This is a genomic window from Flavobacterium sp., from assembly GCF_965262375.1.
Taxonomy (GTDB): domain Bacteria; phylum Bacteroidota; class Bacteroidia; order Flavobacteriales; family Flavobacteriaceae; genus Flavobacterium.
This window is the reverse complement of record NZ_OZ253527.1, coordinates 634,062-691,732: the sequence shown is the minus strand read 5'-3', so window position 1 is coordinate 691,732 and position 57,671 is coordinate 634,062. Positions and strand designations below refer to the sequence as shown.

Below are 57,671 nucleotides of genomic sequence, written 5' to 3'. Positions count from 1 at the left end.
CAGATAACGCTACAGAATTAAGAAACCAATTGAAGTTAACATATAATAAAGCGCGTCAAGCTGCTATTACTGGCGAGATTTTAGAAATCGTAGGTGGAGCAGAGGCGTTGAATGGATAAGATTCGAAAAACAGAGTTTTTCAAATCCATTCAAAGCGAAAAGAATAAACTTAGTTTATTTATTAAGGTTAACTAGATATTCGTTAATAGTTTTAAAAGAGTCACAATTTATTGTGGCTCTTTTTTTATTTTTATAGTATGGAATTAAAAGAACTCACCACCCTCGAAGAAATGCTGGCGCATATAGACGCCATCCGTCATTTATATCCAGAAATGGAAGAAGAAAAATATGTGAATTATTTATCGCTAATGATACCACATAATTATAAACAATTGGCCGTGTATGATGGAGACATTGTAGCTGGGATTACAGGTTTTTGGAAAGGTGTAAAATTATGGAGCGGTCCTTACATGGAAATCGACAATTTTGTAGTGCACCCTGATTATCGTAGAAAAGGTGTGGGAACTTTAATGACGGATTATATCAATCAGAAGGCGGAAAGTCTTGAGATGAATATGATAGTTTTAGACGCTTATGTAGAGAATTTCAAAGCTCATCGTTTTTATTATAATCAAGGGTATGCCCCTAGAGGCTATCATTTTATTAAAATCCTTCAGCCAGATAGATTGAGTAAGTAAAAACGTTGAGATTTATACTATTTTGGAACATTATTTGTTTTAGATTGATATATCTTTCATTAAAAACAGTTGTATATGGAAACCTTATTTTTATTCATTTTTTCTTGCTTGACCCTTCAAACGTGTAGCAGTCAATTGTCCACTCCTATCAAAGAAGCCTATACCCAAAGTTGGACTGGCGGGGTACGTGGAGGTGGTTCAGGTACAGGTTTTTATATCACTTTTCAAAAAGCTTTACCGGAAATCGTTGTAGTTGAACAATTGTATTATCGTAACCAAGTGGCAAAAGTTCACACGATATCCGAAACAGAATTTCTTTTTAGTTTTGTGGGGGCATCGAATTGGAACAGGGGTGGCGATGAACCTACAAGTGATGCTCCGCATATAAAAACGGTTAAGGCACCCGTAACTATTACAGATAAAGAGGCTCTTTTGCAGTACACCTATAAGGGTAAAAAGCGGTATTATAAAATCACTCATATAAAAGTAAAAGAAATGTTAGCATATCCTTCGGCACGACCTGATGGAAATGAGAAAAATTAATACTTTTGTACGTTTCAAATACTAAACTATTTTGAGTCTTTATAAAAGTTTATTCAAGCAAACACTTATCTACGGTTTGGCAACTGTTTTGCCTCGTATGATAAGTTTTTTATTAAATCCGTTATATGTGCATGCATTGCCAAAAGCTGAATTTGCCGATGTATCTATCATCTTTGCTTATTTGGTTTTTTTCAATGTGATTTTGTCCTATGGCATGGAAACGGCTTTCTTCCGTTATTATAATTTAGAGGAGAATAAGCAAAATGTAACCAAAACATCTTTGGTGTCCATTTTTTGGACCTCTTTTATTTTTCTTGCCATAAGTTTACTTTTTAGAGAAAGTATTGCGCATTTTATTAATGTAAAAAAAGAATACATCACCTATACGATTTGGATATTGGTATTAGACGCTTTGGTTATTATTCCTTTTTCAAAACTTAGAGCTGAGAAAAAATCAATGCGTTATGCTTTGATTAAAATTGGTAATGTGACTTTGAATTTGGGTTTAAATTTGTTTTTCCTTCTAGTTTTACCCCACATTTCTAAGGACAATCCTATCAGTACGTTGTATTATGAAAATTTCCAAGTAGGTTATATTTTTATTTCCAATGTTGTTGCCAGTTTATTGACTTTAGTTGTGCTTTCTGGACATTACATCAAACGCGAGGGACAATTTGATAAAGCACTTTGGAAGAAGATGATAAACTATGGATTGCCGATTCTTTTCGCAGGAATTGGTTTTGCCATCAACGAACATTTTGATAAAATCTTATTAGAAAAATTACACGTTTCTAAAGCAGACATTGGTGCCTATTCGGCATGTTATAAATTGGGGATGTTCATGGTGTTGTTCCGTACGGCTTATACCTTAGGTATCGAACCTTTCTTTTTTAGTCACGCACAAAACGAAAATGCCCCGCAAACCTATGCTACCATTACAAAGTATTTTGTAATATCGGGCTCGTTTATTTTACTTTTCGTCATTGTATTTATTGATTTACTAAAAGGATTGTTAGTGCCCAGTCAAGCGTATTGGGATGCTATAAAAGTCGTGCCTTTAATAGTTTTAGCTAATTTCTGCTTGGGGATTTACACCAATCTTTCAGTCTGGTACAAGTTGATTGATAAAACACACATAGGCGCAATTATTTCCTTAATAGGAGCTGGATTAACGTTGCTTTTAAATTATTGGTTGGTGCCTACCATGAGTTACTACGGTTCTGCGGTGGCTACCATAGTCGCATACGGAAGCATGATGCTTATTTCGTATTATTGGGGACAAAAGAAATATCCTATCCCTTACGACATAAACCGTATAGCGAGTTATATGGGCATGTCTGTGGTTTTAGCAGGTGTCTCTTTTTACGTTCCAAAATTTAGAGAAAGTTATCTGTTTGGAATATTTGCCTTAATCGCATTTGGTTATTATATTTATCGAAACGAAAAAGAAACCATATTGAAGATGGTGAAAAGAAAATAAAATTTGTAAAATTTTACTCCTTTCAAACACTATTAAAGGATAAGAAAATCAAATTATGGAAATCAGAATTATCAATAAATCAAAACATCCATTACCACATTACGAAACCGATATGTCGGCAGGTATGGACTTACGTGCCAATTTAGATGAAACCATCACCATCCCGCCTTTAGGCAGAGTGTTGGTAAAAACAGGATTGTTTATCGAATTGCCTCAAGGATATGAAGCCCAAGTGCGTCCTCGAAGCGGATTAGCCTTCAAAAAAGGAATTACAGTACTGAATTCACCAGGAACTATAGATGCCGATTACCGTGGGGAAGTAGGCGTAATTTTAGTTAACCTTTCTACTGAATTTTTCGATATTGAAGACGGTGAGCGTATAGCACAATTGGTCATTGCGAAACACGAACGTGTGTTTTGGCATCCTGTCGAAGTGCTATCTGAAACCGATAGAGGTGAAGGTGGTTTTGGAAGTACTGGGGTGAAATAGAAGCCCCCTAACCCCCAAAGGGGAATGACAAAACGAAGAAAAATTATATAAATAAAAAAACTACGCCCTCGGTAGTATACCCCTCCTTTGGAGGGGACAGGGGAGGCTTTTATATGAAAATAATCGTACCTATGGCTGGACGTGGTTCGCGTCTTCGCCCACATACATTAACTGTTCCAAAACCATTAATTCCAGTGGCTGGAAAGCCTATCGTACATCGATTGGTAGAAGATATTGCAAAAGTTTTAAACCAACCTATTGACGAAGTTGCTTTTGTGATTCATGAAAGTTTTGGAGAAAAAGTTGAGCAAGATTTGATTGCTATTGCCAATAAAATTGGTGCTAAAGGAACTATTTATTACCAAAATGAAGCACTAGGAACTGGTCATGCTATTATGTGTGCTAAAGAGTCGCTTTCAGGACCAGCGGTGATTGCTTATGCTGATACGTTAATCCGTGCGACTTTTAACTTAAATCAAGATGCGGATAGCGTGATTTGGGTAAAACAAGTGGAGGAACCAGAAGCTTTTGGTGTTATCAATTTGAACGAAAATAACGAGATTGTTGAATTAGTAGAAAAACCAAAAGAGTTTGTTTCTGATTTGGCAGTTATTGGAATATACTATTTCAAAGATGTAGCCGTTTTAAAGAATGAGTTACAATCGGTGCTTGATAACAATATTATTCATGGAGGCGAATACCAAATTAATGATGGGATTAAGCAAATGATGGCTAAAGGAATGAAGTTTGTTCCTGGAGAAGTAGACGAATGGATGGATTGTGGAAACAAAAATGTGACCGTTGATACCAACTCTCGTATGTTGAATTTCTTGCATCAAGATGGAGAAAATTTAATTTCTGATTCGGCTAAAATTGAAAATTCAACCATAATCCCTCCTTGTTTTATAGGGGAAGATGTAGTTCTAATCAATTCAACGGTGGGACCTAATGTATCTTTAGGGAAAGCTACGCATTTGACCAATGTGACTATCAAAAACAGTTTAGTACAAACGCATGCACATATCAAAAATGCTATCTTAGATAATTCAATGATTGGTAACCATGCGAGTTATAACGGGGAGTTTACCAGTATCAGTATTGGGGATTATAGTGAATTAAATTAAATTATATGGAAATAATTCTAAATGTAATTTTAAGTGTTTTAACTGGATTAATTTCCTCTTACCTTTTTCTTAAATATTATTTGAAGAGGAAAAGACCCGTGATATCAATATCTAAATATATTAGTAAAGTTAATATCAATGGAGAGAGCAATTATTTTTTTAAGTTTGTAAATAATACAGATGTTGAAATATTTGATGTTCATATAGAATTGACTTTTTATAAACCTTTTGGAGATTTTGCTGGGAGGAATTTACAAGGTAAGGATATACAGCTAAAAGATAACTTTATTTCTTATATCCCTTTTGCTAAGGATAACGATTTACATAATTTACATGCAATGAGGATTAGAACAACAGAAGATTTGGAACAGAATTGGGAGGATGAATCCTCGTTCATCAGACTGACTATCATTGCTAAACATTCTTTATCTGGGTTTAATAAGGTTTTTGTTCATGATTATCTTACGAAGGATTGTATAACAGAAAAGAAATTTCTGTCTGGTGATGAATTGAATGTTAATTAATTTCTGTTTAATTGAAAAAGGTATTATATTTGATAATATATTTTATTAATTAAAAATAGTAGAGTATGAAAAAAGATGTTATAGTTGGTTAATCCTAAAAAATATCAAAGTCAGTTAAAAGCTGACTTTTTTTAATTTAAAGTAGTCTCAAAAAAATGAAGATAAAGTTTTTTTTTGTTTCTCTATGTTTATCACATTCTTTATGGAGTCAAACAAATCCTGAAGATATCGCCCTTGAAGCCGATAGTTTTCAAGAAGCCTATTACGAAGCGTTAAAGCAAAAGGCCATTGAAAATTACGATAAAGCGATTATCAGCTTAGAAAAATGTTTGGATAAGCAACCAGAAAACGATGTCATCAATCACGAGTTGGGGAAAAATTATTTTTTCATGAAGCAGTATTTGACTGCCGAAAAGTATTTTACCAAAGCCACTCAATTGGTTCCAAAAAACAAATGGTATTGGATAGATTTGTACGAGGTGTATTACCAAACAAAGAATTACAATCAAGGGATTGCTACCTTACATCGCATCATCCCATTAGATGCGAAATACAAAGAAGACTTACTGGCATTGTATATGTATTCCCGCCAGTACGATAAAGCACTTTTGCTTATCAATGAGTTAGATGAAACCGATGGGAAGACCGAACGTAGAAATCTATACCGTGCCGAAATAAACCGTCAAACAGGTTCGAACGCAGGGAACAAAAATGATTTGGAAAAAGCTATTACTGAAAATCCATTGAATGAAGAAAACTATCTGTCCTTGATTACTAAATATTCTGAAAGTAATCAAGAAGAGAAAGCACGTGAATGGATTGAGAAAATGCAAAAAAACATTCCGAATTCTGAATGGGCACAGGTGTTTATTTTCAAATATCACATCAATGATGGTAAGGGTACCGAAGCCTATCAAGCTCTTGAAACGGTATTAAAAAGTCGCAAACTGGATAAGAAAATCAAAATCAAAATGTTTAATGAGTTTCTGATTTATGTGACTAAAAATCCAAGTTTTGAAAATCAGCTGACCACAGCGACGCAGTATTTTGAAGGTGACCCTGAGTTTGATGTGTACAAAGAAGTGGGCAAATTTTATTATAAGAAAAAGCAATGGGATTTGGCGATTAAGCATTTAGAAAAATCGGTGGTGGCTAAAAAGAACGATACTGAATCGGCTATATTTTTATTAGCTTCTTATGAAGAGAAAGGGAATTTTACAGCAATTCAAAAATTAGCGGTAGATAGTATCGATTTATTTCCAAACCAACCCGAATTTTACTATTTTGCAGGCAAAGCGAATTACCAACTTAAAAATTTTAAAAAAGCCAACGAATATTTAGAGATTGGCTTAGATTATGTAGTGGATAATCCCGATTTGGAAATGGATTTTTTAATCCTAATGAAAGAAGTTGCTTCAGCTTTAGGAAATGCTAAAAAAGCAGAGGAATACCAAATCAAAGCTACGAATCTGAAAAATAAGAAAAAATGATGAAAAATATAGCAAGCATGCTTGTAGTAGCTACATTATTACTGTCTTGTAAAGCAAAACAGAAAGCAGTAGAAACTATACCTGTAGTTACTCCAGTGGCTAATGAAACCACAAATAATATTATTGCTAATCATAGAGCGTTGACTGCAAATTTTAAAACGGCTTTGATTAAAACGTATGTTGATTATAAAGATGCTCGTCAGTCATTAAGTGTCTCAGCGGATATTAGAATAAAAAAAGATGAAGTAATCTTGGTTACGATTAAAATGTTTGGGTTTACTGGAGCTAAAGCGTTAATTACACCTAAAGAAGTTAAATATTACGAAAAGGTTAGTGGTAAATATTTTGAAGGTGATTATCAAATGTTAAGTGATTGGTTAGGAACTGAGTTGAATTTTCAGAAAGTACAAAATATGCTTTTAGGTCGTGCGGTTGATGATTTAGCATTAAAGAAATATGATTTTTCAATGGAAGATAATGCACCTAAATTAGACGAGGTTACCGATGGAAATATTGCAACGTCATTTGTATTTGATCCTAATTTATTCGTCTTAAAGAAACAAGAAATTAAACAAATACAACCTGATCGAAAAATGGTGGTGCAATACAATAATATTCAATCGTATCCAGAATGTATTTTGCCTATGGAGCTTGCCATTTTTGCTATGCAAGGTCAAAAAACAACTTCCATAGCAATACAAAACAAGCATATTTCGTTTAATGAAAAGATGAATTTCCCTTATAATGTACCCAATGGTTATGAACAAATTAAAATTAAATAAACTTCAAAAATTACCTGTCAAACAGATATTAACTTTTGTTTTGCTTTTTGCAAATTTTATTTGCTGGTCACAAGAGGAAGATAGGCAAAGAAGACTTGAGGAACAAAAAGCCAGATTACAAGAAGAAATCCGTCAGAAAGAACTTCAATTGGGGATGCAGCGCAAAAAAGAAAAGGATGTTTCTAAAATTGTGGCTAACCAAAAGGAGAAAATCGGATTGCAACTCAAATTAATTCGCACTACCGAAAAGCAAAAAAAGGTATTGGGAAACAGTATGTATATCAATCAAGTTAAGGTAAATCAACTTAAAAATGATTTGCAAATCTTAAAAGAAGATTATGCTGAAATGATTGAAAAATCATATAAAAGCCGCTCAGAACAAAGCCGTGCCATGTTTATCTTATCGGCTGACAATTTCTTACAAGCTTACAAACGTGCCCAATATATGAAGCAATATTCAACGTTTCGTAAAATGCAAGGTGAGGAGATTAAGGATAAAACAAGTCAACTGGAAACGTATGGTGCTAAATTAGGTGTGCAGAAAAAAGAAAAAGAAAAACTGATTGCAGAAAGCGAAAAAGAAAAGCAAGATTTAGAAAAAGAACGTCAAGAACAAGAGCGTTTGCTCAACAGTATTAAGAAAGACAAGAAAAAAATTATTGCCGAAATTCGTAAAAAACAAAAAGAATCACGTGCAATTGAAAAACAAATTGAACGTTTGATTCGTGAAGCCATTGCGGCTGCAAATAAAAAATCAGGGAATGCTTCTAATACTACAACTTTCGTTTTAACTCCAGAGGCAAAAGAAATGGCTAATGATTTTCGATCAAACCGTGGTCGTTTGCCTTGGCCAGTTGAAAAAGGAGCCTTGACCAAGCGTTTCGGGCGTCAGCCGCACCCGCTAGAACCCTCTATTATGATTGAAAGTAGTGGTGTTGAAATTTCATCCGAAAGAGGAGCACAAGCACGTGCGGTTTTTAATGGAGAGGTAAGTGATGTACAGATGGCGCCTAACGGAACGGCAACTGTAGTAATCCGTCATGGGGATTATTTGACCACGTATTCCAACTTGAGTAATGTGAGTGTGGGTAAGGGACAAAAAGTTTCAACCAAACAAGCTATAGGTTCAATTCATTACAATAGCTTTACAGGCAAAGCAGTTTTGAAGTTCTTAATCTATCAAAACACGAATAAATTGAATCCACAATCTTGGATAAAGAATATGTAAAAAAGAAAAGTCCCGCGAGGGACTTTTTTATTGCTATTAATTCAAAATTTAATCGTGAATAAACAAAGCTTTTAATTCAGTAGCTTCGTCGGGATGCATTTTACCTGCCAAGACTAAACTTAATTGTTTGCGTCGTAGTGCAGCATCATAACGTTTTTGTTCTTCCTCAGTTTGAGGTACAATTTGAGGTACTTCAACAGGTCTACCCGTATCATCCACAGCGACAAAGGTATAAATAGCCTCGTTAGCTTTAGTTTTGTTGCCATTTTCACGGTCTTCAATCCATACATCCAAAAAGATTTCCATAGAACTAGTGAAGGCTCTCGACACTTTTGCTTCAACCGTAACCACACTTCCTAGTGGAATGGCGCGGTTAAAAGCTACGTGATTCACAGAAGCAGTCACCGTATGACGACGTGAATGACGACGCGCTGCAATACTCGCTGCACGGTCCATACGTGCTAACAATTCACCACCAAATAAATTATTTAGAGGATTGGTTTCTCCAGGTAAAACTAAATCCGTTAAAACAGTCAAAGACTCAGATGGAAATTTTGGATTCATATTTTTAAATTTTTTACAAAGGTATAATGTTTATATTGAATATTAATTAAAAATGCCTTCCGAAATGAAAGGCATTTTGCGAATTATAAATTTTTAATCAACAACCAAGCTTCTGGATTATCCTTCTCTTGTATTGTGGTCAATTGGTATTGTGCTTCGGTATAAGTTGGGTAACTGCCATAGAAAACGGGATATAGTCCTTGTTCGTTTTGTGGCATTACTTTAGCGTCTTCAAAACCTTTTGCTTTTAATTCTGACACTGCTCTATCTGCATTAGCTTGACTTCTGAAAGAAGCTGCTACTAAATGAAAGGCTAAGGTTTTTTTCTCAGGAGAAGTGGAAATAGGATTGTCAATAAAGAAAGTTGCTTCTTGTAATTTCGTTTCTACCTCTTTTTGAACTTCTTGTTGTACTAACAAGGTTTGTTCTTGATTTTGTTGGTTCATGTAACCTAAATAGCCAGCAGTTCCACCACCAACACCTAAAGTAATTAAGGCTGCATAACGCATAAAACTGCGGAACGGATTTTTCTGTACAGGTGTAGCGATTGCGATGGTTTCGTTGATTTCTTCGGCCACTAAGGTTTCAACCACTTCTTCAGTAACAATAGTTTTTAAAACTTCTCTTTTAATGGTAGGTGATACAATACTACTTAAGCCAAAAGACGCTGTCAAATAATTGGTATGTTCAAAGGCTTCAAAAACAATATTGTTTTCGGTATTGTATTTTAAAATCCCCACGTTTTTTAAAACGATAAAATCACGATTCTGTAGTTTAGTCATCCATTCTTTTACCATGTTTTCTAAACGATGTACCGCTTGGTCGTAACTAATATGTTCCGTGGTAGCTATATGATTGGCTAATAAACCATCATTGTTTTTAATGTAAGTATTAAATGAAACTACTTTTTTAGGAGGGCAAAAGGTATTCGTGTTTTCTTGAAAAGTAGCCGTAACTGTTTCCGTCAAAAAGGCTCCAAAATTTGGAACAATTACACATTGGTAACGATATAATAATTGCGATATATGCTGTTCGATATTCATGTGTTCAAAATATATTTATGGTATCGCTAATGTTTATAATGTTGTTTTTAATAACAAATTACAATGGCGATTTCTAGGAACAAAATTATAGAATACAAGGCGAAATAAAAATTTTATTAACAAATGTTATTAACAATTTTAAAAAATCCTTATCTTTAGGTATTTAAGATATACGCCATGTTACAACACGATTTATTATATGCCTTAGCCTTGCTAAAAGCAGAAGGCATTGGTGATGTTATTGCCAAACGATTGATTCATCATTTAGGTTCTGCCGAAGAAGTTTTTCGTGCCAAAAGTATTCAACTTGCTCGTATCGAAGGAATTGGTGCTACCCTCATTCAAAAACTTCAAAATCCAAATTTACTTATCGAAGCGGAGAAAGAACTCGAATTTATCCACAAAGAAAAACTAGAGGTATGGTACTACCAAGATGCGTTATATCCAGAACGGCTCAAGCAATGTTATGATGCTCCAGTACTTTTATTTACTTCGGGAAATATACATTTAGAAAACAGAAAACTCATTAGCATTGTTGGAACGCGACAAGTTACCGCTCATGGTACTGAGTTTTGCAAGCAACTTATAGCCGATTTAGCTCCTCATAATCCAGTTATCATTAGCGGTTTTGCCTATGGTGTGGATATCGTGGCACATCAAACCTCCTTAGAGCATAATTTGCAAACCATTGGGGTATTAGCACACGGTTTGAATCAGATATATCCTAAGAATCACAAAAAGTATATGCGAAAGATGGAGGAAAACGGTGGGTTTATCACAGAATTTTGGAGTACTTCCAATCCTGATAGAGAAAATTTTGTCAAGCGCAATCGCATCGTGGCGGGTATGACTGAAGCTACTATTGTCATAGAAAGTGCTGAACAAGGCGGTTCCTTATTAACCGCCCAAATGGCTGATGAATATAATAGAGACGTTTTTGCAGTACCAGGTCGTACAACGGATACCTACAGCAAAGGCTGTAACGAATTGATAAAAACAAACAAAGCTCAAATGCTTACTCATGCCACTGATGTGGTATGCCAACTCAATTGGGATATCCCAAAAAGCCCTAAAGGGATTCAGAAACAACTGTTTATTACGCTAGAAACTGAGGAACAAATGGTCTATGATTTTTTGAAAACCAAGGGCAAAGAACATTTAGATTATATTGCCCTTCAATGTGAGTTGCCTGTGTATAAGCTCTCTTCGCTATTTTTAAATATGGAATTGAAAGGTGTGGTGAGACCTTTACCAGGGAAATATTTTGAGATTATCTAAAAATCAATAAATTTGCACCCGAATTCTTCCATTTAGAATTCAAAAACATTTTGTAACATTTCTCACTTAACGTTTATAGCATGCAACTGTATAACACTTTAAGCGCAGAAGAAAGAGCGGAGTTGATTGACCAAGCGGGGAAACAACGTCTTACCATTTCTTTCTATCAATATGCGCACATCACTGACCCGCAACAATTCCGTAACGATTTATTTTTAGCTTGGGACAAACTAGAGGCTTTGGGACGCGTATATGTGGCGACCGAAGGAATTAATGCACAAATGAGTGTGCCAGCTGAAAATTTTGAAGCTTTCCGCGATACCTTAGAAGCTTATGATTTCATGAAAGGCATCCGTATCAACGTAGCCGTGGAGCATGATGACCATTCTTTTTTAAAATTAACCGTTAAAGTACGTCACAAAATCGTTGCCGATGGATTAAATGACGCTACTTTTGATGTAACAAATAAAGGGGTGCATTTGGAAGCTGCTGCTTTCAATGCGATTTTAGACGACCCTAACACGATAGTGGTAGATTTTAGAAACCACTACGAAAGTGAAGTAGGGCATTTTAAAGGGGCTATCACGCCTGATGTAGAAACTTTCCGAGAATCGTTGCCTATCATTAATGAGCAATTACAAGAATTTAAAGAAGATAAAAACCTAGTAATGTATTGTACTGGGGGAATCCGTTGCGAAAAAGCATCAGCTTATTTCAAGCACCAAGGATTCAAAAATGTGTACCAATTAGAAGGTGGAATTATCAACTACGCACGCCAAATCAAAGAGCAAGGGTTGGAAAGCAAATTCATTGGTAAAAACTTCGTATTTGACCACCGTTTAGGAGAAAGAATTACTGACGATATTATTGCGCAATGCCACCAATGTGGAAAACCGTGTGACAATCATACAAATTGTGCTAACGACGGTTGTCATTTATTATTCATACAATGTGATGCCTGTGCTGAAAAAATGGAGCATTGTTGTTCCACCGAATGTTTAAAAACCACACATTTATCGTTAGAAGAACAAGTAAAACGTAGAAAGGGGATTAATGTAGGTAATAAAATTTTCAGAAAAGGAAAATCGGATAGTTTGACCTTCAAAAAATCTGGAGTTTTAGAAGGTATTAGTTTAGCTAAAGCCACAGAAGAACTGCCGAAGCCTAAAACTTTACGCCAACGTATAGCGGTGAAAAAAGTGATGGTGGCAAAAGGAGAACATTACTATTCTAAATCACAAGTAGGACAATTTACGATGACCAATCACGAGTTGAAGGCTGGGGATAAAGTGATAATCCAAGGACCTACTACGGGAGAACACCATTTAGTAGTTGAACAACTTTTTGTCAATGGGCAACAAGGAGCCACTGCTAAAATGGGAGATAAAGTTACTTTTACCGTACCCTTTAAAGTGCGTCCATCGGACAAATTATTTAAAGTATTGAGCTAGTCATTAGGTACTTTTAACTATAAAATTGAGTTCGATTTATAATTTTGTGATATTTAGTGTTTCCCGTCTGTTCGAGTATTTTTTGTGTAATAAAATGGAACAGAAAATGTATCGAGAACTTATTTGATGACACTTCTCGATATAATTTTCCTTCGTTTCACTACGGAAAATCACTCGAAGAGACGGATAATCAGACTAAATTTACATCGAACTCACGTTATAAAATAAACCCGTTATGTTTTTATGTAACGGGTTTTTGCTTTTTTGAAAATTGTAATTTGAGTTTTGTAATTTCAAAATATGTATCTTTACACACTAAACTAATTTGGCAGTAGTAGTCCGCTATAGCGCGACGACCAATATATATTCAAATTTTATGGCATGTACAAGTTGTTCAACCTCGACGGGCGGTGCGCCTAAGGGGTGTAAAAATAATGGCACCTGTGGAACGGACAGTTGCAACAAACTCACTGTTTTTGACTGGTTAGCAAATATGTCGCTTCCGGGAGGTCAAGACCCTTTTGACTGTGTAGAAGTGCGTTTTAAAAACGGGCGTAAGGAATTTTTCAGAAATGCTGAAAAACTAACGCTTTCTATTGGCGATGTGGTAGCTACCGAAGCTTCACCAGGTCATGATGTAGGTATTGTAACTTTAACTGGCGAATTGGTTAAAGTGCAAATGAAGAAAAAAGGCGCTGACTATACTGGAGAAGTTCCTAAAATTTACCGTAAAGCCTCTCAAAAAGATATCGATATTTGGCAAGATGCCCGAGATAAAGAAGCGAGTATTCAAGTTAGAGCTCGTGAGCTTGCCATTGCGTTGAATTTAGAAATGAAAATTTCTGATATTGAATTTCAAGGCGATGGTTCTAAAGCGACTTTTTATTACACGGCTAATGACCGTGTCGATTTTAGACAATTGATTAAGGATTATGCTTCGGCATTCAAAATCCGTATCGAAATGAAACAAGTAGGTTTCCGTCAAGAAGCAGCTCGTTTAGGCGGGGTAGGTTCTTGCGGTCGCGAATTGTGTTGTTCGACTTGGTTGACTGATTTTAGAAGTGTAAATACGTCTGCGGCTCGTTACCAACAACTTTCCTTGAATCCGCAAAAATTAGCAGGTCAATGTGGGAAGTTAAAGTGTTGTTTGAATTATGAGTTGGATACCTATATGGATGCCTTGAAGGATTTTCCAGATATGGAAACCAAATTGCTTACAGAAAAAGGAGATGCTGTTTGTCAAAAAATTGATATTTTCAAAGAGCTAATGTGGTTCTCTCATCCAGATAGCATGGCGGTTTGGCATGTTTTGCAAGTGAGTGAGGTAAAAGAAATCATGGCTTTGAATAAACAAGGAAAACGTATTGCAACCTTAGAAGATTTTGTTTTTGAAGAAGAAAAAGAAGAGGTTGAAAAAACGTTCCAAAATGCGATGGGGCAAGATAGCTTAACGCGTTTTGACCAACCTAAAAAACGTAATAAAAATAATAAAAAGAAAAAGCCTGTAGTAGTTTCTAATGAGGCGCAAACGGTTTCGAAACCTGAGAATGGGAAACCTAGAAACGAAAATCAGCGTCCAAAATCTGAAGGCGGACAACGTCCACGTCCTGAGGGGCAAAAACCAAAACAAGAAGGCAATCGTCCTAGACCAGAAGGTGGAAAGCCGAAACAAGAAGGGAACAGACCACGTCCGGAAGGTACTAAACCAAGACCAGAAGGGCAAGCGCGTCCACGTCCTGAACGTCAGGAACCCAAAGGAGAACAGGTAAATCCTGATGCGACAACTCCTGAAAACAACAAACTAAGAAACGAAAATAGAAAACCTAGACCAAAAAATAATAGGCCAAAAAATAGAAATGATAAGAAAGATTCTAACAACTAGTTTTTTTGCATTGCTTTTAGGCATAACGACGGTTTCTTGCGATGAAACCCAAGTTTTTGACGAATATAAAACCTTCGAAGACGGTTGGCCTAAAAAAGAAGCAGTGCGTTTTGAGTTTGAGCAAGAGGCTTCAAAAAAACCACTGAACCTGTTTGTTAATATTCGTAATAATAATGATTACGAGTTTAGTAACCTGTTTTTAATTGTAAAATTAGAACAACCCGAAGGGAAAATTCTAGTGGACACTTTAGAATATCAAATGGCTAACCCAGACGGTACCTTAATGGGCGAAGGTTTTTCGGATGTTAAAGAAAGTAAACTTTGGTATAAGGAGAACTACCAGTTTCCCGTTAAAGGAAAATATGCCGTAACCATTCAACAAGCCGTGCGTCAAAACGGAAAGTTAAAAGGCGTAGAAGTGTTGAAAGGAGTTACCGAATTAGGTTTTAGAATTGAATCAACAGCAACAATTAAATAATTTATGTCTCAAAAATTAAATACCCGCAAACCTGATTTTTCACCTTATGTGAAAAAGTTTTGGAAATACTTTATGTATGCTTTTGGTGGCGTATTCTTGTTTTTCCTTTTTGCCTCTTGGGGGCTTTTTGGTCCTATGCCTTCGTTTGAAGAATTAGAAAATCCTGAATCTAATTTAGCTACCGAAATTATCTCTTCAGATGGTGTGGTGATTGGTAAATTTTTTAATGAAAACCGTACGCCTGTTAACTATGAAGATTTGCCTAAACATTTGGTAAATGCTTTAGTTGCTACTGAAGATGAGCGCTTTTATGAGCACTCAGGAATTGATGGTAAGCGTACATTGAGTGCAACTTTAACCTTAGGTAGTCGTGGGGGAGCATCTACATTGACACAACAGTTGGCTAAATTACTATTCCACGGTGAAGGTTCTTCTTTCAAATTGTTCCGTTTGGTACAAAAAGTAAAAGAATGGATTATAGCTATTCGTTTAGAACGTCAATATACTAAAAACGAAATCATTGCCATGTATCTAAATAAGGTTGATTTCGTCAATACCGCAGTAGGAATTCGTTCGGCAGCAAAAGTATATTTTGCCAAAGAACCCAAACAACTTACTGTAGATGAATCGGCTATGTTGGTGGGGATGCTTAAAAACCCTTCGTTGTTCAATCCATTAAAACGCGAAGAAAAAGTTCGCGACCGTCGTAATGTGGTATTGAAACAGATGGAGAAAAACGGTTTCTTAACTACTACTCAAAAAGAAAATTACCAAGCAAAGGCGATTAAATTAACTTTTTCACCTGAAAAATATAACGAAGGAACGGCAACCTATTTCCGTGAGTATTTGCGTGACTTTATGAAAAAATGGGTGGAAGAGAATAAAAAAGAAGATGGTTCCGATTATAATATTTATTCTGACGGCTTAAAAATTTATACCACCATCGATTCGCGTATGCAATTGTATGCAGAAGAAGCCATGAAAGAGCACTTAGCGAACTTACAAGAGGAATTCTTTGCAGAACAAAAAAACAATGAAACAGCTCCTTTCGTAAAAATCAATCAAACTGAGATTGATAAAGTAATGGACCGTTCCATGCGTACAACTGAGCGTTGGAGAATTTTATCTGAAAATGGAAAAGACGAAGAAGACATCAAAAAGTCCTTCTTTATCAAAACAAAAATGACGGTTTTCACTTGGAAAGGCGACCGCGATACGGTTATGACGCCTTACGATTCTATTCGTTATTACAAGCATTTCTTACAGCCAGGTATCATGTCTATGGAACCACAAACGGGTCATGTAAAAGCTTGGGTAGGAGGTATCGATTACCGTTATTTCCAATACGACCACGTAGGTTTAGGCGCTCGTCAAGTAGGTTCTACTTTTAAACCGTTTGTGTATGCAACAGCTATCCAACAATTAGGAATGTCACCTTGTGATACTATTTTAGATGGTCCTTTCATGATTCGTAAAGGAAAACACAATGTAACGGAAGACTGGGAACCTCGTAACTCTGATAGAAAGTACCGTGGAATGATGACTTTGAAAAAGGCATTGGCGAACTCGGTAAATACAGTTTCTGCAAAATTAATTGACAAAACAGGGCCTGATGCGGTGATTGCCTTGCTAAGAAAATTAGGGGTAGAAACAGAAATTCCATCGCAACCTTCTATTGCCTTAGGTGCTGTAGATATTACGGTTCGTGATATGGTGGCCGCTTTTAGTTCGTTTGCAAATCAAGGGATTTATATCAAACCGCAAGTAATTTCAAGAATTGAAGATAAAAATGGCAATGTGATTTTTGAGCCTAAGTTAGAATCAAAAGATGTGTTGAGCAAAGATGTATCGTACGCTGTTATTAAATTATTAGAAGGAGTAACAGAGTCAGGTTCTGGAGACCGTTTGCGTACCCAAGGTGGCGGATGGAAATACAACCGTGTAACAGGCTATCCGTATATGTTTACTAACCCAATTGCGGGTAAAACAGGAACTTCGCAAAATCAATCGGATGGTTGGTTTATTGGTATGGTGCCTAATTTAGCCACAGGAGTTTGGGTAGGTAACGAAGACCGTTCGGCTCACTTTAAAACACTTGCTTCTGGACAAGGAGCTACGATGGCTTTGCCTATTTGGGCATTATTTATGAAAAAATGTTATGCTGACCCAACTTTAAATATTTCAAAAGAAGCCTTTGAAAAACCAGCAGATTTGAATATTAAAGTAGATTGCTACTCGGCGCCTTCTTACAGCAGAAGAGAAACCGATAGTACAGCTACCGATTCGACAGGCGTGAAACCTGAAGAACAAAATACAGATGAATTTGGATTATAAACACAACTATGATATCAAGAAAAGTTAACAACGTACAAGAAGCTTTAGAAGGAATTCAAGACGGAATGACCATAATGTTAGGTGGTTTTGGACTTTGCGGAATTCCAGAAAATAGTATTACAGAATTAGTAAACAAAGGCGTAAAAGAGTTGACTTGTATTTCTAACAATGCAGGAGTAGACGATTTTGGTCTGGGTTTGTTATTACAAAAACGTCAAATTAAAAAAATGATTTCTTCTTATGTGGGAGAAAATGCTGAATTTGAACGTCAAATGCTTTCGGGAGAATTAGAAGTTGAATTGACTCCCCAAGGAACTTTAGCTGAAAAATGCCGTGCCGCACAAGCAGGTATTCCCGCTTTCTTTACACCAGCAGGTTATGGAACAGAAGTAGCTGAAGGGAAAGAAGTGCGTGAATTTAATGGGAAAATGCACATTTTAGAACATGCGTTCAAAGCTGATTTTTCCATTGTAAAAGCGTGGAAAGGTGACGAAGCAGGAAATTTAATTTTCAAAGGAACCGCAAGAAACTTCAATGCGCCTATGGCAGGTGCAGCAAAAATCACTATTGCAGAAGTGGAAGAATTAGTTCCAGCAGGTACGTTAGACCCTAATGAAATCCACATCCCTGGTATTATGATTAACCGCATTTTCCAAGGAGAAAAATTTGAAAAACGAATTGAACAACGAACGGTAAGACAAAAGTAATTTATTGATTCTTTAATTTGAAAATTTGAAGATGAGAAACGATAAAGATAATTTAATTGTAAAATTAACTTTTGAATTTGCATTAGAAATAATTAGTTTCTCTGAGGAAATTAGAAAAACAAATCGTTTCGAAATGGCATCTCAGATTTTTAGAAGTGGTACATCAATAGGAGCAAATATTAGGGAAGCTCAAAATGCTGAAAGTAAGGCTGACTTTATTCATAAGTTTAAGATTTCAGCAAAAGAGGCAGATGAGTTACAATTTTGGTTAGAGTTGTGTAAAAATTCAGAATTCTATCCAAATCCTAATGAAGAATTATTCAGAAAATTACAATCCATAAATTTGATTATTTCAAAAATTATCGCTTCATCTAAGAAAAAATAATTTCAGAATTATCAAATTTTCAAATCATCAAATGATATATGGCATTAGATAAAAATCAAATAGCACAACGCATAGCTAAAGAAGTAAAAGACGGCTACTATGTAAATCTTGGAATCGGGATTCCTACGTTAGTGGCGAATTATGTACGTGAGGATATTTCTGTTGAATTTCAGTCTGAAAACGGAGTTTTAGGCATGGGGCCTTTTCCTTTTGAAGGCGAAGAAGATGCAGACATCATCAATGCAGGAAAACAAACCATAACGACTCTACCCGGAGCGAGTTTCTTCGATTCGGCATTTAGTTTTGGAATGATACGTGCACAAAAAGTAGACTTAACCATTTTAGGGGCTATGGAAGTAGCTGAAAATGGAGATATCGCGAACTGGAAAATTCCAGGGAAAATGGTCAAAGGTATGGGGGGTGCTATGGATTTAGTCGCTTCTGCCGAAAACATCATTGTGGCCATGATGCACGTGAACAAAGCGGGTGAATCTAAAATTCTAAAAAAATGTACTTTACCTTTAACGGGGGTAGGTTGCGTGAAAAAAGTAGTAACCGAATTAGCAGTATTAGAAATCACGGCTAACGGTTTCAAATTATTAGAACGCGCGCCAGGGGTATCCGTTGAGGATATCATCAAAGCCACTGAAGCAGAACTTATAATTGAAGGCGAAGTGCCAGAAATGTTTTTTTAATTATTTTTAGGTAAATATTTGAAAGGCGGTAGGAAACTATCGCCTTTTTGTTTTTCATCGATTTTTTAGGTGATTTATCGATTTTTAGTTGAGGATGTTAAAATTTGTTAATTTAATATCAAATAATTATTAAATTCGGTAAAAATTTTTATTTAAAACATTTTTTAATCCAACCTAACTATTATTATGAAAAAACCACTACACAACGTTGCTGCTATCATGGCATTGTCGTTGTTTACGTTTTCTTCTTTCGCACAAGAGAGTAGCAGATTTGTAAACAAATTAGAAAAAAATGAAAATGGAACTCCAGGTTTCGTAACTTTCAAAGACGCTTCTTCTTATAGAAGTTCTGATGTTAGAACACTTTTTAAAGAGCAACTTGGTTTAAAATCGAATCAATATTTTTCTAAAACAAAATCAGAAACAGATGCTTTAGGCTATACGCATGACAAGTATCAATTGTATCATGAAGGGATCAAGGTAGAGTTTGCTACTTATGCTTTGCATTCTAAAAATGGTAAAGTAAATGCGATGCATGGTGAGTACTATGACTTAGCTAATGTGAAAACAACTCCTTCATTAAGTGCTGAGGCTGCTTTTTTAAGAGCGACTGCTCATGTTGGAGCATCGGAGTATTTATGGGAAGATTTTGCGGAAGCTTCTATTTCTAAATGCAGTAAACCGAAAGGAGAAATGGTATTGTTGCCTATAGGGAAAACAGCGCGTTTAGCTTATAAATTTGATATTTATGCAAAAGCACCATTAAGTAGAGGTAATGTTTATGTAGATGCTCAAAACGGAGAAGTTTTGTTGTATAATGCTACTATTAAACACGTAGGTGAGCATGCTTATGGAAGCAAAGGTAAAGGATCGCATTTAGATTTGTTTAAAACAAATAGTTTGGCTTATGTAGCAGCTAATGCGGCTACGCGTTATAGCGGTACTCAAACTATCGAAACTACTTTAAGTGGTACATCCTACATACTTTCTGAAACAGGAAGAGGAAATGGTATTCAAACTTATAATATGAAAAAGGGTACTAATTATGGTTCTGCGGTTAATTTTACTGATGCAGATAATAATTGGACAGCTGCCGAATTTAACAATACCAATAAAGATAATGCCGCTTTAGATGCGCATTGGGGTGCTGAAAAGACATATGATTATTGGAAAAATATTCATAACAGAAATAGTTATGATAATGCAGGTGCAAAAATTAATAGTTATGTGCATTACAGCACAAATTATGATAATGCTTATTGGGATGGAACTCGTATGACTTATGGTGATGGTAGCGGCACTTATTTCGATGCTTTAACATCATTAGATGTTTGTGGTCATGAGATTGGTCATGCAATCACGGAGAAGACAGCTGGATTAGTTTATCAAAAAGAATCAGGTGCTATGAACGAAGGTTTCTCAGACATTTGGGCTGCTTGTATTGAAAGTTATGCTGCACCTAATAAACAAATTTGGTTAGTAGGAGAAGATATTGAAAGACGTTCTGGACATGTTGCTTTACGTTCTATGAGTAATCCAAATGCAGAAGGACAGCCTGATACTTATGGTGGTACTTATTGGAAAAACCCAAGTTGTACACCCACAAGTACCAACGATTATTGTGGTGTGCATACTAATTCAGGTGTGTTAAATTATTGGTTCTACTTGTTGTCAGTTGGAGGTACAGGAACTAACGATATCGGGAATGCTTTCAATGTAACTGGAATTTCTATCACTAAGGCTGAAAAAATTGCTTATCGTACTGAAACTGTTTATTTATCGGCTAATTCAACTTTTGCAAATGCTAGAACTGGAGCTATTCAAGCTGCAACCGATCTATACGGTGCTGGGTCTCCAGAAGTAATTGCAACTACAAATGCTTGGTATGCAGTAGGTGTTGGTGCTGCTTATTCAGGAGGAACAACAACAGATACAACTGCTCCTACGACACCTACAAGCTTAGCAGCATCAGGAACTACTTCTACTTCAACTACTTTATCTTGGACAGCTGCTACTGACAATGTAGGAGTAACTGGATATAATGTTTATAATGGTACTACTTTGGTAACTACTGTTACAGGTACATCTGCTACTGTGTCTGGTTTAACAGCTTCAACAACGTATTCATTTACTGTTAAAGCAAAAGATGCTGCTGGAAATGTATCTGCAGCTAGTAATGCAGTTTCAGTAACTACCGCTGCAAGTGGAGGTACAACGCCTACGTATTGTGCTTCGAAAGGTAATAGCCAAACGGATGAATGGATTGATTATGTAGCTTTAAATGGTATGACGAATACTACTGCTGCAAATGCAGGTTATGGAAACTTTACTGCTAAAATAGCTCCACTTCCTTACGGATCTAATACAATAACTTTTAGTACAGGTTTCAGAGCAACAGCTTACACAGAATACTGGGCTATTTGGATTGACTATAACAAAAATGGTACTTTCGAATCAACTGAAAAAGTGGTTTCTGGGTCATCTTCGAGCTCTGGTAATTTAACTGGTACATTCACAGTGCCTACGACTGCTTTAGCAGGTCAAACAAGAATGCGTGTTCAAATGAAATATGGTTCGGCTCCTACTGCATGTGAAACTTTCTCTTATGGTGAAGTTGAAGATTATACAGTTAACATTGGTGCTACGGCAATTGTTGCGTCTAATACTGGCTTAGCTGGTGAGCGCATTGCTGATGAAGCTAACAATTATGAAATGCAAATTTTCCCTAATCCAACAGAAGGGGTTTTAAATGTTCAGATGTTAGATAACAGAAGTGTTACTTACAAAGTGTATAACTTGATGGGTCAAACATTAAAAGCTGGTAAATTAGATCAAGAAATTAATGTTGCTGATTTGGCTTCAGGAATGTATGTTTTAGAAGTTAATGACGGTCAAAAAACATTGACTAAGAAATTTGCTAAAAAATAATTTCTAAATAAAAACCATTGATTCTAAATGGAATTGATTGTAAAATAATTGGATTAGGAAGAGACCGAATGTATTCGGTCTCTTTTTTTATATTTACATTTGCAAAAAAATAAAATATATGAGTTTCCCTAAAGTTATTTTAAAGAAAGGAAAAGAAAAATCTATCCTACGTCGTCATCCTTGGGTGTTTAGTGGTGCTGTTTATGGGGTTACCCAAGAAATTGAAGATGGAGCCATGGTGGATGTGGTTGATGCGGATAACCAACACTTAGGAACAGGATATTTCAGTGATAAAGGAAGTATCGTGGTGCGTTTGTTAACTTTTGCTAAAGAAACTTTTTCAACTACTTTTTGGAAAGACAAATTGCAATTAGCTTGGGAACTTCGTTTGCAGTTGTTAGATCTAGAACAAACCAATGCTTTTCGTGTTATACATGGAGAAGGCGATGGGGTGCCTGGTTTGATTATTGACTATTATAACAAATGCTGGGTGATACAAGCACATGCTACGGGTATTTACCAGCAAATGGATGCTATTGCTACGGCTATCAAGGAAAATTTCCCTGCCTATTGTGAGGTAATTTATTGTAAAAGTAGTGGAACTTTGCCTAACACAGGCACTGATTATTTCTTGTATGGTGACCAAGCTGAAACGGTAGCTAAAGAAAATGGAATTTTATTTGCGGTGAATTGGGTCGAAGGCCAAAAAACAGGTTTCTTTTTAGACCAACGCGATAACCGTCAATTGTTAGCTACGTTCTCAAAAGGAAAAAAAGTACTGAATACGTTTTGTTATACAGGTGGTTTCTCCATCTATGCCATGAGTGCTGGTGCAGAATTAGTAACTTCGGTGGATATATCACAAAAAGCCGTTGATTTAGCCGCTAAAAATATGGAATTAAACTTTCCAGCTTCGAATCATAAAGCTGTGGCAGATGATGTTTTCAATTTTATGAAAGAAAATCATCAAATTTATGATGTCATTGTATTAGACCCACCCGCTTTTGCTAAAAGTATTAAAAGTAAACATACCGCTACCCAAGCTTATAAACGTTTGAATATTGCAGGTTTAAAAGCCTTAGCGCCTAAAGGAATTTTATTTACTTTTTCTTGCTCGCAAGTGATTGATGATGTACTGTTTTATAACACCGTTGCAGCAGCAGCTATTGAAACAGGACGTAACATTCGTGTGTTGCATAAATTAGAACAAGGTCCTGACCATCCCACGAATATTTATCATCCAGAAGGACATTATTTAAAAGGATTAGTATTGTATGTAGAATAAAATATAATGAAGCCTGTCGTTAGATGGGCTTTTTTTATCTGACATGATATTGAAAAGAGAATGGAATTTAAGGTTTAATCTGTAGATTTTAGTGAGTTATAGAAAACAAAAAAGCTCCCTTTTGAGGAGCTTAAGTGCGGGTGATAGGACTCGAACCTACACGTCTTGCGACACCAGATCCTAAGTCTGGCACGTCTACCAATTTCGCCACACCCGCGAAATTTTCAATCTTTAACCGTTATTGGTTGCTGATTGCGAGTGCAAATATAGGCATATTTTTTAATTCGCAAAGCATTTGAAAAAAATATTTTTAAAAAAATAGAACTCCAACTGATTTCATCAAAACTTAAATTAGAAATTTTAGGTAGAATTCCTCATTTTACTATCTTTGGTTTTCTTTTTTACAACACAAACATGGAAAATATCAAACAATACGTTCAAGAAAACAAAGAACGTTTTATAAATGAATTAGTCGATTTATTAAAAATTCCTTCGGTGAGTGCTGATAGCGCTTATGCTCAAGATGTCATCGATACGGCTAATGCAGTGAAAGCAAGCTTAGAAAAAGCAGGTTGCGATGTAGTAGAACTTTGCGAAACACCAGGATACCCTATTGTATATGGTGAAAAAATTATAGATAAAAATCTGCCTACAGTATTAGTATATGGTCATTACGACGTACAACCTGCGGATCCTATTGAATTATGGGATTCTCCCCCTTTTGAGCCGGTAATCAAAACGACAGAATTGCATCCTGAAGGCGCAATTTTTGCCCGTGGTGCTTGCGACGATAAAGGTCAAATGTTCATGCATGTAAAAGCTTTTGAATACATGATTCAAAACAACTGCTTGCCTTGTAACGTGAAATTTATGATTGAAGGCGAAGAGGAAGTAGGTTCTAAAAGTTTAGGTTGGTTCGTAGAAAGAAATCAAGATAAATTAGCAAATGATGTCATCCTTATTTCTGATACAGGAATGATTTCTAATCAGCAACCATCTATCACCACTGGTTTGAGAGGTTTGAGCTATGTAGAAGTTGAAGTTACAGGTCCTAATCGTGATTTACATTCAGGTTTATATGGTGGTGCTGTAGCTAATCCTATTAATGTATTGACCAAAATGATTGCATCGTTGCACGATGAAAACAATCATATCACTGTTCCTGGTTTCTATGATAAAGTACAAGAACTTTCTTCTGAAGAAAGAGCACAAATGGCTAAACGTCCTTTTAGCCAAGAAGCTTATAATAAAGCTTTAGACATAGCGGAAGAATATGGTGAAGCGGGTTATACTACTAACGAACGTAATTCTATCCGACCAACATTAGATGTAAATGGTATTTGGGGTGGTTACACAGGAGAAGGTGCCAAAACGGTTATTGCTAGTAAAGCCTACGCTAAAATATCGATGCGTTTAGTACCTAATCAAGATTGGGAAGAAATCACTCAATTATTTCAAACCCATTTTGAAAGCATTGCTCCTAAAGCGGTAAAAGTAAAAGTAACACCACACCATGGCGGTCAAGGTTATGTAACTCCTATTGACAGCATAGGCTATCAAGCAGCTTCAAAAGCCTATGCAGATACTTTTGGAGTAACCCCTATTCCGGTTCGTTCAGGAGGTAGTATTCCGATTGTAGCCTTGTTTGAACAAGAATTAAAATCAAAAACCATCATGATGGGCTTTGGTTTAGATAGTGATGCGATACACTCGCCAAACGAGCATTATGGTGTTTTCAATTACTTAAAAGGTATTGAAACCATTCCTTTATTTTACAAGTATTTTGCTGAAATGTCTAAATAAAGAAATGTGAGCCGTAAAAAATTTATATCCGAAGTCTTCAAATCTACAGGAACTATAGGTGCTTTGTCACCTAGTTCCTCATTTTTAGCAAAAAAAATGTTAGCACCTATTGATTTTGATAATGCCAAATGCATTGTTGAATTTGGCCCAGGTACTGGCGTGTTTACTAAAGCTCTTTTGAAGAAAATGAGTCCTGATGCGAAATTGTTAACTTTTGAAATCAACACCGCTTTTATAGACGAATTAAAAACCATAGAAGACCATCGTTTGGAAATTATCAATGATAGTGCGGAAAAAATAAAGCAATATATCGAGGCAGCAGGTTTTACTTCTGTCGATTATATTGTTTCTTCCTTGCCTTTTGCTGTGATTCCAGATGAAATTGTACATCGTATTTTAACCAATTCTGACGACAATTTATCGGAAAACGGTCGGTTTATTCAATTTCAGTATTCTTTAAATGCAAAAAAGAAATTGGAAAGTTATTTTAGTGAAGTAAAGATCAACTTTACCCCTTTCAATCTTCCTCCAGCATTTGTTTATAATTGTAAGAAATGAACCGTAAAATCCCTTTTTATCTAATTTGTTTGTTGTTTTTAAATTGTAAAACCAACCAAACGATTAACGGCAAAAGAGAGGGGGGGTGGATTACCCAATTTGCGTTAGATAGTATAAATAATAAAGGTATCTATAAAACCAAAGAATATTATAGAAGAGGAGTGCCTATCAGGACTTGGAAAGTTTATTTAGATGGCAAATTGACCAAAAAGGAAAAATATCGCAATGATTCTACCTCAATTGTTACCGAATATTATCCTAATGGTAAAATTATGAAAAGTGGTGGTGCAAAAATTCAATATTCCAAGAAGGAGATACATTGGTTTTATTCTGGTCCATGGAAATATTTTGATGAAAAAGGTAAGTTATTTTGTATTAAACATTATGAAAATGGATTGGAATCGAAAATAGATTCTATCCGATAAAATAAAGTAAAAGAGCCCGAAATTTCGGGCTCTTTGTTGTTTATAAATGGGGTGTATTACCAAATCTTGATACGATCTTCAGGTTTTACGAATAATTTATCCCCTTCTTTAATATCAAATGCTTGATAAAAGGCATCCACATTTTGTAAAGGCACATAGGCACGATACATACCTGGAGAGTGCGGATCCGTTTTAACTTGGTTTTTGATTGCTTCATCTCTCATCTTAGATCTCCAAATAGTTCCCCAAGAAATAAAGAAACGTTGTTCTGGTGTATATCCATCAATATTTGCTGGACGTCCATTTTTTTGTAAAAATAATTGTAACCCATCATAAGCAGCATTCACACCGCCTAAGTCACCAATGTTTTCACCTAGTGTAAATTTACCATCAACGAAAATACCTGGAAGTGGCTGCAAAGCACTATATTGTCCAGCTAACGAACCTCCTAAAGTGGTAAATTGCTTTAAGTCTTCATCTGTCCACCAATTTTTTAAGTTACCATCAGCATCAAAACGAGAACCAGAATCGTCAAATCCGTGTGAAATTTCGTGACCAATTACAGCACCTATTCCACCATAATTTACCGCTTCGTCAGCTTTATAATCATAGAAAGGAGGTTGTAAGATTGCTGCAGGGAAAACAATTTCATTATACATTGGGTTGAAATAAGCATTTACTGTTTGTGGTGCCATTCCCCAACGTGATTTGTCTACTGGTTTGCTTAAATCTTCAATTTCTTTAGCGTAAGCCCATTTTGTTACATTTTTGATATTCTCAAAATAGTTACCTCCGTTTTCTTGTGCAACTATATCTAATTTTGAATAATCTTCCCATTTGTCAGGATAACCAATTTTGATCGTTGATTTGCGTAATTTGTCAATGGCTCCTTTACGAGTGGCAGGAGTCATCCAAGGTAATTTATTGATACGATTTTCAAAAGCTAAGAAAATATTGTCAATCATTGCCTTAGCTTTAGCTTTAGCTTCAGCAGGGAATTTTTGCTCTACATATAATTTACCTAAAGCTTCACCTAAAGTACCATTCACAACTTGTAAAGCACGTTCTTCACGAGGTCTTTGTTTTAAAGCGCCTTGCAAAGTTTTGCTGTAAAAATCCCAGTTCGCTTTTTCGATATCTGTCGTTAACTCGTTTGCATTTTCATCGATTAACATCCAACGTAAATACGCTTTCCAATCTTCAATTTTATTAGCTTTGAAAGTAGCTTCCATAGCCTCCATATATTTAGGTTGCGAAACGACTAAAGTGTCTACTTTTCCAAAACCAGTACCTTGTAAATAAGCTTCCCAGTTAACTGAAGGGGTTAATTTTTGCAAATCTGCAACCGTCATCGGGTTGTAACTTTTTCTAGCATCACGACGTTCTACACGAGTAAAACGAGGTTTAGCCATTTCGGTTTCTAACGCTAAAACTCGCTCAGCACTTTTTTTAGCTTCTTCCGGCTTTTCACCTAAAAACTGTAACATACGTGCTACGTGAGCTACATATTTTTGACGTTTTTCTTGTGAATCTTTATCTTCTGAAACATAATAATCTCTATCAGGCAAACCTAAGCCTCCAGGTCCAATATACACTACGTTACGATTAGAGTTTTTAGCATCAGGACCTACACCAGCACCATAGAAACCTAATCCCCCTTCTGGAGTTGTTTCTGTAATTAATTTGTTTAAATCCTGTACGGTTTTAATAGCATTTATTTTAGCCAAATAAGGTTTCAAAGGAGTAATTCCTCTTTTGTTTCTAGCTATAGTATCCATGTATGTCTTATACACGTTTACAGCCTTGCCTTGGTCCGATTTAGGATCTAATTTTCTAGATACAGCTTCCTTAAGAATTGCTAAAACATCCTTATCTGTATTTTGACGTAATTCATCAAAACTTCCCCAACGGGTTTTATCCGCTGGAATTTCAGTTTTGTCAAACCAAGTTCCGTTTACATAACGGAAAAAATCATCCCCTGGCTTCACCTTTTTGTCCATGTAATTCAGGTTGATCCCTGGTTTTTCTTGCGCTACTGCCATTCCTGAGCTTAAACTCAATAATGCCATTGCACTCCAAACAGTTTTTTTCATATGTGTTTTTATTGATGGTTGTTTTAATTATTTGAGATAAGTATCATTTTTAATAAAAACGTTACAACTCAAATTCAAAATTAACCTTTCTTGTTAGTCAAATTTTAAATTTAACATAGGATTAGCAATTAATACAATAATAGGATATGTAACTTTGCACAAAGTATTAATATATGTTTGATCGTTTAATAAAATATCGTCTTTTCTTAGGAACTCTAGGGATTATCTCCGTTTTATGTATTTTTTTGTTTTACATGGTTCTCAAACCCAAAAAAGCACTTCCTGTTTTCACCCCTTCAATGGTTAATCCTGAATTGGTAGATACCACTGTGCAACACATCGCTAATAAGCACACTATAGCTGATTTTGCTTTCACCAATCAAAATGGAAAACTAATAACACAAAAGGATTATGAAGGAAAAATTTATGTAGCCGATTTTTTCTTCACCACTTGCCAAACCATTTGTCCGTTGATGACAAATAACATGTCGTGGTTGCAGGAGCAAATTAAAAACAATCCAAAAGTTATGCTATTGTCACATTCTGTCACGCCGGATATTGATAGTGTGCCTGTGTTGAAAAAATATGCTTTGGAAAAAGGGGCTCTAGAACACAAATGGAATTTGGTAACGGGGAATAAAAAAGACATTTACTACATCGCTAGAAAATCCTATTTAGCTGTTAAGACAGGCAAACCCGAAGAAATGTATGATATGGTGCATACCGAAAACTTTGTATTGGTGGATCAAAAAAGAAGAGTTCGAGGTTTTTATGATGGCACAAAAAGGGAAGAAGTAGAAAAATTATTGGAGGATATAAACTTTTTATGTTCAGAGTCTAAATAGTGGATTTTTGATAAAAAAGTTTATTTTTACAAAACCCTAAATTTACATTTCAATGAAAAAATTTGTCCAATTTTTACAAGTTTCTTTTTTTGCAATTTGCCTCAATGCCTATTCTCAAAGCAATCTTCGTGAAGAAAATGATTTGTTTTGTGATAATCCAGCAACGGTTAAGATCTTAAATCTGTCGAATAAACAAATGACTAAATTGCCTCCCGAGATTGGAAATTTCATCAACGTTGAAAAGATTTTCTTGCAAAACAACCAATTGGTTTCTATTCCTATTGAAATTACAAATCTTACCAAATTAAAAGAACTTTATCTGACCAATAATCAGATACAAAGGTTTCCTATTGAGATTTGTAAATTAGTTAGTTTGGAGCGTCTGGAGTTAAACAAGAACAAAATGGATTATGTTTCTCCGTCTGTTGCTAAATTGAATAAACTTAAAAAATTAGATTTAAGTTTTAATAAAATATCAGACCTCCCAGTGGAAATGGCTGGGATGATTAATTTGACTGAATTAAATTTTTCAAACAACACGATAAAGGCTTTTTTTCCTGGAATTGAAAACCTAAGAAATTTAAAAGTGCTCAATGCTGAGAATAATAAAATCGATATTTTTCCTATTGAAATTGGTGCTTTGTCAAACTTGGTAACTTTAAAAGTCAATCAAAACCGAATTGCAAATTTACCTGACGAAATAGGTAATTTAGTAAAACTTACTTACTTGAATGTAGAGAAGAATTTGATCAAGAAACTACCTGCAACAGTGGGGAAGTTAGTAAACTTAACTTATTTGGATTTAGATGTGAACCAAATGCGAACTTTACCTGAAGAGCTGAATAATTTGGTTGTATTAAAAGAACTCTATTTAGCGACTAATCCTTGGGTGTCTTTTCCTGAATCCTTGAAACCTTTGATTGAAAAAATGCTTTATGGACAGTCTGATGAAGTAAAAAAGATTATTTCTAAATAAGATAAATTATAGTTAAGAGCCGATTCATAATCGGCTTTTTTTATTGAAATTAGTATCTTTACCCTTTAAAAATTTACAAGAATGGACTTTATATACCAAGATCCGTATCCGATTTTAAAAGACGATACGCAATACAAAAAATTAACTTCTGATTATGTAAAAGTTGAACAGTTAGGCGATCGCGAAATTTTAACCGTTGACCCAAAAGGGTTAGAATTATTAGCTGAAGAGGCAATGAAAGATGTTTCGTTCATGTTACGTGCCACACATCTTGAAAAATTAAGAAAAATTATTGACGACCCCGAAGCTACCGATAACGACCGATTTGTAGCATATAACTTATTACAAAATGCTGTTGTAGCAGTTGAGGGTGAATTACCTTCATGTCAAGATACGGGAACAGCGATTGTGATGGGGAAAAAAGGAGAGAATATTTACACTGGGGCTGACGATGCCGAGTGGTTATCGAAAGGAATTTTCAATACCTACCAAAATCGCAATTTGCGTTATTCGCAAATCGTTCCTATTTCAATGTTTGAAGAAAAGAATTCAGGTTCTAACTTACCTGCTCAAATAGATATTTATGCCAAAAAAGGAAATTCGTACGAATTTTTGTTTTTAGCAAAAGGAGGTGGATCCGCAAACAAAACCTTTTTGTACCAAAAAACAAAATCGTTGTTGAATGAAAAGTCGATGGACGAATTTATTCGTGAAAAAATTATGGATTTAGGGACTGCAGCTTGTCCCCCTTACCATTTAGCGATCGTTATTGGCGGTACTTCTGCCGAAGCAAATTTGGCAGCTGTTAAAAAAGCCTCTGCTGGTTATTATGACAACTTGCCTACCACAGGAAATATGGCAGGTCAAGCTTTCCGTGATTTAGAATGGGAAGCAAGAGTGCAACAACTATGTCAAGAAAGTCATATAGGGGCACAATTTGGCGGAAAATACTTAACACATGATGTGCGTGTAATCCGTTTGCCTCGTCACGCTGCTTCTTGTCCAGTAGGAATGGGAGTTTCTTGTTCGGCAGATCGTAATATCAAAGGGAAAATTACTAAGGAAGGGATTTTCTTAGAACAACTAGAAACGAATCCAAAACGTTTCTTGCCTGAAACAGCGCCACATCTAGAAGAGCCTGTTACTATAGACTTAAATCGACCAATGAAAGAAGTATTGGAAGAACTTTCTCAATATCCAATTAAAACACGTTTGAAATTAAACGGAACTTTAATTGTCGCACGTGATATTGCACATGCTAAGATTAAAGAATTGTTAGATGCGGGCAAGCCAATGCCTGAATATTTCAAAAATCACCCCATCTATTATGCTGGTCCAGCTAAGACTCCTCAAGGAATGGCTTCTGGTAGTTTTGGGCCAACTACGGCAGGTCGTATGGATGTGTATGTGGATGAATTTCAAGCGGCTGGTGGAAGTATGATTATGTTAGCGAAAGGAAACCGAAGCAAAGCAGTGATGGATGCTTGCAACAAATATGGAGGTTTCTATTTAGGTTCTATTGGAGGACCAGCGGCGATTTTGGCAAAAGAAAATATTGTTTCGGTTGAAGTAGTAGATTTTGAAGAATTAGGCATGGAAGCGGTGCGCAAAATTGAAATTAAAGACTTCCCTGCTTTTATAATAACAGATGACAAAGGGAACGATTTTTTCACAAATTTGTAGAATTTTTTTAAAACACAATTGTTTTAACATTTATTTCATGAGGATTTGATAAGTAATATCTATTTTTGTTTATTAAATCCTCAAATAATGAATAAGATTACCTACTTTTTTTTATTGTTAACTTCTTTGGGTTTTGCGCAACACTTAGAGCAAAAAGAAGAACGAATTGCTGCTTTAGAGATGAAGGCCGCAGCTAAGAAAATGAATTTGAAAGTAAATCCTAACACTCAAAACTATGATTTAATGAGTGGTAAATTAGAATTTACTGTAAATCCATCCGTTTATAATATTTCTGGAAAAGTAACATTAACATTTAAGGCATTAGCTAATATGAATACTGTTACTTTTGAATTATCTAAACCTCTAGTGGTTTCCTCTGTAAAAAAAGGAGCGACAAGTTTGGTTTTTGTTCATAACGCTAACGGTGATTTAGTTGTCACACTGCCTTCAGTATTAGCAACAGGAAATACTGAAGTCTTAGAGATTAACTATAGCGGTTCACCTGCTACAACTAATCAAGCTTTTACAAGTGATGTTCACGGAAGTACCCCAATAATTTATACACTTTCTGAGCCTTATGGTGCAAAAGATTGGTGGCCATGTAAACAAGATATGAACGATAAATTAGATAGTATTGATGTTTATATTACTGCTCCTTCTCAATATGTAAGTGTTTCTAATGGGGTTAAACAAAATGAGGTAACAAATGGAGCAAATAAAACAACCTATTTTAGACATAACTATCCAATAGCTGCTTATTTAGTAGCAATAGCTGTAACCAATTATACAGTTAAAAACACCGGAAATGCTGGTGGGAATAATATACCTGCAACACCTACATTTCCAATTATAGATTATATCTATCCAGAAAATGATACCCAAGCGGAAGCTATAAATCTAGCCAGAACTATTCCTATCATGAATTTTTTTGAGACTAAAATAGGGGCTTATCCTTTTAATAATGAAAAATATGGTCATGCGCAGTTTGGTTGGGGTGGCGGTATGGAACATACAACTATATCGTTTATGCAAGATTTTAGTAGAGATCTAATTTCTCACGAAATGGCGCATCAATGGTTTGGTGATAAAATAACCTGTGGTTCTTGGAAAGATATTTGGCTAAACGAAGGTTTAACAGAATATATGTCAGGATGTACTGTTGAGCAATTTGACGGCGCAGCGAGTTTTTTGAATTGGAAGGCTAGTAAGATAAGCAGTATAACTAGTGCGACAACAGGGAATTTATACTTATATGACTCCCAGTTAACTGATGTAAATCGAATTTTTAGTTCGAGACTTACTTATAACAAAGGTTCTATGGTAGCTAATATGTTGCGTTATATGTTAGGTGATGCTAATTATTTCCAAGCTTTAAGAAATTATTTGAACGATCCTGTTTTAGCTTATAAATACGCACTTACCCCACAGTTTCAAGCGCATTTGGAAGCGGTTTACGGAAGTAGTTTACAGGAGTTTTTTAACGATTGGGTGTATAAAGAAGGCTACCCAATTTACACTATTACAGCATCAAATACTGGGGTAAATCAAGCAAGAGTTCAGATTAACCAAACTCAGTCGATTACAAATGTAGCTCAAACTGGGTATGTTTCTTATTTTGAAATGCCAGTACCGGTACGATTAAATCTTAGTAATGGTACTAGTATGGATGTGAAGTTAAACAATACTTTCAGCGGACAAACTTTTACAGTAAGTTTGCCCACAGGAACAAACGTAACAGGAGTAGTTTTTGATCCTAATAAAGATATTATTTCACGTGGAAGTACAGCTACACTTGGATCAGAGGATTTTGAATTGAGTACTGCAACTAATTTATATCCAAACCCAAGTAGTGATTTTATAACCATTGAAGTTCCTGATACAGCAACTTTACAATCGGTTAAATTTATTAATACCCTTGGACAAGAAGTAATGCATTCTAACCGTGCTACTATAGCGGTTTCAGGACTAGCTGAAGGACTTTATCAAGTTATTATTGAAACAGATAACGGGAAAGCTCTTAAAAAATTCATAAAAAAATAAGAGATAACTTTATAATATTAGGAAAGTAAGGCGAAAGTCTTACTTTTGCTTTTTATAGAAAAACTAAAATTTAAAAATGGATACACTTATTCAGGTTGCACAGCTCATATTTATATTGTCTGTCTTGGTTATTTTACATGAATTTGGACATTATTTACCAGCGAAATGGTTTAAGATTCGTGTTGATAAATTCTATTTATTTATGGATCCTTGGTTTTCTTTAGTGAAAAAGAAAATTGGAGATACGGAATGGGGAATTGGATGGTTGCCTATTGGGGGTTATGTGAAATTGGCTGGAATGATCGATGAAAGCATGGATAAGGAGCAAATGAATCAACCCGCTCAACCTTGGGAATTCCGTTCTAAACCTGCATGGCAACGTTTGATAGTAATGCTAGGAGGTATTATTGTGAATATCATTTTAGCTTGGTTTATCTTCGTTATGCTTTATGTAAACTACGGTGAAAAATACGTAGCAATGAGTAAAATTCAAGAAAATGGAATTGCTTTTAGTGAAGTAGGGCAAAAGATTGGTTTTAAAAATGGCGATAAAATTGTGAGTATCGATGGGAAACCTGTAAATGACAATTACAGAAAAGCTTCCATTGATATTTTGTTTGCTGAAAATGTAGTTGTGGATCGTGGAGGAAAACAGATTCAAATGACTATAACCGATGCACATCGTAAAGAATATATTTCTGCGGATGGTAAAAGTTTTATCAGACCAAGATATACTGCTGTTGTAGACTCAGTAACGCCTAATTCTGGAGCAGAACAAGCAAGATTAATGAAAGCTGACAAGATAGTTTCTTTTGAAGGAACGAAGATTCATTATTTTGACGAATTAGCATCGGCATTGTCTTCTAAGAAGAACAGTGTCATTTCAATAGGTGTGGAAAGAAATGGGGGTCTTTTAGATTTAAAAGTTAAAGTAGATCAAGAAGGGAAAATTGGGTTTAAGCCATTAGCGCTTTCGGAAACTGAATTCAAAGAAAAATACTTGGTGGTAAATGAAATAGGTCTGATGCAAGCAATTCCAATGGCGGTTAAAGAATCGTATGATCAAATTGTTTATAAAATCAAAGAATTCAAATTGGTATTAACACCATCTACAGGAGCTTATAAAAAAGTAAAAAGTCCGATTGGAATTACAAAAATGTTACCAGTAGTTTGGGATTGGGAATTTATTTGGAGTTTTACAGCTATGTTTTCAATTGGATTAGCATTTATGAACATACTCCCTATTCCTGGTTTAGATGGGGGTCATGCCTTATTTACCTTAGCAGAAATGGTTACTGGTAAAAAATTAAATGACAAAGCTGCCGAAATTGTGCAAACCATCGGGATGGTTATTTTATTGAGTCTTATGGTGTTAACTTTTGGCAAGGATATTTGGGATATAATAGCACAAAAATTTTTATAATTTTTTTCTAAAAAGTGTTTTGAAATTATAAAAACCGTCTTATATTTGCACTCGCTAAACGAAAGTAACCTTCCTCCTTAGCTCAGTTGGTTAGAGCATCTGACTGTTAATCAGAGGGTCCTTGGTTCGAGCCCAAGAGGGGGAGCAATCGTTAGCGAAAAGAGAATTTACCTTTTAGGTGATTCCTCCTTAGCTCAGTTGGTTAGAGCATCTGACTGTTAATCAGAGGGTCCTTGGTTCGAGCCCAAGAGGGGGAGCAAAATTCCAAACTCAGCATAGAGTCTAAAAGCAAAAAAAATATTAACCTATAAGGTTATTCCTCCTTAGCTCAGTTGGTTAGAGCATCTGACTGTTAATCAGAGGGTCCTTGGTTCGAGCCCAAGAGGGGGAGCAAAAGCTTAGCAAATCGCTAAGCTTTTTTTGTTTATATCGGTTTGTGATTAATACGGATCAAGTCCAAAACGGGGATCAAGTCCAAAACCGGATCAAGTCCAAAACCTGTGGATTTGATAAATTAGGCATATAAATTTGTAAGTCTAAAAAGAAAGAATTCTATGTTTCTTACGCCTCTAAATTTACTTCTAAAAGCCTTTATTTTTGCATTAAAAGATTCGGCTGAAGCATTGGTACTTCTGTTGTCAAAGTAATTTAGTATTGTTTTATAATGATTTGTTATTGTTCTTGATATTGTATTGAATGATTTAAAATTTGATTGACTTACTTTTTCGTGCCATTTTGCCAATTTTGTATATGCGTAAAGTTTGTTTGTTGTATTTTGAAAGATGTTAGCCAGTTCTATCGAAAGTTGATAAGCAAGTTTTAAATCAGGGTAGATTTCGAAAAGTATTTTAGCTCTTTCTTTTTGATTGTATGTCCATTTATTTTCTCGCTTATATAGTAAATATCGACTTCTCGCAAGGAGTTGTTTCTTAGTTTCACCATTGGCTAATATCTCAGGATTATATTTTCTTTTTTGTGTTTTAGCTTTTTCTAATAAATCATTTTCTTGGTCGATTGCTTCCCATCTATGCTTTATTCTTATTTCTTGCAAAGCTTCAATGGCTAGTTTTTGAACATGGAACCTATCGGTAACTAAGGTTGCGTTAGGGAATGATTTTTTTACAATGAGTTCCATATTTGGAGCCATGTCTAAAGTCATCTCTTTAACTTTACTCCTTATTTTTAAAGGTATTTTATTTAATACTTCAATAACACTTTCTGCCTTTGTTCCTTTTACAACAGCCACAATACTACCTTTTCTACCTTTGGCTTTTTTGTTTGTAACTATAGTATACAATTCATCATAAGACAAAGCAGTTTCATCAATTGAAAGGTATTCTCCTAGGTTTTCAGGATAAAGCAACCAATCTTTTGCATGAGATTTTTGTTTCCAAGTTTTAAAATCACTTAAAAAATCTTTGTATTGTTTTTGCAATAATTTTCCATTAACACCATAAAAAGTAGCGATGCTTTTTGTGTCATGAGCGTTAGTGTCGATTGATTTCTTTTAAAAAAGAGGCAAACTCTTGTGTAAACCGAGTGCCTTGCGCTACTAAATTCCAGTCTCTAAAAACAACTTGATTAGTGGTTAAATTGAGCCACCTTCTTCTTTTTATATGTAGATAAACCTTAAGCTCTCTAATTGGAAAGTCTTGAACGGTAATGCTTTCAAAAAAACCTTTCGATTGCAATTTATCCTGAGAATATTCAATAGGAGGCTTATTGATTTCCTCTAAATATAAATGAAGTATTTCTTGTTTTTTATCTATTAATGTTAACTCAAAATATTCAATAATATATTCAGGTAGTAAAAGATGAACTAAATTATTAAAGGAAGAATCCATACTGAAAATTTAAAATACAAAAGAATGTATTTTTTAATTTCTCCACAACTTTTTAGCTTGAGCCCCCTTTAATCCGACTTGATCCTACAAAAATCCTACAAGTAAAGAAACAAAAAATCCTTAATCATCTATTTAATAGATTATTAAGGATTTTAAAAGTACCCGGAGTGGGAATCGAACCCACACACCTAAGTACACGAGTTTGAGTCGTGCGCGTCTACCAATTCCGCCATCCGGGCTTATTGAAATTGTGAGTGCAAATATAAGGGGATTTTTTACAATTCCAACAAAAAATAATGAAAAAATTCCTTTCACCCTTGGATTTTATTCCTAACTTTGCACCGCATTAAACGCAACACAACACATAACTAACTACTTCTTAGGTTTTTAGTTTTTAAAAATACTTTGAAAAGCTTCAAGAAATTTTTAAAAATTTTAGATTTAAGAACAAAAACTACAGATTGATGTCATACATAGAGCCAGAAGCAAAAATATTTGCTTGTTCGCAAAGTGTTTATTTAGCTGAGAAAATTGCCGAGAAATACGGTACTCAGTTAGGAAAAGTTACGTTCTCACATTATAGTGATGGTGAATTTCAACCTTCTTATGAAGAGTCTATTAGAGGTTTACGCGTATTTATTGTTTGCTCAACCTTCCCAAGTGCTGATAACTTGATGGAGTTGTTGTTAATGATAGATGCTGCAAAAAGAGCTTCTGCCAGACATATTACTGCGGTAATACCATATTTTGGTTGGGCACGTCAAGATAGAAAAGATAAGCCGAGAGTTCCAATTGGAGCTAAATTGGTAGCTAAATTATTAGAGAGTGCTGGAGCTACTCGTATTATGACCATGGATTTGCATGCAGATCAAATTCAAGGATTTTTCGAAAAACCTGTGGATCATTTATTTGCTTCAACCATATTCTTACCTTATGTACAGTCTTTAAGGTTGGAAAATTTGACCATAGCTTCTCCAGACATGGGAGGTTCGAAAAGAGCTTATGCGTATTCGAAATTCTTATCATCTGATGTAGTGATTTGTTACAAACAGCGTAAAGCTGCTAACGTAATAGAATCAATGGAATTGATTGGTGAAGTAAAAGGGCGTAATGTAATTTTAGTTGATGATATGGTTGATACCGGAGGTACATTAGCTAAAGCAGCTGATTTAATGTTAGAAAGAGGTGCATTAAGTGTACGTGCTATTTGTACACATGCCATTTTATCAGGAACTGCCATCGAAAAGATAGAAGCTTCGAGTTTGACGGAATTAATCGTAACTGATTCAATACCATTAAAACGTGAGTCTTCAAAAATTAGAGTAGTAAGCTGTGCTGAGTTGTTTGCCGATGTGATGCACATGGTACATAACAACAACTCAATTAGCAGTAAATTTATCATGTAAATTATTATTAATTTTTATATTTTTTTAAATGAAATCGATTACAATTAAAGGATCTGAAAGAGAAAGCGTGGGTAAAGTATCTACTAAAGCCTTGCGTAATGCTGGAATGGTTCCTTGCGTGTTATACGGAGGAGATCAGCCAGTACATTTTGCAGCTGAAGATAAAGCTTTCAAAAACTTGGTTTACACTCCAAATGCACACACAGTTGTGATTGAATTGGAGAACGGAAAAACTTTTAACGCTGTGTTACAAGATATCCAGTTCCACCCAATTTCTGACAAAATTTTACACATTGACTTCTACCAGTTATTCGAAAACAAAGAAGTAACTATGGAAATCCCTGTTAAAATCGTTGGTAACTCTAAAGGTGTTATGGCAGGTGGTGTTTTACGTTTAAACCAACGTAAATTGAAAGTTAAAGCTTTACCAGCTAACTTACCTGACTTTATCGAAACTGATATTTCAGCTTTAGAAATGGGTAACAAATTGTACATCACTAAATTACAAAATGATGCTTACAAGTTCTTACACCCAGATAACACTGTAGTGTGTCAAGTAAGAATTTCTCGTGCGGCGATGAAAGCTGCTCAAGAAGCTGCAAAAGCAGAAAAAGGTGCAAAAGGAAAGAAAAAATAATTTCTTTAACAAATACACATCAAAAGCGTTCACACAAGTGGACGCTTTTTTTATTTGCTTGAATTGCGTTACTTTTGCAATCGTCAACAAGTGAAATTTATTTACCAATATAAAATAATGAAGAAGTTTTTAATCGTAGGCTTAGGTAATATAGGTGCAGAATATGTAAATACCCGTCATAATATTGGCTTTAAAGTAGTTGATTTTTTAGCTAAAAAGCATAATGTGGAATTTAATACTGCAAAATTAGGTGCTTTAACAGAGGTAAAAATTAAAGGGAGAACCTTATTTCTTTTGAAGCCCAATACTTATATGAATCTAAGTGGAAAAGCAGTTCAATATTGGATGGAAAAAGAAAATATTGCAAAAGAAAACATCTTAGTAATTACAGACGATTTGAACTTGCCATTTGGTACGCTTCGCATAAAACCCAAAGGTTCTGACGGCGGTCACAACGGACTTAAAAATATTCAACTGTTATTGAATTCTACTGAATATCCACGCTTTCGATTTGGTATCAGCGATGATTTTAAAAAAGGTAAGCAAGTGGATTATGTGTTAGGCGATTGGGATGAGGATGAGAAAGAGAAATTGGTTGAACGCTTAGAAGTGTGTTCGAATGCTATAGAATCATTTGTTTTAGCTGGATTAGGTAATACTATGACTGCTTTTAATGGTAAATAATAGCAATATTTTCAAACAAGATCTAATTGTTGAAAATGCTAAAAGAAATACACTAACGTACTGCAAATAACAATATTTCCGAAAGTTTATTGAGATTCGTTTCGATAAACTTTTTTATTTATAATTTAAAAAACATATGTTAGTCCTATTCCAATAATTTGCTTTACTTGCAATTTTGGCCCCACAGTTTGAAGTACACCATCAATTTCTTCTTTAGCTTTTACATCATCATCATACACTAAATGTGTGCCTACATTAGCAGTTAAATATTTATTAACCACCATGTCGACCTGTATTTGCCAATTGATATCAATATTTCCAAAATTATTCAAGTAATCACTGTACAAATTAGCCCTGTTTTCAATAAATACATTCCTAAAGACTTCATCTTTGTGATATGCAGAAACAAGGAAACCAATCTCGTTACGATATTTTTTACCTTTCTGAACCCCAAAAGCACCTTCATTAGACAAATCTGTATCTAAAACAAAAGTAGATTTTTGTGTTAAAGGGGACAGGTATATTTTTAAATTTTGTTCTTTATTAATGTATTCTGCACCGGCTCCTAAAAAGAGATAAGCAGGCGCAAAAAAGCTTGAAATTGCCTTGTTCGTATTTGGGTATTGGTATCCATTAGTCAGTTGTGTATTGAAATTAAATTTCGCCGAATAAAACCAATTTGAGATAGTGTCTGTTCTAAAACCAAAAGTTGAATTTAACACTAAGGCATCATCCGTTTTACGAATGCGCAAACCATCTTGCTTGTTAATTCCGTAACGAAAAAGCAATTCGTTATGCCATTTAGTATTTTTGTATTGATAAATTCGCTTGATATCACCTTTTAATAATCCTGAAATGGAATTCGTTCCTCCTGCATTCCAGTTTACAAATGAAATCTGATTGATATCTATTCCTAGTTTGTGTTGTTTTTTCCAATGTGAAATAGTATCGGGCAAAGCTGTTATTATTTCTTGAGAAAGCAAGTTTTGTGAGAACAGCAATAAGAAAAGAAAAGGCAGTACTTTTTTCATCGTAAAGAATACTATAAAAAAACGCCTCGAGGAATCGAGACGTTAATGGTTTTGGTTTTGGTTTTGGTTAATTTGTGGAGAATATCGGAGTCGAACCGATGACCTCCTGCGTGCAAGGCAGGCGCTCTAGCCAGCTGAGCTAATCCCCCATTTAGTTCTTCAAATATAGTATTTTTTTGTAAAAAAATACTGTGTCTTAAAATTTTAACGTTTTTCGATTAAAATTTTGTGGAGCATACCGGATTCGAACCGGTCGCCTCTACGCTGCCAGCGTAGCGCTCTAGCCAAATGAGCTAATGCCCCAAAGTTTTGCCAAATTTAACTTTTTTCTTGAAATATGCGTATTTTTGCCAAAAAAAATTACATGTCTACAGATATCACCATAAAAATTACAGACCGAGAAGGTGTAACCCACGAAGTACAAGCTCCTACCGATATGAATATGAACATTATGGAACTAGTACGTGCCTACGAACTTGCCGAAGAGGGGACGATAGGAATTTGTGGTGGCATGGCCATGTGTGCCTCTTGTCAATGCTACATACTAAACGACACGCCACTTCCTGAGAAAAACCCAGATGAAGAAGCTATGTTATGGGAGGCGCTTAACGTCAAAGAAAATAGTCGTTTGGGGTGTCAAATTGCAATTACTCCAGAATTAGACGGATTAGCATTAGAATTGGCTCCTGCGGAGTAAGTGTAACTTTTTTGAAAAAGTTACGTACAAGTAGTGTAACTAAAAAACGCAATGCAATCCAATTCTAATCTCTTAGGGCTACACATCTTATTAACCCTTGCTACAGAAAATACTTTTAAGCTAACTTCTTACGAAGACTTTGCTCTTTTTACTAATGACTTATTGGTAAGATATCATCTAGTAAAAGTTGGTGAAGCATCCCATATTTTTGATAACGGAAGCTTTACGTCATCCATCTGTTTGATGGAGTCGCACTTGTGTATTCATACTTGGCCAGAGATAAAGCAATTGACTGCTGATATCTACCTTTGCAACTACTCGCAAGACAACACCCAAAAAGTAAGAGATATCGCCGTTGCTCTAAACGAATATTTTGAAGCCTCTATTGTTAAACAAACTGAAGTAGCCCGATGAATAGCAGTATCGATTTTGCATGTCCTAAGTGCCAAGTCACGACAAAAATTAGTCAAGAAATTGACTTTATAAGCTTTGGATGCCCTGAGTGTCAAACTGTTTTCACTAAAAATAAAGACGATAAATTTGAGTGTCTTAAAAAACAACAGTATACATTTCACGATTCAATTTTACCTGTAGGAGCAAAAGCTAGTTTCAAGAATCTTCGTTATGAGATTATTGGTATCATTGTTAAAAAAACAGGTGGAATTTATTACTGGCGTGAATATACGTTAAAATCCGTTTCCAGTGATGATTATTTATATCTTTCTGAATCCAATGGGCATTGGATATTGTTGGAAGAAGATAATTCTTTAACTGGGATGAATCAGCAAGAATCGGTTTTTACCGATTCAAATGATATTACCTATGATAAATACGGAACTACTTCCGCAGAAATAGTCGGTGCTTATGGTTTTTTCGATATTAAAATCCCTCAACAGAACACCAAAGTATTAGAATATATTAATCCTCCATATATTATTTCTCGTGAAAATATCAATGGTGTTTACACTTATTATAAAGGCGTTCACATAGCTAGTTCAGCTATAAAAGAAGCATTTGGTGTTTCTGATTTACCCTTTAAAAGCGGAGTTGGAATAGTTCAACCCTATTTTTTCAATTTGTATCAGACGGCAATCATTTTCTGTGCGACATTATTAATCATCTTAATTTCTCACAAGGTCATGAATCTTGAACGCTCTGACAAAGAAGTTCTAAATGAAGTCCTATCTTTTAGCGAATTCAAGAATAAAGAATATCTATCGCCTAGTTTTAATCTCCAAGGCACTTCTGCACCGTTACGTATCGATTTATCAACGCCAATTTCTAATTCATGGGCTTATGCAGGTGTTTCTGTTGTAAATGAAGATACGAATGAAGAAATTTTTGCCGAAAAAGACATCGAATACTACAGTGGTGTCGAAGATGGTGAATCTTGGAGTGAAGGCAGTCCAAGTGAAAATTTCTATATCTGTGGATTAGGTCCTGGTCGTTACCATCTGTCAATTTCGTTATCGAAAGAAGAATTGAGTTACAATACAAACGCCATCTCTGTAAAAGCCCGCTGGGAAAGTGCTTCTAACTGGAATTTTGGTTTTATTGTGATTACGATGTTGGTTATCTTTGGGATAATTGCATTAGGAAAACGTTTGTTTGAAAAATCCCGCTGGAGCGATAGTGACTATTCACCTTATGAAACTGATACCTATTAATATGGAAAACAAAGCAATTGATTTTATCATTAAAAATAAATGGGCGCTACTCATAAGTGTTTTAGGGTATTTATTTTTTATGTATTTTTCATACGAAGGCAACCGCATTTGTGATTGTGCTTCTACTCAAAATTATTCAAACGGCGATACATCGCACAGAGGAACACATATTAACCGTTTTTATCATAAATAAACTATGGAACTTATTCAATTACAACCAATCGTAAATTCTATTCTTTTTTCTTTTGTTGGCGTAATCATATTGATATTAGGCTATCTTATCATAGAAAAAATAACACCCGAAAACACCTGGAAAGAAATAGTGCATAATAAAAACATGGCATTGGCAATTGTTTTCGCAGCACTTATCATTGGAATTTCCTTAATCATCAGTGCGGCAATACATGGGTAAAAATCTCCTTAAATTTGAATTTTTATTATTAACAGCCGTTTTCATTATTGCCACCTGCGGGCTCATTTATGAATTGGTGGCAGGAACTTTAGCCAGTTATCTTTTAGGAGATTCGGTCAAACAGTTCTCTTTTATAATAGGCGTCTATCTCTTTTCTATGGGGATAGGTTCTTATTTTTCAAAATTTATAAAAAAAAATCAGCTCAATGTTTTCATTGAAATTGAAATTTTAGTGGGTGTCATTGGTGGATTAAGTTCTGTTTTATTGTTCGTCTTATTCGAACAAGTAGACTATTTTCAATTTATTTTATATTTATTAGTATTTACTACGGGCTGTTTAGTAGGTTTAGAAATTCCATTACTAATGAATATTTTAAAAGACCGCGTTGAATTTAGCAATTTGGTTTCTAATGTATTCACTTTTGATTATATAGGAGCTCTACTGGCTTCAGTGCTTTTTCCACTAGTTTTAATTCCAAAATTGGGCGTTATGCGAACCTCTTTGTTTTTTGGCATGATAAACGTTTCAATCGCCATTTTACTGGCTTTTGTACTCGCAAAAGAAGTTCGCAACTCATATTGGCTTAAAGCAAAAGCCATTTTTTCTTTTCTGCTTTTACTTGTAGTTTTCTTATTTTCAGAGCGTATACTATCGTTCTCGGAAGAAAAGTTATATGGAGAAAATGTGGTTTTTGCACATACGACGCCTTATCAACGCATCGTATTAACGCATACAAAAAACGACTACAAATTATTTTTGAATAACAATTTGCAGTTCTGTTCCACAGATGAGTACCGATATCATGAAGCCTTAGTACATCCAGCTATGGAATGTGCTCAAAACATTAACAAAGTACTTGTTTTAGGTGGTGGCGATGGCTTGGCAGTACGTGAAATTTTAAAATACAAAGACGTCAAAGAAATTACTTTAGTGGATTTGGATGAAAAAATGACCTCCATGTTTACCACCAACCCCATTTTGAAAAACTTTAATAAAAGTTCTTTTTCTAATTCAAAAGTTAAGGTATACAATCAGGATGCTTTTTTATGGGTAAAAGCTAGCAAAATCAAATATGATGTAATCATTATCGATTTTCCTGACCCATCAAATTACAGTTTAGGCAAATTGTACTCTAAAAAATTTTATGATTATTTAAAACATACTTGTACCCCAGAAACTGTTGTTGTGGTTCAAACAACTTCACCCTATTTTGCACCTAAATCATTTTGGTGTATCAACAAAACCTTGCAAAGTAGTTTTCATAATACTGATGCCTATCATGTATATGTACCTTCTTTTGGCGAATGGGGGTATTCCATTGCGTCCTTAGACAAAGTCAATTTCAAACAAGTCAGAAGAAAACTTCAAGATTTACGATTTTATCAACATGACTTCTCAAAGCTAAATTATTTTTCAAAGGATATGCAAGCTCAAAATTTAGAAATTAATCGATTAGACAATCAAATTCTTGTACGCTATTTTGATGAAGAATGGGGTAAATTATAAGAATATGCAAAGACGTAATTTTCTAAAATTAGGATTTGCAGGTTTACTGCTAACACAATTTCCTGCTTTGTTAACGGCTTGCAAAGAGAAAACGATACAAATTATTTTCAAATTAACAGGAGCCAATGCAGTTTTGGGGCATCGATTATGGAGTAAAGATTTCCCAAAACCTTCCAAGACTGTTGAAATTCCTATACTTATTATTGGTGGGGGCATTGCTGGATTGTCAGCGGGAAGACGTTTACTACAACGTGGAATTCGTGATTTTCAAATACTCGAAATGGAACAACGCATAGGTGGCAATTCAGGTTATGGTTCAAATTCCTATTCACAATACCCATTAGGTGCCCATTATTTGCCGTTACCAAATCCTGAAGACAGGGAGCTTTTAGCCTTTTTGGAAGAAGCTAAAATCATTACGCATTATGAAAATGGCTTAGCTGTGTTTGATGAAGAACAATTGTGTGCTGACCCTAAAGAAAGATTGTTTATCCATAATACTTGGCAAGAAGATTTGATTCCTAAGTATGGTATTTCTGACGATGCTGAAAAAGAGTTTCATCGTTTTTTTGCTCGTGTAAAAGAGTTACGCGAGGAGAAAGATAATTTAGGGAAATATTATTTTGACATTCCTATCAAGAATGTTTCACAAAACCCAAAATACAAGTACTTAGACAATCAAACTATGGCATTTTGGTTAAAAAAGAACCAATTCTATTCAGAAGAATTATTAGCCTATGTAGATTATTGTTGTCGTGATGATTTTGGATTGGGTATTGAAGCTATTTCTGCTTGGGCAGGCTTGTTTTATTTTTGTGCTAGAAAAAATCATGCGTATCAATCGGATGCTGTTTTAACATGGCCAGAAGGTAATGGGCGTTTATTGAAACATTTAAGAAAAAGCCTATCTCCTTATCTTGTTAAGCAACATTTAGCTTACGATGTTAAATGTAAAGACAATAGCGTTGAAGTTTTGGTATTTGATGAAGTTCAAAAAACCTCAATACGTTATAAAGCCCAAAAAGTCATTTGTGCCACCCCTCAATTTGTTAATCAATATTTGATTGAAGGACGAAAAGAATTAGCTTCTCACTTTGAATATGCTCCTTGGTTTACCGCCACAATTGTTCTGAAAGATGCATTTTATAATGACACATTTCCGTTATGTTGGGACAATGTTATTTATAAATCAAAAGGACTTGGTTATGTGTACAATCAACATCAAGAAATAACACAAATTCATGACAAAAAAGTAATTACGTATTATTATAGTTTTTCAGACGAGAACACTAAATTAAGCCGAAGAAGGCTGTACAAACTATCTGAAGACGCTTTAAAAAAAATAATTATAGAAGATTTATCCATTGCGCATCCGTACATTGAAGCAAGCATTGAACACATAGCAATCTATCGACTAGGTCACGGTATGATTAGTCCTAAACCTAATTTCATAACAGGTCACGCAATTAACATGGCACGGGAAAACATTCAAAACAAAATCTTTTTTGCACATTCCGATTTATCTGGCTTATCCATTTTTGAAGAGGCATTCCATCAAGGGATAACTGCTGCTAATCAAATAGAATACTCATGAAAAAGTACTGGCTTCATAATTCACTTTTTGATACTATATTCTTGTTGTCACCGCCATTTGTTGTGCTTTTGGCTCTCTTTGCATTCCAATCTAAAATTTCTTATTTAGAAACCCATTACTCGTTTTGGATTTGGCTGTTCTTTATTGTATGTATTGATGTAGCACACGTATACGCAACCTTATTTAAAACCTATTTCAATCCCAATGAACGTAACCGTTTAAAAAAAGAATTGACGTATATTCCCCTACTTTGCTTTTGTATTAGTTTTTTCTTGTACTCTTTGGGATATCAACTATTTTGGTCGGTTTTAGCCTATATAGCTGTGTTTCATTTCATAAGACAACAGTATGGTTTTTTAAGGCTTTATTTACGAAAAGAGACAAACAACATACCGTTCATAGAACATCTTACCATTTACAATGCGACTATTTTTCCTATGTGCTATTGGTTTTTTGGACCTAAAAGACATTTTGATTGGTTTGTTGAAAATGAATTTATACAAATTGAAAGTCCAAAATGGTTAGCCGTATTAACAATACTTTACTGGGGTATTCTTATTAGCTATCTATTTTATATTTTTTATTCATCTATAAAATTTAAAACCATTAATGTCCCTAAATTGATTTTGGTTTTAGGCACCTACAGTTCGTGGTATATGGGAATCGTATATTTCAACAATGATTTTGCATTTACTGCACTCAATGTAGTCAGCCATGGAATACCCTATATAGGATTAATTTTTATCAACCAAAGAAAAGAAGAACATCTAAAATGGATTCCGAAAATAAATCATTGGAAAGGCATTGCTTTCTATTTGGGATTATTGTTAATCTTAGCTTTTGCAGAAGAATTAATATGGGAGTTAAGTGTTTGGCAAGAGCACTTCAATTGGGATTTTTTGGACATTCCATCCAAATGGCAATTCTTTTTAGTTCCTTTATTAATGGTACCTCAATTTACCCATTATGTTTTGGATGGGATTATTTGGAAAAAAACGTAAAGTGTTAAATTTTGATATTATTTCTTTCACAAAATTAATAGATTTTAAATGTATGTTCCTTGCGACTTATAAAACGTAAGTTAGGATGTATTTCTTTGGCTTATATATGCTTGATATTTATTTTTTTGCGTCTAAAATATACTTGATTGTCAATAAGCCATCTTTTGACTATTTTACAAAAATGATCAAAAGTTTGAATTTAAATTTTTTATACATTAACATTTATCAAGGTGTAAAAAGTTTTAAATTACTTTATAAAATGTAATTTCTGTCACAGTTATTCGATCGTAAAAAGTTATATTTTTTTATAACGGATACTACAATTTCTGGATTTGTTATATTTGTGAGAAAAGTATTTATTAGTTGGAAACAAAAATACAATTGAAATTTTTAAAAAATTTTGTAAAAGATAATGGTGTCGTTATAAGAGATAGAAAGTGATATTCCTGGAAGGTCTTCTTGCCTTTTGTACTTCTCTACAAGTTTTCTGGTTAATTTGTTTTCTTTATCAAAGCGCAACTGTGAGTAGTAGGATATTGATAAAAAACTTAGTAAGATAATTAAGAGACGATTCATAAAAAGCAGTGTGGAGGAGGAGTAATATCAGTGTTCAGTATTCGGTATTCAGTGTTCATCAACTGAACACTGAATACCGAATACTGAACACTAAAAAAACTATTTTCCTTCAAAAACGGGTCTACGTTTTTCTAAGAAAGCTGTGGTTCCTTCTTTGAAATCAGCTGTACCAAAGCAGATGCCAAAATTTTCAATTTCAGTTTCAAAACCATTAACACCATCCTTAAAATTTGCATTAATCGCTTCAATCGCTTTTCCGATAGCCACCGGTGAATTGCGTTGAATTTTATCAGCAATACCCATGTAGGTAGCGAACAAATCGGCTTGAGGTACTACGTGGTTCACTAAACCAAATTCCTTTGCCGATTGCGCATCAATCATCCCCGCAGTCATTACCATTTCCATGGCGCGACCTTTGCCTACTAATTGTGCTAAACGCTGTGTGCCTCCATAACCTGGAATGACACCTAAAGATACTTCAGGTAAACCCATTTTAGCATTATCTGAAGCGATACGGAAGTGACATGACATTGCTAATTCTAAGCCGCCCCCTAGAGCAAAACCATTAACAGCAGCAATAACAGGAGTTTTCATGTTTTCTACGAAATCAAAAAGCAACTCTTGTCCTTTTCTAGCCAATTCAGCGCCTTGTTTTTCTGAAAAATGCGCAAATTCTGAAATATCTGCTCCCGCAACAAATGCTTTCTCTCCACTACCCGTAATAATAATGGTTCTTACATTTTCGTTAGTTTCTAACAAGCTTAAAACATCATGTAATTCCTGAATCGTTTCTTTGTTTAAAGCATTTAATTTTTCAGGACGATTAATAGTAATCGTAGCCGTTGCTTTTTCGTGTTCAACTAAAATATTTTTTAATTCCATAGTTATTGATTTATAATGGGAAGGATAACTTTAAAAGTAGTTCCCTTATTTAATTTTGATTCAAATGTAATGTTTCCGTGGTAATTTTCAATAATGTTTTTAATAATGGCTAAACCTAGTCCCATACCGCTTGTTTTAGTGGTAAATTTAGGTTCAAACACGCGGTCAAAATCCACTTCAGCTATTCCCTTACCGTTATCTTTTACACTAATGATAGTTTGGTTTTGCTCCTTTTTTACGGATACCCAAACTTTCTTATCCATTTGTTCGTCAGGTATAGCTTGAATGGCATTTTTAACCAAGTTGGTAATTACCCGAATCAGTTGGGTACGGTCTATTTTTGTAATGATTTCTTTAGTACTTGGGAAATACTCTATATAATCTTCATTAAAAATATCGAGCGCCAACTTAACCACATCCACCACATTAAGCGTTTCGTTTTGCTGGGCAGGCATCGAGGCAAAGTTGGAAAAGGCTGTTGCTACCGCACTCATGGTGTCAATTTGTTGTATCAAAGTTTTTGAAAAATCAACCACTTTGGTTTTTATATTTGGGTCTTCAGGATTGAAACGCATTTCAAAACTCTGAACCGTCAATCGCATAGGAGTAAGCGGATTTTTGATTTCGTGAGCTACCTGTTTGGCCATTTCACGCCACGCACTTTCACGTTCACTTTGCGCTAGCTTGTTGGCACTTTCTTCTAATTCGTCTATCATCAAATTATAAGAACCAATCAACTGGTCAATTTCGGCACTATGAGTTACTAAATCAAGTTTTTTGTTTTTTTCAGTGAAACTAGTTTCAGCCATGTGGTGTGAAATAGTTTCAAGCGATTTAGTGATGTACCTAGAAAGGTAAAAAGCTAGCCAAATTGCTAATGTGAACATCCCGATATAAACCGCACCAAAAATGGTTAAAAAATTTTCTACTTCTTCCTTGTAATAGCTATCGTCTTGCTTGTAAGGTAATCGTAAAATCCCAATGGGTTTGTTTTCTATATGATCCATCAAGTAGCTATAAGAAAAGTTATAGGTGTCACCGCTTGATTCGCCTTCGCCTATTAGACGTTTGCTTTCTGAATTCTTCAGTTGTTGTAAAAGATTATCTGCTAAATTTATTGTAATTTGTCCCTTTATTCGTTTGCCTTTAGAGTTAATTATAAGACGTCCATTCAGATCATAGATATCAATTTCTAAATTATGAATATCCGAAATTTCGAAAATTTTATTCTCAAAAATAGATTCTAAATTACCTGTGATTAATGGATGAGGCGTGGTTTCTAACACATATTCCATGTGTTGTTTGATTTGTTCCTCTTTACGAAGTAATCGCTCTTTGTGATATTCCTGACTTTCATATTGAAAATGGAGTATAGAAACCAATGCGATTAAGACCGAGGAAATCAAGGTGATTAATAGCATGGCAAAGAAAATCCTTGTTCGCAAAGAAAGGTTTTTACCCCAAAAGAAGACGTTTAGCATTGGTTTTTCTCGCGTATTTTTTTGTAAAATTTATATCCTAACATTAAAAGTACGGAAAAAAGGATAATTCCCACTACCCCATAAATCCAATTTACTGCATTTTTTAGGATGACTAAAAATACTACGGCAAATAAAATGATGGTGGCACCTTCGTTCCAAAGTCGGAAAAATCCTGAGGTATGTTTTACTTCATTTCTTTGCAATTGCAAAAAGATTTGATGGCATTTCAAATGGTACAAATACAACAAGAATACAAAGCTTAATTTGACATGCATCCAGGATTGTGTTAGCCATACCTGTCCCACGTCGGTAAAAAGTAACATCCAAAACGCAAAAAAACTGGCTAAAATAGCACTAGGCCATGTGATGATATACCACAAACGGTATTGCATCAACTGGTATTGTTTGATTAAGATGCTTTGTTCTGGTTCTGTTTTGTCTTTAGCTTCGGCATGATAAACAAACAGACGGACAATGTAAAACAAGCCTGCAAACCATGTGATGACAAAGATGAGGTGTAGGGATTTCAGGTATTCGTACATTTTAAAGTAATTTTTTAATTTCTATTTTTTCTCTTGCTTCTGATAATAAATTGTGAATTTTAGCTTCAAACTGTTGTCTCGGAAGTAATTCTGTCCAATACTCCGCAACCATAATTCCGTCTTTACCCATTTCTAGTAGTTCTATTTGTTCTCGACTACTTTCTGCGCAAAGGATTAAACCTATAGGCGGATTTTCGTCATCTTGTCGTTCGTTTTTATCTAACCATTTTAAGTAAAGTTCCATTTGACCTTTGTGTTGCGCTTGAAATTTCCCAATCTTTAATTCAATAGCAACCAATCGCTTTAATTTTCTATGATAAAAAAGTAAATCTAGATAAAAATCCTCATTGTCTATTATCATTCTTTTTTGTCGCTCTATAAAAGCAAATCCTTTACCTAATTCTAAAATGAAAGATTCTAAATCCATCAATATGGCTTTTTCTAAATCTTTTTCTAAATAAGAGTTATCCAAGTCAAGGAAATCTAATAAATATGGGTCTTTGAATGTGTTTTTTGGGATTGTAGTTTCTGTGTTGGCTTGAATATTAGCAATAGAAATACGCTCGAAAGTTTTGGTGGCAATTTGTTTTCGCAATTCCCTTACACTTAAACCTTGAGTGCTTATTTGATTTATATAGAAATATTTTGCTTCCTTTTCTTTTAACGGTAATAGTAATAAAACATGTGACCAACTTAATTGTCGTGACAGTGTAACGACAATTTCATAATTTGAAAACTGTTCAGCAAATTGGAGCATTCTTCGTAAATTCTTCTCCTCAAAATTTCTACCGTATTGCCTGGTTAATTCTCGTGACAGTGAAACGACAATTTGTTTTCCATAATTCCCTCTTTTATTTTCTAAAATAGAATGGTTTATTTTAGTCCCAACGCTCCAAAAGAGTTGTGTTAAAAGACTATTACTTTGAACAATAGCTTGGTGTTTACTTTGTTCGATTAACAAAGCAATTTCATTAAGTAGGTTGTCTAAAGGAAAAAGCTTGTCTGTTTCTGTCATGAGAAATTAAGTATTTAAACTTTTTGAAATTTAAGTCCTAAAATTATTTAGTTTGCCCAATCCTTTATCCAATTTGCAATCGTATCCATCCATGCTTCATCTTCATTCAAGCAAGGAATAGCTTTAAAGTTTTCACCTCCGTTTGCTTTAAAATCTTCATCAGCACGCATGGCAATTTCTTCTAGAGTTTCTAAACAATCTGCTACGAACGCTGGGGTTACTACGGCTAAGTTTTTTATCCCTTTGGCAGGCATGTTGTTAATTTCAATATCCGTGTAAGGCTCTAACCATTTGTCACCCGCTAAGCGCGATTGAAAGGTTTCGCTGTATTTATCTTTTGGAATTCCTAATAATTCTACAACCTGACGCGTGGTTTCAAAACACTGGTGACGGTAGCAAAACTCGTGTGCAGGCGAAGGTGTAACACAACAACTGCTGTTGATTTTGCAATGTGAAGTCGTTACGTCTGATTTTCTAATATGACGTTCTGGGATACCATGGTACGAGAATAGTAAATGGTCGTATTCAAAACCTTCTAAGTGTTTTTTGATAGAATCCGCCAAGTTTTGGATATAATCCTTTTTGTTATAAAACGAATTAATCACGGTAAATTTCATTTCAGGGAAATGCTTTTTGCGAAGCTCTTCGGCTAAAACAAGTATGGTTTTAGTTGATGCCATGGCATATTGTGGATACATAGGCAACAATAAAACTTCAGTAACCCCTTTATCTTTTAATTCTTGTAATCCTTTTTGAATAGTCATCGAACCATAACGCATGGCTAGCGCCACGGGTAAGTCCACACGAGTTTGAACTTTCTTTTGAACATTTTTAGAGATAACCACCAAAGGGGAACCTTCTTTTGTCCAAATTTTACCATAAGCATGTGCTGATTCCTCGGGTCTTTTACGTAAAATAATCCCACGAACTAAAAAAGCTCGCAATAAATACGGAACATCGATGACGTATTTATCCATTAAAAACTCATCTAAATAAGGTTTAACGTCTTTTGGGTCTGGACTTTCAGGGGAACCTAAGTTTACTAATAATACTCCTTTCATTTTTCTTATTGACTTAATGATTTTAAGATTTAAGGACAATATGGCAATCTTTCAAACCTTTATTGTTTTTTGGTCCTTCAATCTATTTTTTAATTACTTTTTTCTAACAAATATTTTTTAGGCGTAGTACCAAATTTCTTTTTAAAAGCGGCAATGAAATGGCTTGCGGTGCTGTAACCTATTTTTAATCCGACTTCATTAACATTATACGACCCACTGTCTAATAAGCTACGGGCATGTTCCATTTTATAGTCAAATAGAAAACCATATACGGTATCGCCATAAATTTGTTTAAAACCGCTTTTAAGTTTTTTCAAATTCAAACCCACTTGGTCAGAAAGTGCTTCTAATGTTGGAGGTTCTGCCATGTTGGCTATGATGATTTCCTTAGCTTTCTTTAGCTTTTTTACATTTTCTTCATCTACTAAAAAAGGGCACTGTTCAATATCTGGGTCTTCATTTTTGTTAAAAAAAAGACTCAAAAGCTCATAACCTTTTCCTTTGTAATAGAGGTTTTTAATAGTAGGGTTGAGGTTGTAATGAAACATTTGGTTTAAAACAATAGCCATAGAAGGCGTAATGTTTTCTTCTCCGTAGTATTTTTTATCCCGATTTTGCTCACTTAAAAAAGGAATATGTGCGGCATCTGAGGTAAACAAACCATGGAATTTTTTGATAGAAATTAAGATGCTGATTATCCAAGTTTTTGGCGCAATATCAAGATGTAATGGCAATTCTTTTTCGGGATTATAAAAAAGTAACGATTTTTCGTCTTTCAATTCCAAGGCATAATTTCCTTGATTAAAACTAAATTTCGCTTTTCCTTTTAATCCAAAGTGAAATTGTATTAATCCTGTTTTTACGGGACGCTCATAGCGCATTTCTTCGTCTGAATCATTTTGGAAACGAATTAAGATAAATTCGTCGTCTACTCTAATTTCCTCCGCTGAACTCATAGCGTTACTTTTTAGCTGCTGTTTTCTATTTTGAAAGGAAGTTCTTGGAGTTTTTTATTTAGAATGATTCTATGTAAAAACATCCGAACGACCCAATTTCACTACAAAAATACTAGAAATATCGCTAGAAAGATATTTTTAGTATCAAAAATACTTATAGCGACACAAATTGCACTTATAGCGTTATTTTTATAGTTGATGTCTAATGTATTTTTGTAGGGTTAAATTGATTAGGATTCTAATGACGCAAAATACACCTACCAAGCCTGCTTCGTTTTATGCCATAGGGTTAAGCTATTTGAAAGCAGATGCCGAGATGAGAGGGAAATTCAGTTTGGATGATACTTCTAAGATTCAGCTGATTCAACAAGCTAAGAAAGAAGGCATCGAAAGTTTGATTGTGACTTCAACCTGTAATCGAACAGAAATTTATGGCTTTGCCCAACATCCGTTTCAACTAATCAAATTACTTTGTGAAAATAGTCAGGGAACCGTTGAGGATTTCCAAAAAGTGGCTTATGTATACAAAAGCAAAGAAGCTATCAACCATTTGTTCCGTGTAGGAACGGGTTTAGATAGTCAAATTCTTGGCGATTTTGAAATCATTTCTCAAATCAAAAACGCTTTTATCTTATCTAAAGAACACGATTTAGCCAATGCTTATATGGAACGTTTGGTGAATTCAGTGATTCAAGCGAGTAAGCGAGTGAAGAATGAAACGGAAATTTCGTCTGGAGCTACTTCTGTTTCTTTTGCTTCGGTACAATATATTTTTAAAACTGTTCCTGATATTGCCGATAAAAACATTTTGTTGTTCGGTACAGGGAAAATTGGTCGTAATACTTGTGAAAATTTAGTAAAACACAGCAAACACGACCATATCACCTTAATCAACCGTACCAAAGATAAGGCGGAAAAATTAGCTAAGAAATTGGACTTAATCGTAAAAGATTATGCCGATTTGCAAGAAGAAATTCAAAAAGCCGATGTGTTAGTAGTGGCGACTGGAGCTCAAAACCCAACCGTTGATAAAACCATCCTGAATTTGAAGAAACCTTTATTGATTTTGGATTTATCGATTCCTAAAAACGTAAATGAAAATGTTCAGGAGTTAGAAGGCGTTACCTTGGTACACATGGACCATTTATCGCAAATAACGGACGAAACCTTAGAAAATCGTAAAAAGTTTATTCCTCAGGCTGAAGCCATCATTCAAGAGATTTCGGAAGAATTTATCACTTGGACGAAAGGACGTAAATATGCACCTACTATCCATGCACTGAAAGCTAAACTAAATGCTATCAAGGAAAAGGAAATGCAAGCCCACAAAAAGAAAGTAGCTCATTTTGATGAGGAACAAGTCGAATTGATAAGCAATAAAATCATTCAAAAAATCACTAACCATTTTGCAAATCATCTGAAAGACGAAAATACGTCGGTGGATGAAAGTGTGGATTGGATTCAGCGTGTTTTTCAACTTTAGTATTGCTAAATAAACCATTAAGAGATTAAGATACATTTAGTATATGACCAAAAAAGAAGTTACAAATTTGTCTTATAAAATTGTTGGATATGCAATCAAAGTCCACAAAGAATTAGGTCCTGGTCTTTTAGAAAGTGTTTATGAGCAATGTTTGAAATTTGAATTAGAACGAAATGGTTTTGAGGTTAAGCAGCAACTTGTGATTAAAATTGAATATTCTGATTTGGAATTAGAATCTACATTACGTGTTAATTTATTGGTAAATGATTGTGTAGTAGTTGAATTAAAAGCGATTGAAAATATTTTACCCGTTCATGAAGCTCAACTTTTGACTTATATGAAGTTACTAAAAAAACCACAAGGATTATTAATTAATTTTAACACAACAAATATTTCAAGAACTTTAAAACCTTTTGTAAATGAGTATTTTTCAGATTTAAGTGATTGAACTTAATGAGACTTAATTTCTTAATGGTTTTAATAGAAAATTAAAAATGGTTAAAAGGAAAATAAAAATAGGTACCCGTGATAGCGAGTTAGCCCTTTGGCAAGCCCATACTGTTGAAAAACAATTAAACGATTTAGGGTATGCAACCGAGATTGTAGCCGTAAAATCACAAGGAGACATCATTCTTGATAAACCTTTGTATGAACTTGGGATTACGGGCATTTTTACCAAAACGTTAGATGTCGCTATGATTGCAGGGCAAGTGGATATAGCCGTGCATTCAATGAAGGATGTGCCTACAGCTTTACCACAGGGTATCGTTCAAGGGGCGGTTTTGGAAAGAGCGAATACAGCAGATATTTTGGTTCATAAAGGCAATCTGAATTTTTTAGCACAAGCAAGTACTATTGCTACAGGAAGTTTACGCCGTCAAGCGCAATGGTTAAATAAATACCCACAACATAAAACGGTTGATTTACGTGGTAACGTTAATACCCGACTTCAAAAACTACAAGATAGCGATTGGGGTGGGGCTATTTTTGCAGCAGCAGGATTAGAAAGGTTATCATTTTCAAAAGATAATTCCAAATCAATCGAAATCAAAAGCCCTTCTTTTGGAGGGGTTGGGGAGGTTCTCGATTGGATGATTCCAGCGCCTGCGCAAGGTGCTATGATGGTGGTAGCCATGGCGGAAGATTCATTTGCGTTAGATGCTTTACAAGAGTTAAATCATATTGAAACCGAAATTTGTACGTATATCGAGCGTCAGTTTTTGCGTACTTTAGAAGGTGGATGTACGGCTCCTATAGGTGCTTTAGCAGTGTATAATGAAAAAACCGACGAAATTGATTTCAAAGGTGCGTTGTTCTCTATTGATGGTGAACAAAAAATTGGTATTGAGCGTTCATTTCCTATTTCGGAATGGAAAAAGTTAGGAATGACTTTAGCTCAAGAAATATTAGCCAACGGAGGAACAACTTTGATGGCGGAGATTAAAGCACAATTAAAAAAGTAAGACAGTGTCAGCAAGTATTCGCGTGCTATCCACTAAGAAGTTGCAAAGCAATCAAAAACAATATTTATTGAATGCTGGTTTTGCGGTGATAGATGCGGATTTTATTAGCATTGAACCTTTGCCTTTTTCTGTAGAGGCGTCTTCCTATGATATGTTGATTTTTTCAAGTCAAAATGCGGTGGAGCAAGTACTTTGTATCCAAGAAGAAATAAAGGATAAAGCTGTACTTTGTGTAGGCGAAAAGACTAAGAAAATGCTTGTAGAACATGGTTTTACTGTTGTTGCTCAGGCATTATCTGCGGAAGAATTGATAGGTTGTATTGAAGACAAGTATTTTGCTAATCGTTTTATTTTCTTTTGTGGTAAGCAAAAATTGGATACGATACCCCATTTTTTGAAAACAAAAAAGATACAGCATACGTTGGTGGAAGTGTACGAAACACACACCAATAGCTTGACCATATTGAGTAAGGCCGATGTACTCTTGTTTTTTAGTC

At 34.9% G+C, this 57,671-nt stretch carries 55 protein-coding genes and 7 tRNA genes (2 of these 62 cut by a window edge); 46 read left to right on the top strand and 16 right to left on the bottom strand.

The annotated features are described in order from the left end of the window. The 10 genes from atpG to ACQY29_RS03215 all read left to right on the top strand — a co-directional run. Positions 1 to 119, top strand: partial view of an ATP synthase F1 subunit gamma gene (gene atpG / locus ACQY29_RS03260; protein WP_428223819.1) — the 3' end only. The gene continues 739 nt to the left of window position 1, outside the view; the window shows 119 of its 858 coding nt (coding positions 740–858); its start codon lies off the left edge, out of view; the stop codon is at positions 117 to 119. Between the two features lie 138 nt (positions 120 to 257). After that, positions 258 to 698 carry a GNAT family N-acetyltransferase gene (locus tag ACQY29_RS03255; RefSeq protein ID WP_428223818.1) on the top strand — a complete coding sequence of 147 codons (441 nt, stop codon included), beginning with the start codon at positions 258 to 260 and terminating at the stop codon, positions 696 to 698. A gap of 75 nt (positions 699 to 773) precedes the next feature. Next, positions 774 to 1,241 carry a hypothetical protein gene (locus ACQY29_RS03250; RefSeq protein ID WP_428223817.1) on the top strand — a complete coding sequence of 156 codons (468 nt, stop codon included), beginning with the start codon at positions 774 to 776 and terminating at the stop codon, positions 1,239 to 1,241. A 31-nt stretch (positions 1,242 to 1,272) separates the two neighbouring features. Next, on the top strand, positions 1,273 to 2,721 hold the full coding sequence (locus tag ACQY29_RS03245) for an oligosaccharide flippase family protein (RefSeq protein ID WP_428223816.1): 1,449 nt from the start codon (positions 1,273 to 1,275) through the stop codon (positions 2,719 to 2,721). A gap of 55 nt (positions 2,722 to 2,776) precedes the next feature. Continuing rightward, positions 2,777 to 3,211 (top strand): dUTP diphosphatase, encoded by a 435-nt coding sequence (gene dut / locus ACQY29_RS03240; protein ID WP_428223815.1) that lies wholly within the window; start codon positions 2,777 to 2,779, stop codon positions 3,209 to 3,211. A gap of 113 nt (positions 3,212 to 3,324) precedes the next feature. Next, entirely contained in the window at positions 3,325 to 4,335 is a 1,011-nt protein-coding gene (locus ACQY29_RS03235; protein ID WP_428223814.1) for a sugar phosphate nucleotidyltransferase, read from the top strand. 5 nt (positions 4,336 to 4,340) lie between these two features. After that, positions 4,341 to 4,859 carry a hypothetical protein gene (locus tag ACQY29_RS03230; RefSeq protein ID WP_428223813.1) on the top strand — a complete coding sequence of 173 codons (519 nt, stop codon included), beginning with the start codon at positions 4,341 to 4,343 and terminating at the stop codon, positions 4,857 to 4,859. A 155-nt stretch (positions 4,860 to 5,014) separates the two neighbouring features. Continuing rightward, positions 5,015 to 6,349, top strand: coding sequence for a tetratricopeptide repeat protein (locus tag ACQY29_RS03225; RefSeq protein WP_428223812.1), 1,335 nt, complete (start codon positions 5,015 to 5,017; stop codon positions 6,347 to 6,349). Continuing rightward, complete coding sequence (locus ACQY29_RS03220; RefSeq protein WP_428223811.1) at positions 6,346 to 7,131, top strand: DUF4292 domain-containing protein; 786 nt, start codon at positions 6,346 to 6,348, stop codon at positions 7,129 to 7,131. Before ACQY29_RS03225 ends, ACQY29_RS03220 begins: the two co-directional genes overlap by 4 nt. After that, complete coding sequence (locus tag ACQY29_RS03215) at positions 7,109 to 8,359, top strand: murein hydrolase activator EnvC family protein (protein ID WP_428223810.1); 1,251 nt, start codon at positions 7,109 to 7,111, stop codon at positions 8,357 to 8,359. The genes ACQY29_RS03220 and ACQY29_RS03215 overlap by 23 nt, the downstream gene beginning before the upstream one ends. A gap of 48 nt (positions 8,360 to 8,407) precedes the next feature. Here ACQY29_RS03215 and ACQY29_RS03210 read toward each other — a convergent pair whose 3' ends face one another. Further along, on the bottom strand, positions 8,408 to 8,923 hold the full coding sequence (locus ACQY29_RS03210; protein WP_428223809.1) for an acyl-CoA thioesterase: 516 nt from the start codon (positions 8,921 to 8,923) through the stop codon (positions 8,408 to 8,410). Between the two features lie 83 nt (positions 8,924 to 9,006). Further along, positions 9,007 to 9,966, bottom strand: a complete 960-nt coding sequence (locus ACQY29_RS03205; RefSeq protein ID WP_428223808.1) for an SPOR domain-containing protein — start codon at positions 9,964 to 9,966, stop codon at positions 9,007 to 9,009. A gap of 177 nt (positions 9,967 to 10,143) precedes the next feature. On the opposite strand from ACQY29_RS03205, the gene dprA reads away from it, so the two are divergent. The 10 genes from dprA (at position 10,144) to ACQY29_RS03155 (ending at position 23,389) form a co-directional block, all read left to right on the top strand. Beyond that, on the top strand, positions 10,144 to 11,244 hold the full coding sequence (dprA, locus tag ACQY29_RS03200) for a DNA-processing protein DprA (protein ID WP_428223807.1): 1,101 nt from the start codon (positions 10,144 to 10,146) through the stop codon (positions 11,242 to 11,244). An 80-nt stretch (positions 11,245 to 11,324) separates the two neighbouring features. After that, a complete protein-coding gene (locus tag ACQY29_RS03195) occupies positions 11,325 to 12,695 on the top strand; it encodes a rhodanese-related sulfurtransferase (RefSeq protein ID WP_428223806.1) in 1,371 nt (456 codons plus the stop codon). Between the two features lie 376 nt (positions 12,696 to 13,071). Then, positions 13,072 to 14,577, top strand: coding sequence for a regulatory iron-sulfur-containing complex subunit RicT (gene ricT / locus ACQY29_RS03190; RefSeq protein ID WP_428223805.1), 1,506 nt, complete (start codon positions 13,072 to 13,074; stop codon positions 14,575 to 14,577). After that, on the top strand, positions 14,552 to 15,055 hold the full coding sequence (locus ACQY29_RS03185; RefSeq protein ID WP_428223804.1) for a gliding motility lipoprotein GldH: 504 nt from the start codon (positions 14,552 to 14,554) through the stop codon (positions 15,053 to 15,055). The genes ricT and ACQY29_RS03185 overlap by 26 nt, the downstream gene beginning before the upstream one ends. Positions 15,056 to 15,058: 3 nt before the next feature. Continuing rightward, a complete protein-coding gene (locus tag ACQY29_RS03180) occupies positions 15,059 to 17,389 on the top strand; it encodes a penicillin-binding protein 1A (protein ID WP_428223803.1) in 2,331 nt (776 codons plus the stop codon). A gap of 8 nt (positions 17,390 to 17,397) precedes the next feature. Then, complete coding sequence (locus tag ACQY29_RS03175; protein WP_428223802.1) at positions 17,398 to 18,096, top strand: CoA transferase subunit A; 699 nt, start codon at positions 17,398 to 17,400, stop codon at positions 18,094 to 18,096. A 31-nt stretch (positions 18,097 to 18,127) separates the two neighbouring features. Next, complete coding sequence (locus ACQY29_RS03170; protein ID WP_060381296.1) at positions 18,128 to 18,481, top strand: four helix bundle protein; 354 nt, start codon at positions 18,128 to 18,130, stop codon at positions 18,479 to 18,481. Positions 18,482 to 18,519: 38 nt separating this feature from the next. Beyond that, positions 18,520 to 19,176, top strand: coding sequence for a CoA transferase subunit B (locus tag ACQY29_RS03165; protein ID WP_428223801.1), 657 nt, complete (start codon positions 18,520 to 18,522; stop codon positions 19,174 to 19,176). Positions 19,177 to 19,362: 186 nt separating this feature from the next. Next, the gene (locus ACQY29_RS03160) at positions 19,363 to 22,104 is read left to right on the top strand and encodes a M4 family metallopeptidase (RefSeq protein WP_428223800.1); all 2,742 of its coding nucleotides are present in this window, start codon (positions 19,363 to 19,365) and stop codon (positions 22,102 to 22,104) included. Between the two features lie 118 nt (positions 22,105 to 22,222). Next, positions 22,223 to 23,389, top strand: a complete 1,167-nt coding sequence (locus ACQY29_RS03155) for a class I SAM-dependent rRNA methyltransferase (protein WP_428223799.1) — start codon at positions 22,223 to 22,225, stop codon at positions 23,387 to 23,389. A 135-nt stretch (positions 23,390 to 23,524) separates the two neighbouring features. On the opposite strand, the gene ACQY29_RS03150 is transcribed toward ACQY29_RS03155, so the two are convergent. Then, positions 23,525 to 23,606 (bottom strand) — tRNA-Leu (locus ACQY29_RS03150). A gap of 197 nt (positions 23,607 to 23,803) precedes the next feature. Here ACQY29_RS03150 and ACQY29_RS03145 point away from each other — a divergent pair. The 3 genes from ACQY29_RS03145 to ACQY29_RS03135 are packed head-to-tail and all read left to right on the top strand — an operon-like array spanning position 23,804 to position 26,175. Further along, the gene (locus ACQY29_RS03145) at positions 23,804 to 25,192 is read left to right on the top strand and encodes a dipeptidase (protein ID WP_428223798.1); all 1,389 of its coding nucleotides are present in this window, start codon (positions 23,804 to 23,806) and stop codon (positions 25,190 to 25,192) included. Between the two features lie 6 nt (positions 25,193 to 25,198). Further along, positions 25,199 to 25,750, top strand: a complete 552-nt coding sequence (locus tag ACQY29_RS03140; protein ID WP_428223797.1) for a class I SAM-dependent methyltransferase — start codon at positions 25,199 to 25,201, stop codon at positions 25,748 to 25,750. Further along, entirely contained in the window at positions 25,747 to 26,175 is a 429-nt protein-coding gene (locus ACQY29_RS03135; RefSeq protein WP_428223796.1) for a hypothetical protein, read from the top strand. Before ACQY29_RS03140 ends, ACQY29_RS03135 begins: the two co-directional genes overlap by 4 nt. 56 nt (positions 26,176 to 26,231) lie before the next feature. Here ACQY29_RS03135 and ACQY29_RS03130 read toward each other — a convergent pair whose 3' ends face one another. After that, the gene (locus tag ACQY29_RS03130; RefSeq protein ID WP_428225863.1) at positions 26,232 to 28,244 is read right to left on the bottom strand and encodes a M13 family metallopeptidase; all 2,013 of its coding nucleotides are present in this window, start codon (positions 28,242 to 28,244) and stop codon (positions 26,232 to 26,234) included. Positions 28,245 to 28,441: 197 nt separating this feature from the next. On the opposite strand from ACQY29_RS03130, the gene ACQY29_RS03125 reads away from it, so the two are divergent. From ACQY29_RS03125 to ACQY29_RS03090, 8 genes are all read left to right on the top strand, one after another. Beyond that, a complete protein-coding gene (locus tag ACQY29_RS03125) occupies positions 28,442 to 29,113 on the top strand; it encodes an SCO family protein (protein ID WP_428223795.1) in 672 nt (223 codons plus the stop codon). Between the two features lie 52 nt (positions 29,114 to 29,165). Then, a complete protein-coding gene (locus tag ACQY29_RS03120; RefSeq protein ID WP_428223794.1) occupies positions 29,166 to 30,089 on the top strand; it encodes a leucine-rich repeat domain-containing protein in 924 nt (307 codons plus the stop codon). Between the two features lie 81 nt (positions 30,090 to 30,170). Then, a complete protein-coding gene (locus ACQY29_RS03115; RefSeq protein ID WP_428223793.1) occupies positions 30,171 to 31,772 on the top strand; it encodes a fumarate hydratase in 1,602 nt (533 codons plus the stop codon). An 87-nt stretch (positions 31,773 to 31,859) separates the two neighbouring features. After that, on the top strand, positions 31,860 to 33,812 hold the full coding sequence (locus tag ACQY29_RS03110) for a M1 family aminopeptidase (RefSeq protein WP_428223792.1): 1,953 nt from the start codon (positions 31,860 to 31,862) through the stop codon (positions 33,810 to 33,812). Positions 33,813 to 33,888: 76 nt separating this feature from the next. Continuing rightward, positions 33,889 to 35,235: an RIP metalloprotease RseP gene (rseP, locus tag ACQY29_RS03105; protein ID WP_428223791.1), complete on the top strand. Its 1,347-nt coding sequence runs from the start codon at positions 33,889 to 33,891 to the stop codon at positions 35,233 to 35,235. Between the two features lie 71 nt (positions 35,236 to 35,306). After that, a tRNA-Asn gene (locus tag ACQY29_RS03100) sits at positions 35,307 to 35,380 on the top strand. A gap of 38 nt (positions 35,381 to 35,418) precedes the next feature. Continuing rightward, a tRNA-Asn gene (locus ACQY29_RS03095) sits at positions 35,419 to 35,492 on the top strand. Between the two features lie 60 nt (positions 35,493 to 35,552). Continuing rightward, positions 35,553 to 35,626 (top strand) — tRNA-Asn (locus ACQY29_RS03090). Between the two features lie 123 nt (positions 35,627 to 35,749). Here the strand turns inward: ACQY29_RS03090 and ACQY29_RS03085 are convergent. The 3 genes from ACQY29_RS03085 to ACQY29_RS03075 all read right to left on the bottom strand — a co-directional run bounded on the left by ACQY29_RS03085 (position 35,750) and on the right by ACQY29_RS03075 (position 37,318). Next, positions 35,750 to 36,703 (bottom strand): ISAon1 family transposase, encoded by a 954-nt coding sequence (locus tag ACQY29_RS03085; RefSeq protein WP_428225862.1) that lies wholly within the window; start codon positions 36,701 to 36,703, stop codon positions 35,750 to 35,752. A 19-nt stretch (positions 36,704 to 36,722) separates the two neighbouring features. Further along, positions 36,723 to 37,079, bottom strand: coding sequence for an ISAon1 family transposase N-terminal region protein (locus ACQY29_RS03080; RefSeq protein ID WP_428223790.1), 357 nt, complete (start codon positions 37,077 to 37,079; stop codon positions 36,723 to 36,725). 159 nt (positions 37,080 to 37,238) lie between these two features. Next, positions 37,239 to 37,318, bottom strand: a tRNA-Leu gene (locus tag ACQY29_RS03075). 225 nt (positions 37,319 to 37,543) lie between these two features. Here ACQY29_RS03075 and ACQY29_RS03070 point away from each other — a divergent pair. From ACQY29_RS03070 to pth, 3 genes are all read left to right on the top strand, one after another. Beyond that, positions 37,544 to 38,485 (top strand): ribose-phosphate pyrophosphokinase, encoded by a 942-nt coding sequence (locus ACQY29_RS03070; protein WP_428223789.1) that lies wholly within the window; start codon positions 37,544 to 37,546, stop codon positions 38,483 to 38,485. 28 nt (positions 38,486 to 38,513) lie between these two features. Then, positions 38,514 to 39,122: a 50S ribosomal protein L25/general stress protein Ctc gene (locus ACQY29_RS03065; RefSeq protein ID WP_428223788.1), complete on the top strand. Its 609-nt coding sequence runs from the start codon at positions 38,514 to 38,516 to the stop codon at positions 39,120 to 39,122. Positions 39,123 to 39,239: 117 nt separating this feature from the next. Further along, the gene (gene pth / locus ACQY29_RS03060; protein ID WP_428223787.1) at positions 39,240 to 39,806 is read left to right on the top strand and encodes an aminoacyl-tRNA hydrolase; all 567 of its coding nucleotides are present in this window, start codon (positions 39,240 to 39,242) and stop codon (positions 39,804 to 39,806) included. A 125-nt stretch (positions 39,807 to 39,931) separates the two neighbouring features. Here pth and ACQY29_RS03055 read toward each other — a convergent pair whose 3' ends face one another. The 3 genes from ACQY29_RS03055 to ACQY29_RS03045 form a co-directional block, all read right to left on the bottom strand. Beyond that, positions 39,932 to 40,837 carry a DUF3078 domain-containing protein gene (locus ACQY29_RS03055; protein WP_428223786.1) on the bottom strand — a complete coding sequence of 302 codons (906 nt, stop codon included), beginning with the start codon at positions 40,835 to 40,837 and terminating at the stop codon, positions 39,932 to 39,934. A 75-nt stretch (positions 40,838 to 40,912) separates the two neighbouring features. Then, positions 40,913 to 40,986: transfer RNA gene (locus ACQY29_RS03050), tRNA-Ala, on the bottom strand. Positions 40,987 to 41,066: 80 nt separating this feature from the next. Next, positions 41,067 to 41,140: transfer RNA gene (locus ACQY29_RS03045), tRNA-Ala, on the bottom strand. 61 nt (positions 41,141 to 41,201) lie between these two features. Between ACQY29_RS03045 and ACQY29_RS03040 the strand changes: the two genes are divergently transcribed. From ACQY29_RS03040 to ACQY29_RS03005, 8 genes are read left to right on the top strand one after another with little or no spacing between them, the layout of a single operon-like run. Beyond that, positions 41,202 to 41,534, top strand: a complete 333-nt coding sequence (locus ACQY29_RS03040; RefSeq protein ID WP_428223785.1) for a ferredoxin — start codon at positions 41,202 to 41,204, stop codon at positions 41,532 to 41,534. Positions 41,535 to 41,585: 51 nt separating this feature from the next. Next, a complete protein-coding gene (locus tag ACQY29_RS03035) occupies positions 41,586 to 41,948 on the top strand; it encodes an S-adenosylmethionine decarboxylase family protein (RefSeq protein ID WP_428223784.1) in 363 nt (120 codons plus the stop codon). Beyond that, positions 41,945 to 43,201: a DUF4178 domain-containing protein gene (locus ACQY29_RS03030; protein ID WP_428223783.1), complete on the top strand. Its 1,257-nt coding sequence runs from the start codon at positions 41,945 to 41,947 to the stop codon at positions 43,199 to 43,201. Before ACQY29_RS03035 ends, ACQY29_RS03030 begins: the two co-directional genes overlap by 4 nt. Position 43,202: 1 nt before the next feature. Next, on the top strand, positions 43,203 to 43,394 hold the full coding sequence (locus tag ACQY29_RS03025) for a hypothetical protein (RefSeq protein ID WP_428223782.1): 192 nt from the start codon (positions 43,203 to 43,205) through the stop codon (positions 43,392 to 43,394). Between the two features lie 3 nt (positions 43,395 to 43,397). Beyond that, positions 43,398 to 43,613, top strand: a complete 216-nt coding sequence (locus tag ACQY29_RS03020; RefSeq protein WP_428223781.1) for a DUF350 domain-containing protein — start codon at positions 43,398 to 43,400, stop codon at positions 43,611 to 43,613. Then, positions 43,606 to 45,120: a polyamine aminopropyltransferase gene (locus ACQY29_RS03015; RefSeq protein ID WP_428223780.1), complete on the top strand. Its 1,515-nt coding sequence runs from the start codon at positions 43,606 to 43,608 to the stop codon at positions 45,118 to 45,120. The genes ACQY29_RS03020 and ACQY29_RS03015 overlap by 8 nt, the downstream gene beginning before the upstream one ends. Positions 45,121 to 45,124: 4 nt before the next feature. Then, entirely contained in the window at positions 45,125 to 46,714 is a 1,590-nt protein-coding gene (locus tag ACQY29_RS03010; RefSeq protein WP_428223779.1) for an FAD-dependent oxidoreductase, read from the top strand. Next, positions 46,711 to 47,715, top strand: coding sequence for a hypothetical protein (locus ACQY29_RS03005; RefSeq protein ID WP_428223778.1), 1,005 nt, complete (start codon positions 46,711 to 46,713; stop codon positions 47,713 to 47,715). The genes ACQY29_RS03010 and ACQY29_RS03005 overlap by 4 nt, the downstream gene beginning before the upstream one ends. Positions 47,716 to 48,390: 675 nt before the next feature. Here ACQY29_RS03005 and ACQY29_RS03000 read toward each other — a convergent pair. The 6 genes from ACQY29_RS03000 to ACQY29_RS02975 all read right to left on the bottom strand — a co-directional run bounded on the left by ACQY29_RS03000 (position 48,391) and on the right by ACQY29_RS02975 (position 54,228). After that, a complete protein-coding gene (locus ACQY29_RS03000) occupies positions 48,391 to 49,173 on the bottom strand; it encodes an enoyl-CoA hydratase/isomerase family protein (protein ID WP_428223777.1) in 783 nt (260 codons plus the stop codon). A 2-nt stretch (positions 49,174 to 49,175) separates the two neighbouring features. Then, complete coding sequence (locus tag ACQY29_RS02995; protein ID WP_428225861.1) at positions 49,176 to 50,594, bottom strand: ATP-binding protein; 1,419 nt, start codon at positions 50,592 to 50,594, stop codon at positions 49,176 to 49,178. 53 nt (positions 50,595 to 50,647) lie between these two features. Beyond that, positions 50,648 to 51,196, bottom strand: coding sequence for a CopD family protein (locus ACQY29_RS02990; protein WP_428223776.1), 549 nt, complete (start codon positions 51,194 to 51,196; stop codon positions 50,648 to 50,650). Position 51,197: 1 nt separating this feature from the next. Further along, the gene (locus ACQY29_RS02985) at positions 51,198 to 52,211 is read right to left on the bottom strand and encodes a PDDEXK nuclease domain-containing protein (protein ID WP_428223775.1); all 1,014 of its coding nucleotides are present in this window, start codon (positions 52,209 to 52,211) and stop codon (positions 51,198 to 51,200) included. A gap of 47 nt (positions 52,212 to 52,258) precedes the next feature. After that, positions 52,259 to 53,272: a ferrochelatase gene (gene hemH / locus ACQY29_RS02980; protein WP_428223774.1), complete on the bottom strand. Its 1,014-nt coding sequence runs from the start codon at positions 53,270 to 53,272 to the stop codon at positions 52,259 to 52,261. An 89-nt stretch (positions 53,273 to 53,361) separates the two neighbouring features. After that, positions 53,362 to 54,228, bottom strand: a complete 867-nt coding sequence (locus ACQY29_RS02975; protein WP_428223773.1) for a helix-turn-helix transcriptional regulator — start codon at positions 54,226 to 54,228, stop codon at positions 53,362 to 53,364. Between the two features lie 241 nt (positions 54,229 to 54,469). Here ACQY29_RS02975 and hemA point away from each other — a divergent pair, with 241 nt between their 5' ends. The 4 genes in view from hemA to ACQY29_RS02955 are tightly spaced (at most 46 nt apart) and all read left to right on the top strand, a layout consistent with a single transcriptional unit that may run on beyond the window. Continuing rightward, complete coding sequence (gene hemA, locus ACQY29_RS02970) at positions 54,470 to 55,711, top strand: glutamyl-tRNA reductase (protein WP_428223772.1); 1,242 nt, start codon at positions 54,470 to 54,472, stop codon at positions 55,709 to 55,711. A gap of 43 nt (positions 55,712 to 55,754) precedes the next feature. Beyond that, on the top strand, positions 55,755 to 56,159 hold the full coding sequence (locus ACQY29_RS02965; RefSeq protein ID WP_428223771.1) for a GxxExxY protein: 405 nt from the start codon (positions 55,755 to 55,757) through the stop codon (positions 56,157 to 56,159). Positions 56,160 to 56,205: 46 nt separating this feature from the next. Continuing rightward, positions 56,206 to 57,174: a hydroxymethylbilane synthase gene (hemC, locus tag ACQY29_RS02960; RefSeq protein WP_428223770.1), complete on the top strand. Its 969-nt coding sequence runs from the start codon at positions 56,206 to 56,208 to the stop codon at positions 57,172 to 57,174. Between the two features lie 4 nt (positions 57,175 to 57,178). Next, positions 57,179 to 57,671, top strand: partial view of a uroporphyrinogen-III synthase gene (locus tag ACQY29_RS02955; protein WP_428223769.1) — the 5' portion only. Its footprint extends 203 nt past the window's final position; only the first 493 of its 696 coding nucleotides appear in the window; it begins with the start codon at positions 57,179 to 57,181; the stop codon falls past the right edge of the window.

Bases quoted from the DNA above. Each gene is read 5' to 3' on its own strand.
- ACQY29_RS03180 (WP_428223803.1), top strand. From the start codon at position 15,059: ATGTCTCAAAAATTAAATACCCGCAAACCTGATTTTTCACCTTATGTG.
- ACQY29_RS03010 (WP_428223779.1), top strand. From the start codon at position 45,125: ATGCAAAGACGTAATTTTCTAAAATTAGGATTTGCAGGTTTACTGCTA.
- ACQY29_RS03220 (WP_428223811.1), top strand. From the start codon at position 6,346: ATGATGAAAAATATAGCAAGCATGCTTGTAGTAGCTACATTATTACTG.
- ACQY29_RS03170 (WP_060381296.1), top strand. From the start codon at position 18,128: ATGAGAAACGATAAAGATAATTTAATTGTAAAATTAACTTTTGAATTT.
- ACQY29_RS03070 (WP_428223789.1), top strand. From the start codon at position 37,544: ATGTCATACATAGAGCCAGAAGCAAAAATATTTGCTTGTTCGCAAAGT.
- ACQY29_RS03145 (WP_428223798.1), top strand. From the start codon at position 23,804: ATGGAAAATATCAAACAATACGTTCAAGAAAACAAAGAACGTTTTATA.
- ACQY29_RS03120 (WP_428223794.1), top strand. From the start codon at position 29,166: ATGAAAAAATTTGTCCAATTTTTACAAGTTTCTTTTTTTGCAATTTGC.
- ACQY29_RS03110 (WP_428223792.1), top strand. From the start codon at position 31,860: ATGAATAAGATTACCTACTTTTTTTTATTGTTAACTTCTTTGGGTTTT.
- ricT (WP_428223805.1), top strand. From the start codon at position 13,072: ATGGCATGTACAAGTTGTTCAACCTCGACGGGCGGTGCGCCTAAGGGG.
- ACQY29_RS03195 (WP_428223806.1), top strand. From the start codon at position 11,325: ATGCAACTGTATAACACTTTAAGCGCAGAAGAAAGAGCGGAGTTGATT.
- ACQY29_RS03160 (WP_428223800.1), top strand. From the start codon at position 19,363: ATGAAAAAACCACTACACAACGTTGCTGCTATCATGGCATTGTCGTTG.
- dprA (WP_428223807.1), top strand. From the start codon at position 10,144: ATGTTACAACACGATTTATTATATGCCTTAGCCTTGCTAAAAGCAGAA.
- ACQY29_RS03210 (WP_428223809.1), bottom strand. From the start codon at position 8,923: ATGAATCCAAAATTTCCATCTGAGTCTTTGACTGTTTTAACGGATTTA.
- ACQY29_RS03000 (WP_428223777.1), bottom strand. From the start codon at position 49,173: ATGGAATTAAAAAATATTTTAGTTGAACACGAAAAAGCAACGGCTACG.
- ACQY29_RS03175 (WP_428223802.1), top strand. From the start codon at position 17,398: ATGATATCAAGAAAAGTTAACAACGTACAAGAAGCTTTAGAAGGAATT.
- dut (WP_428223815.1), top strand. From the start codon at position 2,777: ATGGAAATCAGAATTATCAATAAATCAAAACATCCATTACCACATTAC.
- hemC (WP_428223770.1), top strand. From the start codon at position 56,206: ATGGTTAAAAGGAAAATAAAAATAGGTACCCGTGATAGCGAGTTAGCC.
- pth (WP_428223787.1), top strand. From the start codon at position 39,240: ATGAAGAAGTTTTTAATCGTAGGCTTAGGTAATATAGGTGCAGAATAT.
- ACQY29_RS03255 (WP_428223818.1), top strand. From the start codon at position 258: ATGGAATTAAAAGAACTCACCACCCTCGAAGAAATGCTGGCGCATATA.
- ACQY29_RS03235 (WP_428223814.1), top strand. From the start codon at position 3,325: ATGAAAATAATCGTACCTATGGCTGGACGTGGTTCGCGTCTTCGCCCA.
- ACQY29_RS03025 (WP_428223782.1), top strand. From the start codon at position 43,203: ATGGAAAACAAAGCAATTGATTTTATCATTAAAAATAAATGGGCGCTA.
- ACQY29_RS03030 (WP_428223783.1), top strand. From the start codon at position 41,945: ATGAATAGCAGTATCGATTTTGCATGTCCTAAGTGCCAAGTCACGACA.
- ACQY29_RS03205 (WP_428223808.1), bottom strand. From the start codon at position 9,966: ATGAATATCGAACAGCATATATCGCAATTATTATATCGTTACCAATGT.
- ACQY29_RS03250 (WP_428223817.1), top strand. From the start codon at position 774: ATGGAAACCTTATTTTTATTCATTTTTTCTTGCTTGACCCTTCAAACG.
- ACQY29_RS03080 (WP_428223790.1), bottom strand. From the start codon at position 37,079: ATGGATTCTTCCTTTAATAATTTAGTTCATCTTTTACTACCTGAATAT.
- ACQY29_RS03130 (WP_428225863.1), bottom strand. From the start codon at position 28,244: ATGGCATTATTGAGTTTAAGCTCAGGAATGGCAGTAGCGCAAGAAAAA.
- ACQY29_RS02995 (WP_428225861.1), bottom strand. From the start codon at position 50,594: ATGCTATTAATCACCTTGATTTCCTCGGTCTTAATCGCATTGGTTTCT.
- ACQY29_RS03020 (WP_428223781.1), top strand. From the start codon at position 43,398: ATGGAACTTATTCAATTACAACCAATCGTAAATTCTATTCTTTTTTCT.
- ACQY29_RS03135 (WP_428223796.1), top strand. From the start codon at position 25,747: ATGAACCGTAAAATCCCTTTTTATCTAATTTGTTTGTTGTTTTTAAAT.
- ACQY29_RS03215 (WP_428223810.1), top strand. From the start codon at position 7,109: ATGAACAAATTAAAATTAAATAAACTTCAAAAATTACCTGTCAAACAG.
- ACQY29_RS03040 (WP_428223785.1), top strand. From the start codon at position 41,202: ATGTCTACAGATATCACCATAAAAATTACAGACCGAGAAGGTGTAACC.
- hemA (WP_428223772.1), top strand. From the start codon at position 54,470: ATGACGCAAAATACACCTACCAAGCCTGCTTCGTTTTATGCCATAGGG.
- ACQY29_RS02965 (WP_428223771.1), top strand. From the start codon at position 55,755: ATGACCAAAAAAGAAGTTACAAATTTGTCTTATAAAATTGTTGGATAT.
- ACQY29_RS02985 (WP_428223775.1), bottom strand. From the start codon at position 52,211: ATGACAGAAACAGACAAGCTTTTTCCTTTAGACAACCTACTTAATGAA.
- ACQY29_RS03165 (WP_428223801.1), top strand. From the start codon at position 18,520: ATGGCATTAGATAAAAATCAAATAGCACAACGCATAGCTAAAGAAGTA.
- rseP (WP_428223791.1), top strand. From the start codon at position 33,889: ATGGATACACTTATTCAGGTTGCACAGCTCATATTTATATTGTCTGTC.
- ACQY29_RS03065 (WP_428223788.1), top strand. From the start codon at position 38,514: ATGAAATCGATTACAATTAAAGGATCTGAAAGAGAAAGCGTGGGTAAA.
- ACQY29_RS03125 (WP_428223795.1), top strand. From the start codon at position 28,442: ATGTTTGATCGTTTAATAAAATATCGTCTTTTCTTAGGAACTCTAGGG.
- ACQY29_RS03005 (WP_428223778.1), top strand. From the start codon at position 46,711: ATGAAAAAGTACTGGCTTCATAATTCACTTTTTGATACTATATTCTTG.
- ACQY29_RS03225 (WP_428223812.1), top strand. From the start codon at position 5,015: ATGAAGATAAAGTTTTTTTTTGTTTCTCTATGTTTATCACATTCTTTA.
- ACQY29_RS03185 (WP_428223804.1), top strand. From the start codon at position 14,552: ATGATAAGAAAGATTCTAACAACTAGTTTTTTTGCATTGCTTTTAGGC.
- ACQY29_RS03230 (WP_428223813.1), top strand. From the start codon at position 4,341: ATGGAAATAATTCTAAATGTAATTTTAAGTGTTTTAACTGGATTAATT.
- hemH (WP_428223774.1), bottom strand. From the start codon at position 53,272: ATGAAAGGAGTATTATTAGTAAACTTAGGTTCCCCTGAAAGTCCAGAC.
- ACQY29_RS03115 (WP_428223793.1), top strand. From the start codon at position 30,171: ATGGACTTTATATACCAAGATCCGTATCCGATTTTAAAAGACGATACG.
- ACQY29_RS03055 (WP_428223786.1), bottom strand. From the start codon at position 40,837: ATGAAAAAAGTACTGCCTTTTCTTTTCTTATTGCTGTTCTCACAAAAC.
- ACQY29_RS03155 (WP_428223799.1), top strand. From the start codon at position 22,223: ATGAGTTTCCCTAAAGTTATTTTAAAGAAAGGAAAAGAAAAATCTATC.
- ACQY29_RS02990 (WP_428223776.1), bottom strand. From the start codon at position 51,196: ATGTACGAATACCTGAAATCCCTACACCTCATCTTTGTCATCACATGG.
- ACQY29_RS03015 (WP_428223780.1), top strand. From the start codon at position 43,606: ATGGGTAAAAATCTCCTTAAATTTGAATTTTTATTATTAACAGCCGTT.
- ACQY29_RS03035 (WP_428223784.1), top strand. From the start codon at position 41,586: ATGCAATCCAATTCTAATCTCTTAGGGCTACACATCTTATTAACCCTT.
- ACQY29_RS02975 (WP_428223773.1), bottom strand. From the start codon at position 54,228: ATGAGTTCAGCGGAGGAAATTAGAGTAGACGACGAATTTATCTTAATT.